We start from the raw sequence: 40,428 nt of genomic DNA, 5'->3' as shown, positions 1-40,428 counted from the left end.
CGCGCAGAACCCGGCGATGCTGATCGGCGCCCGTGTCATCCAGGGCCTCGGCGCCGGCGGTCTGTCCGCCCTCGTCCAGGTCGTGATGGCCGCGATGATCGCCCCGCGCGAGCGCGGCCGGTACTCCGGCTACACCGGTGCCACCTTCGCCGTGGCGACCGTCGGCGGTCCGCTGCTCGGCGGTGTGATCACCGACACCTCGTGGCTCGGCTGGCGCTACTGCCTGTTCGTCGGCATCCCCTTCGCGCTGATCGCGCTCATCGTGCTCCAGAAGACGCTGAACCTCCCGGTCGCCAAGCGGAAGGTCAAGGTCGACTGGACAGGCGCCTTCTTCATCACCGCGGCGGCCTCGCTGCTGCTGGTCTGGGTGACGTTCGCCGACGACAAGTACGACTGGCTGTCGTGGCAGACGTACACGATGGTGGGCGGCACGCTCGTGCTGGCGCTGCTGTTCGTGTTCACCGAGACCCGGGCGAGCGAGCCGATCATCCCGCTGCGCCTGTTCCGCAACCGCACGGTCTCCCTCGCCTCGCTGGCCTCGCTCTTCGTCGGCGTCGGCATGTACTCCGGCACGGTCTTCTTCTCCCAGTACTTCCAGCTCGCCCGCGACAAGTCCCCGACGATGTCCGGCGTCATGACGATCCCGATGATCGGCGGCCTGTTCGTCGCGTCGATGGTCTCCGGCCGCTTCATCACGAAGACCGGCCGCTGGAAGGGCTGGCTGGTCGGCGGCGCCGTCTCCCTCACCGCCGGACTGGGCCTCCTCGGCCTGATGCGCTACGACACCCCGTACTGGGAACTGTCCATCTACATGGCCCTGTTGGGCATCGGCGTCGGCACGATGATGCAGAACCTGGTCCTCTCCACGCAGAACCAGGTCACCCCGAAGGACCTCGGCGCCGCCTCCTCCACGGTGAGCTTCTTCCGCTCGCTCGGCGGCGCGGTCGGCGTCGGTGTGCTCGGCTCGGTCATGTCGGGCCGGATCACGCACTACGCCAAGGACACCGTCACCTCGCTCGACCCGCAGTCGCAGGCCGCCGCCGCGAAGGCCGTCGGCAGCAGCGCGCTCCCCGACATGGACGCCCTCCCGAGCACGGTCCGCACCTGGCTGGAGAGCGCCTACGGCCACGGAATCGCCGACGTCTTCCTCTACGCGGCGCCCTTCGCCCTCATCGCCCTCGTCGTCGTCATGTTCATCAAGGAGGTCCCGCTGCGGACGTCCGGCGGACTGGCCCAGGCGGCCGAGGAGGCCGTGGGCGTGCTGGACGCGGCCGAGGTTCCCGCGCCGGAGCAGGAGATCAACACCCCCAGCTGGGCAGCCGCTTCCGAGCCTCAGACCGGTGCCGTAGCCACGGCGACCAGGGAGGAGACCGCACCCGTGACCACAGCCATGTCAGTCCCCGTGTCCGGTGGAATTCCCGTCCGCGGCTACGTCCGCGGCGCCGAGAGCGCGCCCGTCCCGCAGGCCGCCGTCACCCTGATCTCCCTCGGGGGACGCCAGTTGGGCCGCTCGGTCACGCAGGCGGACGGCTCCTACGCGCTGGACGCGCCGAGTGTCGGCTCGTACGTCCTGATCGCCTCCGCCGACGGCTTCCAGCCGCAGGCCTCCACGGTCGTGGTCAACGGCCCCGACCCGGTGTCGTACGACGTTCTCCTCAGCGGCACCAGCGGCCTCAACGGCCTTGTCCGGGCGGCCGATTCGGGGCAGCCGGTCAAGGACGCGATGGTGATCGTGACGGATGTGCGCGGGGATCTGCTGTCCAGCGGAATCACCGGTGAGCAGGGCGAGTTCGCGTTCGCCGAGCTGGTGCCGGGGGCGGTGACCGTCGCGGTGAACGCCGACGGGTTCCGGCCGCGCGCGCTGCCCGTCGAGGTCGGCGGCACCGGTGTCACCCGGGTCGAGATCGACCTCGACTCCGGCGCCCGGGTTCTCGGCGTGGTCCGCGCCCCGTACGGCCCGCTGGCCGACGCCCGGGTGACCCTCGTGGACGCGGCGGGCAACGTGGTCGGCACCGCCACCACCGGTTCGGACGGGGCGTACGCCTTCACCGACCTGAGCGGCGGCGAGTACACGGTGATCGCGACCGGCTACCCGCCGGTCGCCACCGCCCTCACCCTGAACGGCCGCGGAACCGACGGCCACGACATCGAACTCGCCCACCCCGGCGAATAGTTGATACCCCGGTCCGCGCAACGCGTCCCGAGCGGAGGCGCGTTGCGCGGACCGGTCCCCTTTGCAGGGCCGTACGGCGAGGAGTTGCAGGACACATGGGACTGACCGCGAAGATCCGTACCCGCGACGGATGGGCCGTGTCGCACGCGGTCGTCACGGTGACCGACCCGACCGGGGCGCAGGTGCTGCGGGCCGAGGCGGACGCGGAGGGGGCGGTGCGGGACCCGAACCCGATGGCCCCCGGTCCGTACACGGTGATCGTGACCGCCGTCGGGTACGCGCCCGCCGCCGCCACCGCGATCGTCACCGCGAGCGGCCGGGCCGAGGTCGGCACGGTCACCCTGGCCCGGCAGGGCGGCACCGAACTCCCGCCGCCCGGCCCCTGGACCGTCGACCCCGCGCACTCCACGGTCGGCGCGGTCGCCCAGCACCTGGGGATCTCCAGCGTGCGCGGCCGCTTCACCGACTTCGCGGCGACGGTCGAGATCGCGCCCGACGACATCGCCAAGTCCCGGGTGGAGGCGGTCATCCGGGCCGCGTCCATCGACACGGGCAACGGCATGCGCGACGACCACCTGCGGTCCGCGGACTTCCTGGACGTGGCCCGCCACCCGGAGATCACCTACCGCTCCACGGGCCTGTCCCCGGCGGGCTCCGACCGGTGGACGGTGCACGGCGACCTGACCCTCCACGGTGTCGTACGACCCGTCGACCTCGACCTCGCCTACCTCGGCACCGGCGCCGACCCCTGGGGCGGCACCCGGGCCGCGTTCCGCGCGACCACGGAACTGCGCCGCGAGGACTTCGCGATGAACTACAACCAGGTCGTCCAGGCGGGCATCGCCGCGATCGGCACGACCCTCAAGGTCGAACTGGACATCCAGACGGTGCAGGGGGAGTCGCTGCCTCGGGGGTGAGGACTCTCCGGGCCTGTGCCCGTCAGACGGCGGCGAGGCTGTTGAGCAGCCGGCCGAGCTCTGCCGGTGCCTGAATGTGGGCCAGGTGGCCCTGGCCGGGGAGTTCGTGGACTCCGGCGTGAGCGACGTGCTGCCGCACGTGGTCGAACGACGTTCCGTAGGGGGCCGTTCCGCGGTTGCTCTGCCCGATGACCAGGTCGACTTGATCTGCCTGTCGCGCCATCACCTCCGGAGGCGGCGCCGCGTTGAGCGCGCCGAGTTCGGCGTGGAGCGGACCGCTCAAGCGGCGCAGGATCGCCCAACCGTGCTGATCGGCCCGGAGATCCTCGACATGCGCGGCGGAGAAACCGGAGATCTGCCGATTGACGATCTCGACGCAGCGATCCCAGTCCGCCGTCTCCGCCGCGTGCTTCAGGTCCGGCAGCGCATGGCGTCCGAAGGGCCGCATCACCGGCTCGTAGGCGATGACCTGGGGTATCGGGCGGTCGTTGGCGGCCAGCAAGGTGATCGAGCCGCCGTAGCTCCAGCCGAAGAGCGCCCTCGTGCCGTCGAACTCGTCCAGGACCACGCCGAGGTCCTCGACCTCTGTCCGCAGTGAGTACGAGTTGGTCAACGGCCCCGAAGAGGCACGTCCCCGGCGGTTCACGACCACCACGGAGGGCCAGGCGTCGATGGCGCCCGCGACATGACGCCACGTATGCGCATCGCTCATCACGCCCGGGACGACGACGAGGCCCGGGGCATCCGGCTCCCCGTACACATCGACCGTGACCCAGCTGTCCCCGCCGACCGGCAGCCTTTTCTGTATCGTCCGCTCCATAAATCTATTATGGAGCGAACGATCTACAATGCAAGCGTGACCGAACGCCACCGTGGCCGCCCCCGAGCCTTCGACCGCGACCGTGCGGTCCTCGACGCCGCTCGCCTCTTCTGGCGGCGCGGCTACTCCGGCACCTCGACCCGCACCCTGACCGCGGCCCTCGGGCTCTCCACCTCCAGCCTCTACGCCGCCTTCGGCAGCAAGGCCGGGCTGTTCGAGGAAGCGGTGCGGACCTACGCCGAGCGTTACCGCGAGATCTACCAGCAGGCTGTCGCCGAGAACGACATCCGGACGGTCATCGAACGCATCCTCACCGACTCCGTCCACGAGTTCACCCAGCCGAACGACACGCATCCCGGATGTCTCATCAGCAGCGCCGTGATGACCGACAGCACGAGCACGCTCGACACCAGCACCTACATCGCCGAACTGCACAGTTCGAACGAGCGGGCCCTCCTCGTGCGCATCGAACGAGCGCTCAAGGACGGGGAACTGGCCGCGGGCACCGACGCAGCGGTCCTGACCGGGCTCGTCCAAACCGTCTGGCACGGACTGTCGGTGCGGTCCAACGTCGACACGGCTCGCGAGAACCTGCTCGCGACGGCACAACTCGCTCACCAGCTGATCTGCCGACACCTCACGTCACCGACGTCCTGACCCGCAACAACTAGGCTGCGCTCATGGCACCGAACATCGCGACCAACACCGCCGTCTCCCTGGACGAGTTGCTCGACTTCGTACGACCCCGCCACCGCGCCCTGCTGCTGACCCGGCGGGCCGACGGCAGTCCCCAGGCCTCGCCGCTGACCTGCGGGGTCGACGACTCCGGGCGGATCGTGGTCTCCACCTACCCCGAGCGCGCCAAGACCCGCAACGCCAAGCGGGACCCGCGGGTCACCCTCGTCGTCCTGAGCGACGAGTGGAACGACCCGTGGGTCCAGATCGACGGCACGGCCGAGGTCATCGACCCGCCGGACTCCGTCGAACCGCTCGTCGAGTACTACCGCAACATCGCCGGCGAACACCCGGACTGGGACGAGTACCGGGCCGCCATGCTGAAGCAGGGCAAGTCGATCATCCGGGTGACGCCGGAGCGGTGGGGACCGGTGGCCACGGGTGGCTTCCCGGCACGGCTCGCCGACGACAACTGACGCCCCTGCTCAACCCCGCTTCACCATCGCCTCGATGCCCGCCACCAGCAGGTCCAGGGCGAAGGTGAAGTCCCGTTCCATCATCTCCGCGACCGTGTCGCCGCCCCGGGCCGCCATGAGTTTCTTGGACTCCGCCGCGATCTCGGCGGTCGTCGGGGCCCCGTCGAACGTCGTCATCGCGTGCCGGAAGTAGTCGTCGGGGGTCATGCCGGTGTCGGCGACCCGGGCGAAGAAGTGGCCCTCGATCGTGCCGTAGCCGTAGACGAACTGGAAGACGGCCGAGATGGCGCCCGTCAGGCCGTGGTCCGGCAGTCCCGTGCGCCGGATCACGCGCTGGACGACCCGGGAGAAGGACAGGTTGTTCGGCCCGATGTTGAGATACGTCCCGGCGAGCGGCGACAGCCACGGGTGCCGGACCAGCAGGCCCCGGTACTCCGTTGCCAGCGTGCGGAGTTGGTCCCGCCAGTCCGCGCCGTCGGCCTCCGGATCGGGCAACGGCAGCTCGCCGAAGACGGCGTCCAGGGCGAGTTCGAGAAGGTCGTCCTTGGTGTCGACGTACCAGTAGACGGACATCGCCGTCACGTTCAGCTCGGTGGCCAGCCGCCGCATGGAGAACTTCGCGAGTCCCTCGGCGTCCAGGAGTCGTACGGTGGCGTCGGTGATGCGGGTGCGGTCGAGCCCGGAGGGTTGTCCCCCGCGCGCACTTCGAGGCGCCTTCTGTTCCAGCCAGACACTCGTGCGCGCGGAACGCCCTGACGACGAGCTTGTCTTGGCCATGACGCACCTTCCTCAAGATCCAAATCCTGGATCAGTCAACTTAGGGGCGCAAGGACTGCGCGACCAGCCACAACGCACCCGCAGACACTACTGAGCGACCACCACCCCCGAGTCTGCCCGCTCCGCCCGCCACAACAACGCAGCCGCAAGCAACCCTCCGGCCAAAACAGCAACCGCGCCGACGATTTGACTGGCCTCCAGCGCGGACGAGAAGGAATCGGTCACCCTCCTCCGCTCGGCCGCCGAAGTCGCCGCCGCCAGTCCCTCGGGCAAGGAGCCCGCCGCGAACCGCGAACTCAGCACCGCGCCGAGGACGGCAACCCCCAACCCGTTCCCGAACTCCCCCAGCGTGCCGTTCACGCCCGCACCGACCCCGGCCTTCTCCGGCGGGATCGCACTCATGATCGCGTGAGCCATCGCCGGATTCGCGATCGCCGCCCCCGCCCCGATCAGCAACAGCCCCGCCAGCGTCCCCGCGTACCCACCGGACGCGACCACCGCGATCGACGCCAGCCCCGCCGACATCAGCACCATGCCCAGCCCGATGGCCCGCGGAGCGCCCAGCTTCGCCGTCCACTTCGCCGCCAGCCCCGAGAAGTTGAGCGCGACGATCGCCAGGGCGAGCGGCGCCGTCCGCACTCCGGCCTCCAACGGGCCGTAGCCGAGGACGAATTGGAGGTGCTGGGTGAGGAGGAAGAGGGAGCCGGCCATGCCGAAGGTGATGAGGACGACTCCGGTGACCGCGCCCGTGAAGCGGCGGTCGCGGAAGAAGTCGAGGTCGAGCATGGGGTACGGGACGCGGTTCTCCCAGTACGCGAAGGCCGCAAGGAACAGGACCGCGACCGCCGCGAACAGCAGCACCCGCTCCGACGTCCAGCCGTGCGCGGGGCCGGAGATGATCGCGTAGACCAGCGCGGCCATGCCGACGGTGGAGAGCAGGGCGCCGAGGAGGTCGGGGCGGTCGCCGCGCGGGCTCTTGGACTCGGGGACCAGGGCGATCGCCGCGGCCAACGCCAGTGCGGCTACCGGCAGGTTGATCAGGAAGATCGCGCCCCACCAGAAGTGGTTGAGCATGAAGCCGCCGAGGAGCGGGCCGGTCGCGAAGCCGAGGGCGTTGACGGCGGCCCAGATGCCGATCGCCTTCGGCTGTTCCTCGGGGGTGAAGATCTGCATCACGACGGCGAGAGTGGTGGTGATGAGCAGCGCCCCGCCCACCCCCATCCCGGCCCGCGCGACGATCAACTGCCCGGTGGAGTCGGCCAGTCCGGCGATCAGTGAGCCCGCGCCGAAGAGGACGAGACCCGCGATCAGCATTTTCTTGCGGCCGTAGCGGTCTGCCGCGCTGCCCGCGGTCAGCAACAGCCCCGACTGTACGAGCGAGTACGCGTTGATCATCCACTGGATGTCCGCGGTGCTCGCGTCGAGTTCGCGGGTGAGCGAGGGGATCGCGACGTTCAGGACGGTGTTGTCGAGCAACACCGTCAACTGCGCGAGGCAGATGACTCCGAGGACGATCCAGCGCTGGGAGTGGCCCTGGAGGGCTGGGGAGGTCGACATGCTGTACACCGTAGAACAGTTCCTATACGGCGTACAACGGAGATACGAGCAGAGGCGGTGACCACGGGGTCACCGCCTCTGCTCAGTGGAGAAGGGTCAGCTGCTCGTCTTCTGCGTCAGGTCGTAGAAGGTGGCCGAACCGACCGTCACCTTCTTGTAGTTCTTCTCGACCCACGAGGTGATCTGCGAGGAGCTGCCGGTGCTGCTGCCGCCCATACCGGTGCCGCCCGAGATGAAGTAGTGGATCTTTCCGTCCGCCACGTACTTCTGGAACTGGGCCAGCGTCGGCGACGGGTCGGTGCCGTTGAAGCCGCCGATCGCCATCACCGGGTCGCCGGTGGCGAGTTGGTAGCTCGCTGCGTTCTGGGAGCCGATGGACGCGGCGACCCAGGTGTACTTGCCCGCGTCCGTCTGGAGCAGCTTCTTGGCCGCCGAGGTGACCGTCGCGCCGTTGAGCAGACCGCCGACGCCACCGCCGCCGCCCATGCCACCGCCGTCGCCGCCCATCTGGCCGCCGAAGCCGCCGCCCTGGTTCTGGGTGCCGGTGCCGCCACCAGGTGCGGTGCCCGTACCGCCGCCGGGCATCGTGCCCGTGCCGCCGCCGGGGAAGCCGCCGCCCTGGTTCTGGGTGGTGCCGCCGCCCTGCTGGCCGGGCATCGTGCCGGTGCCGCCGGTGCGGTTGCCGCCGCCGAAGCCGCCTCGGCCGCCGCCGGGACCGCCGCCGCCCATCATGCTCGCGCCGGCCGGACCGGCCGTCGGGATGGAGCCGGTGTGCGCCGAGTTGACCGTCGACATGGTGTACGCCGCCGGACCTGCCAGGCCCGCCACGATGCTCAGGCCGACCGCCGCGAGGGCGAGTTGGCGGCCGATCTTCGCGACGAAGATCAGGCCGAGCGCGCCCGCCAGGGAGCCGAGGAGGACCAGCCACTTCAGCCAGGGCAGGTAGTCGGGGGTGCGGTTGAGGAGGACGTAACCCCACACGCCCGCTGCAACTACCGCCGCCGCGAGGGTGATCGACGCCCAGATCTCGCTCCGCCGCTCCCAGAGGGAACCCGCGCCGATGCCGATCACGGCCGCGATGTAGGGGGCGAGGGCGATCGTGTAGTACTGGTGGAAGATGCCGGCCATGTAGCTGAAGACGACCAGGGTCGTCACCAGCGAGCCGCCCCACACCAGCATCGAACTGCGCCTGACCGACGTGCGGTTGAGCTTGCGCGTGGCCACCAGGCCCGCGACCAGGAGGATCAGCGCGGCGGGCAGCAGCCAGGAGATCTGGCTGCCGATCTCGGAGTTGAACATCCGGTCCCAGCCCGTGGCACCCCACTGGCCGGTACCGCCACCGCCACCGCCGCCTCCGACGCTGCCGGTCTCGTCGCCGCTGAGGCGGCCGAACCCGTTGTAGCCGAAGGTCAGTTCAAGGAAGCTGTTGTTCTGCGAGCCGCCGATGTACGGGCGCGAGGACGCCGGCCACAGCTCGACGATCGCGACCCACCAGCCGGCGGCGGCGACCAACGCGCCCGTCGCCAGGCCCAGTTGGGCGAACCTCTTCTTCACGCTCACCGGCGCGCACACCGCGTAGACGATGGCCAGCGGCGGCAGGATCAGGAAGGCCTGCAGCGTCTTCGACAGGAACGCGAAGCCGATCGCGACTCCGGCCCACACCAGCCACTTCGTACGGCCGTCCTCAAGGGCCCGGACGACGAGGTAGCAGGCCACCGACATCAGCAACGCCAGTGCCGCGTCGGGGTTGTTGAAGCGGAACATCAGCGCGGCGACCGGGGTGAGCGCCAGCACGGCGCCCGCGATCAGACCGGCCTCGGGGCTGTGCCGGCGGCGGACCGCCGCGTAGACGACCGCGACCGTGCCGACGCCCATGAGGACCTCGGGGACCAGGATCGCCCACGAGTTGAGGCCGAAGATGCGGACCGAGATCTCCATCGGCCACAGGAACGCCGAGGGCTTGTCGACGGTGATCGCGTTGCCCGCGTCCAGCGAGCCGAACAGCATCGCCTTCCAGCTCTTGCTGCCGGCCTGGACCGCCGCCGAGTAGAAGGAGTTGGAGTAGCCGGACGCGCTCAGGTTGTAGAGGTAGAGCAGGCCGGTCGCCAGGAGCATGCCCCAGAAGGCGGGGCGCACCCAGCGCGGGTCCTCGGGCCGGCCGCGCCACAGGCGGCGCCCGAGCGGCTGCTTGGGCTCACCGGCCTGGGGGGCCAGGGTGTCCGAGGGTGCCACCGGTTCGTGCACGGCCGTGTCTCTGGCACCGGCGTCACCGGTCGGCGCCCCCCAGGACGAGGGGCCGCCTCCTCCCGGATAGGTCGTCTGATCGGTTTCGGTGGTCATCGGGGGTCCCTCGGGTAGGTGTCGTGGGGACGCACCGGCTGCAACTGCATCGTCGCGTCCCTCCAGGTGCCGTCCGCGGCTTCACCGGCGCGGAACTGGGTGGTGGTGTCGTACGGCGCTCCCTGCTGAGGCTGGGGCTGCCGGTGGGGCAGCGGGCCGTAGGAACCGTGGTGCTGTGCGTGCTGTGCGTGCTGTGCGTGCTGGGGGGCCGCCGCCGTCGAATAGGTGGGCGACGAAGGGGAGTTGAGGGCCGCGAGCGTCGACTCGTCGGTGCTGTCTCCGTGGTCCGGGAAGACCCAGGCGCGGAAGAGCAGGAAGCGCAGGACGGTCGCGGCGAGGTTGGCGGCCACCAGGACCGCGAGTTCGGTGGAGTGCGCCGGGTTGCTGCTGGCCGCGTTCAGCGCCGCGAGGGAACCGCTGGTCAGCGCGAGGCCGATGGCGAAGACGACCAGGCCCTGTGCCTGGTGACGGACGGCTCCGCCCTTGCCGCGGACCCCGAAGGTGAGACGGCGGTTGGCGGCCGTGTTGGCGACCGCCGAGACCAGCAGCGCGAGCGCGTTGGCGATCTGCGAGCCGCAGAACTGCCGGAAGGCGCTGTACAGCACCAGGTAGAAGAGGGTGGAGAGACCGCCGACCACGCAGAACCCGACGAGCTGGCGGGCCAGCCCCTTGGGCACGTCCTTGATGTCACGGTCGCGGGGGTCGTCGCCGAAGGGGCGCGTGACACGGTCGAGCGGCAGCGAACCGGAGGCCAGGGCCTTGCCCACGCGCCACACTCCCTTCAGGTCCTCGGTCGCCGTCTTCACGATGTGGACCGTCGAGTTCGGGTCGTCGACCCAGTCGACCGGCACCTCGTGGATGCGCAGTCCGGCCCGTTCGGCCAGCACCAGCATCTCGGTGTCGAAGAACCAGCCGGTGTCCTCGACGAGCGGCAGCAGCGCCTGGGCCACATCACGCCGGATCGCCTTGAATCCGCACTGGGCGTCCGAGAAACGGGCCTGCAGCGAGCCGCGCAGGATCAGGTTGTAGGTCCGGCTGATGAACTCGCGCTTGGCGCCACGCACGACACGCGACGAGCGGGCCAGCCGGGAACCGATCGCCAGGTCGGAGTGACCCGAGATCAGCGGCGCCACCAGGGGGAGCAGCGCGTTGAGGTCGGTGGAGAGATCGACGTCCATGTAGGCGAGGATCGGGGCGTCCGAGGCGGACCAGACGGTGCGCAGTGCTCGACCGCGCCCCTTCTGCTCCAGCCGGAACGATTTCACCTCGGGGATGTCCGACTCCAGCCGCGCCGCCACCTGAGGAGTGGTGTCGATCGACGCGTTGTCCGCGATGGTGATGCGGAACGCGTACGGGAACGTGCGCTTGAGGTGCTCGTGCAGTCTGAGCACACATGGCTGGAGGTCCTTCTCCTCGTTGTAGACGGGGATCACTACGTCCAGGACAGGCGTACCGGCGTCTCCGGCCGGGAGGTGCTCCCGCGCCGGCAGGGTGCCGGGAGAAGAGTCGGTTCGCATGAACCGACTCTCCTCAAGCGCCCTGTTGCACCCATGTGGTGGCACTGTGCTGTGCCTGTGAGTGCGATTGCCAATTCGTTTCGGGCGCGGGCATGGGCGCGGCCGGTGCAAGCGCGGGCAGATGCACGGTGAACACAGTGCGTCCGGGAACGCTGTCCACGGTGACCGCGCCGCCGTGTGCGGTCGCGACCGCCTGCACGATGGCCAGGCCCAGACCGGTCGACCCGGTGGAGCGGGAACGCGCCGAGTCGCCGCGCGCGAACCGTTCGAAGACGTGCGGCAGCAAATCCGGCGGGATGCCCTGGCCGTTGTCCTCGACGTCCACGCACATCCACGGGCCGCGCCGCTGCACGCGGGCGGTGATCGTCGTACCGGGCGGCGTGTGCTTTCTCGCGTTGCCCAGCAGATTGACCAGCACCTGCTGGATACGGGCCGCGTCCGCCGACACGAGGGCGGGTTCGTCGGGCAGGTCGAGCCGCCAGTTGTGGCCCATGCCGGCCGCGCGCGAGTCGCTGATGGTGTCCACGACGAGCGGGATCAGGTCGGTCTGGTCGAACTGGAGCGGTCTGCCCGCGTCGAGCCTGGCGAGCAGGAGCAGATCCTCGACGAGGAGGGTCATGCGGCCCGCCTCGGACTCGATTCTCCCGAGGGCGTGCTTGGTGTCCGGGCCGGTCTGTTCGCGTCCGCGACGGGTCAGCTCCGCGTAACCCCGGATGGAGGCCAGGGGCGTCCGCAGCTCATGACTGGCGTCCGCGACGAACTGCCGTACCCGCATCTCGCTCTGCTGTCTGGCGTGCAGGGCGCCGTGCACATGGTCGAGCATCCGGTTGAGCGCGGCACCGACCTGGCCGACCTCGGTGTGCGGGTCGGTCTCGGACTCGGGGACGCGTTCGTTCAGGGTCACCTCGCCCGTGTGGAGCGGCAGTTCGGAGACCCGGGTGGCGGTGGCGGCGACGCGGCGGAGGGGGCGGGTGGCGACACCCACGAGGACGTAGCCGGCGATGGCCGCGGCCACGAGGCCCGCGGCGGTGACGCTGACCTCGACGAGGATCAGGGTGTTGATGGTGTTGGTGACCTCGGAGGTCGGCAGGGCGATGTAGAACGAGTCGCTGCCGTCTTCGCTCGTGGCGTACTGGACGCGGTACTCCCCGAGGCCCGGGATGTCCACCGAGTGATTCCTGTGGTCCTTCGCCACGGAGGCGACGGCCGCCTTCTGCGCCGTGGTGAGGGTGCCGGCGGCCATGCTTTCGAAGGCGCCGTTGGCGTCGCGCTTCTGCTCGGCGATGGCGGCGCTGACGATCTTGCCGTTCTGCACGTAAGCGGCGATGGTGTCGGGCTGCGTCGGGGGCTGGTTGGCGAACTTGGCGGCCTTGGCGCTCGCCGGCGTGGTGTCCTTCGGCGGCGCGTTGCCCGTTTTGCCATTCGGGTTCTGGCCCGCCCCGGGGAGCTTGCCGTCCAGGCGGTTGCCGACCGCACGCCTGGCGGCGTCGTCCACCTTGCCGTCCAGCTGCTGGTACAGGTGATCCTGCAGGGCGAGCGTCGTCACCGTACCGATCACCGCACACACCACCGCGATCAGCGTCACGGACGCGACGACGAGCCGGGTCCGCAGGGTGCGCGGCTTACCCGCTCGCTTCTTCTGCGCACGCGGCCGTCGTCGCCCGCTCATGAGGCCGCGGGCTTGATCAGGTAACCGGCACCGCGTCGAGTGTGGATCATCGGCTCACGTCCCGCGTCGATCTTCCGGCGGAGGTACGAGATGTAGAGCTCGACCACATTGGCCTGCCCACCGAAGTCGTACGACCACACACGGTCGAGGATCTGTGCCTTGCTGAGTACACGACGGGGATTACGCATCAGGAAGCGCAACAGCTCAAACTCGGTGGCGGTGAGGTGGATGCCCTCACCGGCCCGCGACACCTCGTGGCTGTCCTCGTCGAGGGTGAGGTCACCCACGACCAGCACGGAGTCCGAACGGCGGTCCGCCGCACCGGAGCGGCGGATCAGCCCGCGCAGCCGGGCCACGACCTCTTCGAGGCTGAAGGGCTTGGTGACGTAGTCGTCGCCGCCGGCGGTGAGACCCGCGATCCGGTCCTCGACCGCGTCCTTCGCGGTGAGGAACAGCACCGGGACGTCCGGCAGCTCACGGCGCAGCCGGCCCAGGACGGTCAGGCCGTCCATGTCGGGCAGCATCATGTCGAGGACGACGGCGTCGGGCCGGAACTCGCGCGCGGTCTGGATCGCGCCGGTTCCGTCACCCGCGCTGCGGATCTGCCAGCCTTCATAGCGAAGGGCCATGGACAGCAGCTCGGTGATCGACAGCTCGTCGTCCACCACAAGCACTCGGACGGGGCTCCCGTCCGGCCTCAGCAGTTCGGTGCGCCCCTGGGGCGAGGTCGTGGTCATGGTGGACACGTTGTCGTGGTCCTCTTAGAGCACGCTTTCTAGAGTCTGTGATTTTCCTGAGAAACACACAGGGGCCTCTCAGGGAACGCCTTGGAATCTCTTGCCCAGGACTTATCCCGTCCCGCACACGGATCCGGCGGACCTGTGCGTTCCGCCCGTGCCGCCTCGGTCTCCCCTGTATCCCCCCAACCTCCTTCTCTCCCTCACAGTCCGGCGCCCAGCCCGAACAGCTCCGCCCCGTTGTCGTGACAGACCGCCCGCAGCCAGTCGTCCCCGAGGCCCAGTCGCTCCAGGGCGTGCAGCTGGTGCAGGTACGGATACGGGATGTTCGGGAAGTCGCTGCCGAGTAGAACGCGGTTTCCCAGGGCGGCCAGCCGGGGAAGGGCGCGGGGCGGGAACGGGGCGAGGCGTTCGCTGAAGTCCGTGAACGCCATCGTCGTGTCCAGCCGCACCTCCCCGTACCGCTCGGCGAGGTCGAGGAAGTCCTCGTACTCGGGCATCCCCATGTGCGCGACGACCAGCCGCAGCCGCGGGTGTCTTGCCAGCACCCGGCCGATCGGCTCGGGCCCGGTGTGCTTGCCGGGGGCGGGTCCCGACCCGCAGTGGATCACGACCGGTGTCCCGGACTCGGCGAGCAACCCCCAGGCGGGGTCGAGGAGTTCGTCGGCCGGGTCGTACGCCCCGACCTGCACATGCGCCTTGAAGACCCGCGCGCCGGACTCCAGCGCTTCGCGTACGTAGTCCTCAACTCCCTCTTCCGGGAAGAGAGTCGAGGTGTGCAGACAGTCGGGGGTGCGGGCGGCGAAGTCGACGGCCCAGCCGTTGAGCCAGCGGGCCATGCCGGGCTTGTGCGGGTAGAGCATGGCGGTGAAAGCGCGTACTCCGAACTCCCTTATCAGCGCGACCCGTTCGTCCTCCTCCTTCCGGTAGGTGATCGGCCACTCCAGCGCTCCGCCGGTGGAGGGCCCAAGCGCGTCGAAGTACCCCCAGACCTTGCGCAGCACCCGCTCGGGCATGAAGTGGGTGTGCACATCGACGAGACCGGGGAGGCCGAGCCGTCGCCAGAACCTCCGCACCGACTCCGCCTCGGTCACACCGACCGTCTCGGCGGCCACTCCGACCGTCTCGGCAGCCGCGTCGGCTTCACCGGCTTCACACCCTTCACTGTCCATTTCCATAGGGGACCCCACTCCTGCCCATCGCTATCGAACCGGCCCCTGCTCGTCCACATGGAAGGCGGGCGTCCCCAGAAACACATCGGCGGTCACCGGCCCGTAGGCGACGTTGAACGTGTCCAGCCAGTACGACCAGTCCCGCACACCGGCCGCGCTGCTGAAACGGTAGTTGAGCTGCCACCGGACCCACTGCCCCGGCACGAGCCGCACCGCGGGAGGCCGACGCGCCCTGGGCGGCAGCCCGTACAGCGGGTCCACGCGCGGGAACACCCGCAACCGCCCCTCGGCCTCCCGGAGTTGGACCGCGACCTGCTTCCGCTCCGCCCGGCCGTCGTGCGGCGTGAAGTCGTCCTTCTCGTGCATCCGTACCGTGTGGATCATGTGAACCGCGTGGGCCGGCGACGCCATCCCGTCCGGCAGCGGGAATCCGACCGGGGCCGCGTTTCTGCGTGCGGCCGCCTCGCCTCCCCGTGACCGCTTCGTCCAGGACGTGCGGACCCACTGAACGGTCACCTCCATGACGACTCCTCCCTGTCCCCTTCCCGTTCCCTTCCCCATCCTCAGAACAGCCCTTCCTGGACCCCCGGCGCTTCCCTCCTGAACTCCCTCACCGGCACGGTGAATTCAGCCGTCTCGCCGCCGGCCGGGATCAGCTCCCACCCCGTCATCAGCCGTGTGTCCAGAACGACCACGCCCCGCCCGGTCGCGAGGTGGAGATCCGGTCCCGCCGCCGCGAGCACCTCCCCGCTCACCACCCCGCCCGCGACCAGCCCGCCCACCTCGCCGACGGCGGACGGGAGGTCCGTGAGGCCGAACGCGTCGACGTGGTCCACGGGTCGGTACGGCTCGCGGTGGAGCGACTCCGGCCATTCGCGCAGCGCGAGGGCCCGGGCGTGCAGCTCGGCGATCTCGGCTGCGCGCTCCGCCGCCGCGCCCGGCAGCACGGAGCGGACGGCGCGCTTCTCGCCGTAGGGAATCCGGTCCGGTACCCGGAGTGCGGCGCGCAGCAACTCCTCCGAGCGCCGTGCCGCCATCAGTGGGCCGAGGCCCAGCCAGCTGAAGCAGACGGCGCCCTGCTCAAGCAGCCGCGCGGAGCCGCGTTCTTCGGCGGTGATGCCGACCTTGAGCAGGCCGGGGCCGAACCAGGCCAGATATACGTGGTACGGCCGCGGGTCGTCCGCGATCGTGTCCGCGGCCACCGAGTGCGCCCGGTCCAGCCGCGCGCACTCCTCGCACCGCGCTCCTGTGCTCCGCTCCGGCACGGCCGCACGCAGCGGGCAGGTATGCCCCCGTGCTCCCACGCATGTCCGCCCGCCCCCTTCCGCGACCTCGAAGGCCACCCGCTTCCCACGGGGCAGCGGGCTCCCGCGCCCGCCGTCCCACTTCAACTCGGGACCGCCCACCGTCCATCGGAGTCCCGAGCACTTCCACGTCCGTGGTGCCCGTGATGTCTGTGCCATCGCTCACGAGATTAGACGGCGCCACTGACAACGGCCTCAGCCTGCGGTTTCTCCGACCGGAACGGGCGGCTGCCGGGTCTCCTCCGTGCTCCCCTCCGCCGGCCGTCCCCGTCCCCGCCCCGCCAGCCGGCACCCGACACACCCGGCGTGCCCGGCCCGCGCCGACGTGTCCCGCACCCGCATCCCCCACTGCGCCCGGTCCCGCCGGCCGGGCGGCTTGCCCCAGCCGTTGAGGTGGAGCGCCCAGGTGACCAGGACGGCGACGACGACGATCCCCAGCCCGCCGCCGATCAGCGCGGCGGAGACCGTACACACCCCCACCCCGGCGACGGTCGTCCCGACGGTCGCGATGCCGCATCCGGTCCACCCGGCGACCGTATGTCCCTCGTCATACTGGTGTGCGCTCATGTGCCAGCCTCCTCAGGCCTCCGAGATCTCTCACGGTCTAAGAAGTTTAGAGTATTAATCTCTCACTAGCTAAGGCAATATCCATGCAAGCCAAGCCCCGCCCCGCCGCCACCCCGGCCCAGGCACTGGACGCGATGGACTCCCTCATCGCCACCGCCCAGCTCGGCCAGCAGGAAATGGCCGAACGGCTGGGCCTGAACGTCACCGACCTCCTCTGCTTCGCCTGCGTCCTGAAAGCGGGCGAGAACCTCCTCACGGCGGGCGACCTGGCAGAGCACGCCCACGTCACGACGGGCGCGGTGACCGGGATCCTCAACCGCTTGGAACGCGCCGGTTTCATCACCCGCGTCCCCGACCCCACCGACCGCCGCCGCGTCCGCGTGGCCTCGGTACCGGCCGCGGTGACCCGGGTCGTCGCGCTCTACGGGCCGTACTACGACCGCCTCAACGCCCAGTTCGCCGACTACTCCCCGGAGGAGATCGCCATACTGGCCGACTGGTTCGCACGGACGTCGACGCTGGCGCAGGACTACATCGAGGAACTCCGCGCGCGGGACAGGGAGAAGGACGGGGAGTAGGGCACGGAGAGCAGGGCACGGGGGGCAAGCCCGACCCCGTTGGTGTAGCAGGCTCCACCAACGGTTCGGGAGAGTGCTTCATCGTGCTCGCAGCCGTACGACGGCATCGTTGATCTCAGCCGGTCAGAAGGACCGGCGCAGGTCGAACGGCCGCCGTACGGAGGGAAATTCCATGACAACCGCTCCCGGCCCGTTCGCTTCCTTCGTCCGGTTCGTGGTGTGCGGCGGCGGGGTCGGGGTCCTGTCCAGCCTGGCGGTGCCGCTGCTCGCCACGCTGATGCCCTGGGTCGCGGCGAACGCGCTGATCACGATCGCGTCGACCATCCTCTGCACCGAACTGCACGCCCTGTTCACCTTCGGCACCGGGCGCCGTCCCGGTCTGCGTGAGCACTGGCAGTCGGCGGGTTCGGCGACGGCGGCCTACGCGGCGACGTCCGCCGCGATCCTCGTCCTCCACACCGTCCAGGCCTCCCCGACCATGCTCACCGAACAGATCGTCTACCTCAGCGCCTCGGCCCTCGCCGGCATCGGCCGCTTCCTGGTCCTGCGCCTGTTCGTCTTCGCCGACCGGGGCACTCCGGCCACCGTCGCGATTCCGGTACGGACGGTGCCGGCGGCGCCCGTGTTCAGCGCGGCGGCGTAAGCGGCCCGCGCCCCAACAGCCTTGCGCACCAACGGAAGTGGCCGTCGCTCCCGTCCGAGGAGAACAGGTCGTAGGTCGCCAGGGCGTAGGCGCGCTGGTAGAGGGCGAGCGTGTGCGGCGAGTGGTGAAGCTCCTCGGCGAAGAGGCGGGTGAGCGTGGTGGTGTGCGGTTCCGCGTACGGCCCGTACATGTCCCACACGGCGGCCGTCACCGCGGCCTCGAAGGCCGGGTCGCCCGCTGTCGTGAAGAACCCGAAGTCGAGTACGGCCGTGGGGGCGCCCGTGTCGTCGACATGGATGTTCGGCGGTACGAGGTCGCCGTGCACGACCGAGACGAACGGGCCGTCCGGCAACGCCACCAGGGACTCGACGGTCCGTCGCACGACGTCCGCGAGGTCGGGGACCCTGGCCGCGAGCAGGTCGCCGTGACGGCGGACGGCACGCCGGACGAGGGCGGCGAGCGCGTCGGGGAAGCGGGCGTGGCCCTCCCAGAGGGGGCGGTCGTCGCCCTGGACGGTGAGGCGGCGCATGGCCTCGGTGCCGGGTACGGCGGCCAGGACGCGCAGAACCGTCAGCAGGGCGTCGGTCTCCCTCGCGGGCAACTCCCGCGGCGGCGCAGCGACCGCCGAGTCGGCCCGCAGCGGTGCCCCTGCCAACTCGCGTTCATAGGTGACGAGGACGCCTTCGTGCTCCTCGACGGCGAGGATCTCCGGCGTGGCGAACGGCAGCGAGGCCGCGTGCTGGGCGATGTCGTCGTAGACCCGCCGTAAGAGGTCCGGAGCGGTCGGCCGGCGCCCGGTCCACACCTTGGCGACCGTCCCGTCGCCGAGGCGGTAGACGGCGCCCTCGACACCGGCGGCGAGCGGTCGGGCGGCTCCGTGACCACGGTCGGCGAAGTGGCGGACCCAGGTGGTGGAGTGCTGTTGACGGTGGGTGGTCATGGCAGAAGTAGAGCCGGGTCGGTCCGGGTGGAGGCGGTCATCCGCTCATCGACTGGCTAGCGTCTGCACCATGCCGAAACCCACGCCCACGCCCACGCCCACGCCCATACCCACGTCCATACCCATGCGCGAACCACCGCTCGACGTCTCGGTCGCGCTGCGTGGCGGAGTGACCGGTCGGGCCCATGCCTGGGGCTTTCTGCGCCGCTTCGCCGACGAGTGGACGGGCCTGCCCCTGCGGCCCGAGGACGGCTGCACCACGGCCGAACTGGACGCGGTCGAGGCCGAGTTGGGCTTTCGGCTGCCCGCCGCGCTACGCGAGGGATACGCGCTGCTGGGCCGTCGCGACGACCTCACGCGACAGCAGGATCCCCTGCTCCCGCCGCCCGCTCTCCAGGTCGTCGACGACTTCGGCGGTGTCCTGGTCTTCCGCCACGAGAACCAGGGCTGCGCGTCGTGGGGCATCCCCCTGGACGAGATCAAGCAGGACGATCCCCCCGTGGTGGTGGAGTCGCACGACGGCTGGGTCCCGTTCCTGGACAGGCTGTCCGTGGCCTGGGTGGAACTCGTGCTGAGCGAGTCGCTGCTCGGCGTCGGCAGCCTGTACGACGCCTGCGAGTTGCCGGACGCGCTCCTGCCGGACCTGCGGGCGCGCTACACGCGAGTGGATCTGCCGGACCACCCGATGTGGGTCGGCGCCGCGTGCTCACCCCTGCGCTGGTACGCGGCCCCGGGTCGGCTGCTGCGCCGGGACGGGGTGTTCGACCACTGCTGGGTCCACGCGCTCGGACGCACGGCCGCCGACCTGGAGACGATCCGCGCGGACCTGCCCGGACCGTGGGTCGTCGGCTGATGCGGAGGCTCATGCGGGATCGGTGGCCGACCTGTACCGCGGCCACGGCGAGGTGGTGCGGCTGCACAGCGCGGACGGGCTGTGCGCACCGGGCGGCCCTACGACAACCACTTCGTCTCCGTGGTCACTGTCAAGAACCGCGAGGTGACGTACTGACGCGACTACATGGGACCCGGCGCCTAGCCCGCCCGGCGGTAGGCCTCGTCCAGTTCCGAGAACGATGCCGGCCCGTCGTCGAGCGGCAGCGTCTCGTCGTCCCCGAAGTCCGGGGCCTGGAAGGGGTTCGTCGCCGGAGGGGGCGATCCCGCGTTGGGATGGCGGGTCGCCCCTTCCGGGGCGGAGAACAGCGAGGTCAGTTCGATGAGAGGTCTCCCGTTCGTTACAGGCCGCCAGGACCTGGTGTGCCGTGACCGGGCACTGCGGTCCTACAGCTTGCTCATCTTGGCGTACGGACTCAGGATGCGCTCCTGAACCGACCCGAAGTCGACGAGCACCGCGATTCCGTCCTCGATGCCGATGACCCGGCCGAGGCCGTACATGTCGTGTGTCACCTGGTCGCCCACGGCGAAATGCTTGGGGGCCGCCGCGGCCGGTGCCTTGAAGGGACTGGTGGGCAGATAGCGCTTCGGTGCAGCTGGCTTTGTCATTGCTTCCAGTATGGGCCTAGACACGCCTCTCGCTGAGGCCGTCCACATCGCTTGTTCATCACAACCTGGTGCACGAGCCCCCCGACGACCTCACCGAATGCCCGAAATCGTGTGAGCAACGTCACTTTGGGTCAGTCTCGGGTGGCTCCGGCGGGCCACAGGACCCGTACGGGTACACCGGTGCGCCGGGCGTACGTCACCACGTCGGCCGTACCGCCGTGGCCGCGCGCGGGCCGCCCGTCCCAGACGGCGAGCAGCTCGTCGACCATCCCGACCAGAACCTCGCTGCCGAACATGTAGGCGTGGGGGTCGGAGTCCGGCAGCCCGGTCTCGTGCACCTCGGACGCCCGGCGCACGAGGTCGTCGTAGACCGCGTGGTGCCAATCCGGCAGCGACGCACGGTAGTTCGCGGCCGGTACGACGATCTCGAGCGAGCCGCCGTGCTCGAGGACCGCCCGGGCGAACCATGTGTCGGGACCGTCAGCGACACAGGAGACGCCGACCAGGCCGGTCGCGGGGCAGGCACTCACGGCCTCCCGGACGGCCGCGGTGACCGATCGCTCCGTGCCGACGGGCAGCCCTCGATGACCGGTGATCCCGATGCGCATGGCTCGTCCTTGTCGTCAGCACAAAAGCCAGGGCCCCGCGGATCTCTCCGCGGGGCCCTGTTCTGCTGTGCACTCGGCAGGATTCGAACCTGCAACCTTCTGATCCGTAGTCAGATGCTCTATCCGTTAAGCTACGAGTGCTTGATTTTCTCTTGTTTTCCTTCGCCGCTCCCGGCCCTTCCGGCCCGCTCGCGGCGACAGGAAGAACATTACATGACTGCCGCCGCCATGTGAAATCCGTTAGCCATACCCCTTGTGAGCTGCGGAAACGGCCCGAAAACGACCTTGCGAACGACCGAAGCCCCGGTCGCTTCGACCGGGGCTTCGGATGGGGTGCGGAGGCGGAGGGATTTGAACCCTCGATGGGATTTGCGTCCCAAACCGCATTAGCAGTGCGGCGCCATAGACCGGACTAGGCGACGCCTCCAGCAACGACCTCCCGCGCGAGCGCGAGTGGTGCGTGCAGATGATGACACAGACGAGCGGGGTGCCACCAATCGCGGTCTACGGTACTAGGCAGGCGGGCCGCAGGGCAAAGCCGTTGATGCCGGCCGCCGTGTCCGCAACGTCCGGGGGCGGTGGGCGTTAGTCAGGTCATGTTGCAGGTCAACCGTCTCCTCGTGATCGCCGCCGCGTCCGCCGCCACCGTCGGCGCACTGGCCGCGACGCCCGCCGGCGCATCCCCCACGACCGCCCGCACCCTCGCCCCACCGCCCGGCACCGACGAGGACCGGTCCGGCGCCGACCACCTCACCGTCACCGTCCGGCACGCGGGCGCCGCCGACGGCACCCACGATCTGTACTGCCACCCCGGCGGCGGCACCCACCCGGACGTGACCGGCGCCTGCGAGGCCGTCGGCCGCAACACCCGGTGGGGCAAGGACCCCTTCGCCCCGGTACCGCCCGACAGCATGTGCACGATGATCTACGGCGGCCCGGCCACCGCCCACGTCACCGGCACGTGGGCCGGACGCCCCGTCGACACGACGTACGACCGGAGCAACGGCTGCGAGATCTCCCGGTGGAACGGGATGGTCCCGCTGCTGCCCGACCTCCGTCAGTAAATGACATCCGTAAGTAGATGGCATCCGTAGTAGATGGCATCCCGTCGATGTCCGTCAGTAGATGCCCATCCGTAGATGTCCATCCGTAGGGGTCCGACGACGGTCGGTCACACGTTCTACGTCACTTCACCGTGCGACCTCCCTCTCATCTCACTCCGCGAGCACAAGGAGTGCCCTTAGACTCCCTCGCGTGACACGTCGCGGACCCGTTGGCAAGATGGCCTCCGCGGTCGGCAAGGTGCGGTAACAGGGAGGAAGCGTCTCGTGAGCAGCAGGCCATCCCGAGGCGCTGCTCGCCTCGCAGCCATACTCGACGCGCTCCCGGACGCGTTGGTGCTGGTCAACGCCAACGGGACGGTCGTCAACGCGAACACCATCGCGCTGGAAGCCTTCGAGGCGCCCGGCACCGCGCTCGTCGGACGCGGACTGCTGGACCTGCTGCCGGAGTTCGACTCCCGGCTCATCCCCGGTTCGATGCGGCGCCCCGACTCGATGGACCCGCGCGGCCGGACCAAGCCGACCCGGATGATCGCCCGCCGGACGGACGGCTCCGAGTTCCCCGTCGAGGTGACCAGCGCCAACCTCGAAGACGGCCAGCAGGCCTACGACGGCTATGGCTACACCGCCGACGAGCTGCTCATGCTCGTCGTCCGCGACCTCTCCGGCACCGTCGACACCGAGGCCGAGCTGGCCCGTTCGCAGCGGCAGACCGAGATGATCCTGCGCGCCGCCGCCGAGGGTGTCGTAGGAACGGACACGGACGGGCGGGTCGTGCTCGTCAATCCGGCCGCCGCGCAGATCCTCGGGTACCGCGCCAGCGATCTCGGCGGCAAGGAGCTGCACACGCTGGTGCTGCACTCGCGGGCGGACGGTTCGCCGTTCCCGTACGCGGAGTCGCCGCTCGCCGACACCCTGCGGTCCGGGCGCAAGCACCGGGTGCGCGGGCAGGTGCTGTTCGCGAAGAACGGGGACCGGGTCTCCGTCGACCTCACCACCGCGCCCGTGCGCGACGGCGATCAACTCGTCGGCGCCGTGATGACCTTCACCGACCGGCGGCCGTACGACTCGCTCGCCGAGGAGAAGGAAGCCGCCGACAAGCTGCACCGGGACGAGCTGGAGCGGATCGACGAGGAGCACGCCTCCGAACTGACCTCCCTGCGCCAGAAGCACATCACCGAGGTCGAGGAGCTCCAGGAGCAGCACGAGGAGGAGCTCGCGGCGAACGAGGAGCGGTACGCCGCCCTCGGGGAGCGGGAGAAGGACCGGTACGAGGAACTCGCCGCGCGGCACGAGCAGTTGCTCACGCTGCTCGGACGTTCGCTGCGCGGCCCCCTCGACGAACTGCGCCGGGAACTGGCCGCGTTGGCCGCCGACGACGCCGGGCAGCTGTGGCCCGAGGCCAACCAGGTGCTCCATCATCTGTCGGCCGGTTACTCGCGCATCACGCAGCTCATCGACAACGTGCTCGGCTATCAGCGGCTGGAGACCGGGGCCGAGGAGATCTCGCGGACGAAGGTCATGCTGGACGCCGTGGTCGCCGCCGGTGTCGACGGGGCCGTAGAACTGATCGGGCCGGGGCGCGTGCAGTTCGCCGTGCACGCGCCGCCCATCGAGGCCGAGGTCGACCCCGCGCTGCTCGCGACCGCGCTCGCCCACCTGGTCGCGGACGTCGCCGGCGTCGACGCGACCGGCAACTCGCCCGCGTCGGCGGGCGGTTACATGGACAACACGGTCGTCGTGGCGGCGGCGCAGCGCGGTGAGGTCGTACGGATCGAGGTGCGCGGGCCGTACGCCGGGGGAGACCCGGTGCATGAGCCGATCGTGCGCGGGATCGTGCGGGCCCACGGCGGTGTGCTGCAGACGCACGACGTGCCGGGGATGAGCGGCAGCGCGTATGTGCTGGAGGTTCCGATCGGCGGCGGGGCGGGGGCCGTCGCGGTTCCGGCCACGACCGGCGGCGCCGAACTCGCCCTGCCCGAGCAGGCCACGGGCGGCAACAGCGGACGGCGACGGGCCCGGCGGTCCTCGGTCGACGCGTTCCTGGAGAGCGAGGTGCCGGGCGACGGGTCCGACGGTTCCAGTGGCTCCGGTGGTGAGGGCGCGGTGCCGACCGGGCGGCGCAGGAGGCGTGCGGGCGAGGAGTCTGCGGCGGCCGTGGAAGCGGGCGGCGACGGCGCTTCCAGCGGTACGGGGCGACGGCGCGGGCGGGCGGCCGAGGTCGGCGCCGGTGACGGTGACGGTGACGGTTCTGAAGGTGGCGCGGACGGTGTGTCCGAGGGTGCCGTGATGACGGCGGCGGAGCACGCGGCCGGAACGGCGGCCTCCGGTACGGGGCTGGGCGCGGTGCCGCCGGGAGGCGTGCCCGTGCCCGCACCTGGCGGCGGTGGCGAGCGGCAGGCGTTGCCGCCCGCGTTGCCCGCGGGGGGTCCTGCGGGGGGTGCGTCCAACGGCGCCGACGGCTCCGGTGACTCCGGTGGCGAGGACGGGCAGCCGACCGGGCGTCGTAGGCGCGCGCTCGCCGCAGCGGCCGAGCGGGCCGCCGCGCAGGAGGCGGGCGCCCGTACGGTGTTCGCGCTGCCGCCGGCCGAGGCGGACCGTACGCCGGACGCGGGCGCGCAGGTTCCGGGGGTGCCGGTCGCCCCGGGGATTCCGGTCGCTCCCGGGCAGGTTGCCGGGGACGAAGGGCGGCACGACGCCGTAGCGCACGACCAGTCCGACGACCACACTCCGCCGCAGCCGCACCCCACGAGCGCGCCCACCGGGCGCCGTCGCCGGGCCGTGGCCCAGCCGCAGCAGCCCGCGGAGGGCGTGCCGGCGCAGGCGGCGGGCGCGGTGGTCCCGGCACAGGGGACGGCGGGTCAGGGGCAGCAGGTCGCCGCGCCTGGGCAACAGTCGGTCCAGCAGGGGCCCGGTGTCGCCGTGGGCGTACCGGCGCAGGTCGGGGTCGCTCCCGTGCTGCCCGGGCAGAACTCCGGTCAGCTCGCGGCGGCGGGCGACGCGGCCGTGGGACAAGGACTCGTGGGACAAGGACTTCCCGGGCAGGCGCAGGGCGCAGGACAGGTGCCGGGTGTGGTGCAGCCGGTGGGCGGGCCGCCCGTCGCCGGTCAGCCGGTGCCCGGTCAGCCCGGTCAGCCCGGTCAGCCGGGCAGTGCCATGCAACTCGCCCCCGCGCAGAGCCTCCCCGCCCCCGGACAGAACACCGCGGCCCAGCAGCCGCTGCCGCTCCCGGCGGAGGCGGTCCCCGGTCAGGGCATCCCGGCCCAGGCGGCACTGCCGCAGGGCGGCCCCGGCCAGCCGGTTTCCCCTCAAGGGGTCCCGGGCCAGGGGATTCCAGGTCAAGGACTCGCGGGGCAGCCGATTCCGCCGCAGGGCATCCCCGGGCAGCCCGCGCCCGCCCAGGGTCTTGTCCCTCAGGGCGGTCAGGGTCAGCCGGTCTCTCCGCACGGCATTCCCGGCCAGGTCGGCCCGGCTCAGGCCCAACCCGGTGCGGCTGTACCGGCGCAGGCGCTCCCCGCCGCTCAGCCGGTCCCGGGCACCCCCGTACCGGCGAACGGCGCCGGCCCCGCCGTAGCCCCGAACCCGAACCCGAACGCGGACCTTCAGCCGAACGCGCAGCCGAACGCCCCTGCACCGGCCGCTCCCGCTTCTGCTCCCGCCGCTGCCGCTCCCGTCGCGGCGCAGGCGCGGGTCGCGCAGCCGTTGCCCGCGGAGGCTGTCGTGCCGGCGCCGACCGGGGCTTCGGTCGGGGGCGTTGATCCCAACTCCACTCAGGGGCGGGCGATCAGTGTGCGGACGTTGGGGCAGGGGGTGCCGTTCACGCGGCAGGCGGCTCAGGTGCAGCAGCCGACCGCGACGCCTCCGCCGCATACCCCGGGCGGCGGCGGGCGGCGACGGAAGTTGGGGACGCGGCCCGATGCCGGGACCGCCGGGTCGGCGCGTCCGCATCCCCAGGGTGAGCAGGCGCAGCCCTCCATGGCCGGGCAGTCGCGGCTCTCGCCGATCACCGAGGGCGCCGGACGGTCGTACGCCATAGGAGCACCGGACGAGAACGCGGCCGAGGGACCCGAGCCGTTGGACGGTCCCGGTGGGGCCGTCGAGATCGCGGACACGCCGAGGCCGCAGCCGCTCGACGACGAACTGCCTCCCGAGCCGCTCGACAATCCGCGCCGGCTGCTGGTGTGGCCCGCGCCGGACGTGACGACCACACAGGCGCTGAGCGACCGCGGGTACCGGCCCGTCATCGTGCACTCGCGCGAGGAGGTCGACGCGCAGATCGCCGCGTTCCCGGCGGCGCTGTTCGTGGACCCGTTGACCGGGCCGATCACGCGGACGGCGCTCCAGTCGCTGCGGCAGGCGGCGGTGGCGGCCGAGGTGCCCGTCCTCGTGACCGCCGGGCTCGGGCAGGCGACGCGCGAGGCGGCCTACGGCGCCGATCCCGCCGTCCTGCTGAAGGCGCTCGCGCCCCGGGACAGTGAGCAGCATCCGCCGCGGGTGCTGTTGATCGAGGAGCACGCGGAGATCGCGCTGGCGCTGACGGCGACGCTGGAGCGGCGCGGGATGCAGGTGGCGCGGGCCGCGAGCGACGCGGACGCGGTGACGCTGGCGGGGCAGTTGCGGCCCAACCTCGTGGTGATGGATCTGCTGCAGGTGCACAAGCGGCGGGCCGGTATCGTCGACTGGCTGCGCGCGAACGGGCAGCTCAACCGCACCCCGCTGGTCGTCTACACCGCCGCCGTCGACGAGGCCGATCTGCCCCGGCTGGCTTCCGGGGAGACCGTCCTCTTCCTCGCCGAACGATCGACGAGCACGGAGGTCCAGTCGAGGATCGTGGACCTGTTGGCGCGGATCGGCACGAATTGACCAACTGGTAGTCCGTGAGCCGATCGATCCAGCCCTCGGTGTCGTCGAGGTCGACGGGGAGGGCTACGGCCTGGTCGAGCATGGACGCGTCGAGGATCTGTGTGTACAGCTCCGCCGTGTTGCCGAAGCAGACGTAGATCAGCTGCTTGTTGGCCTCGGTGGTGATGCGGTCGATGCGTGCGCCCGCGATGCCGTGCTGGGCGAACTCGGCGACCGATTCGGCGCGGAGAAGGTCGTACTGTTCGCTCGCGTACGCGCTCGCCGCGGTGTCCGTGCCGCTGTTCTGCCTCGGCGGACAGGTCCTATGGGCGCTGTTCGTGGCCGCGATCGCCGTCCACGCGGCCCTGGTCGCCTTCTACGTCGACAACCAGGCCCTCGCCCTCACCACCACGCCGACCCCGGCAACCACGAACACCGCCTACGTGGTGGCCGACTTGACCGAAGGCGCCCTGGCCTCGGCCCTCGCGGTCCCGGCGTTCAGTCACTGGGGCTGCTGGAGGGCGGCAGTGACGAGGCCCCGAGGCGCTCGCCCCCTGCTCATTTAATTCATTCATTTACATCGTCGTCTCAGCGAGGCAAATGAATGTTGTTGCTGCATCACCCAGGTGATGCAGCATTTTTCTCTGGTGCGCTCTTGCTCGTGATGCCTGCAACTTGCAACCCCCCTACAACGCGAAGGTCTCTTCGCAATATTGCGAAGAGACCTTCGCGGGTTGTGTTACGGTACAACCACTGAGGCTGGAGTTCTCCAGGTTCGGGTGCGGTGCCGAGGGGGGCGTTGAGCGTCGCCTCCGTGGGTTGCCGACGCTGCAAGACAAATCGCCGCACCGCCCGACCCGGGGCTCAATCCAAGACGGGCGGCGCGGCCCGACCGCCCCTGACGGGGCTTACGGGAGGATTCTCGTGAGAATCATCAACCACCATCATGCCTGGCCTTGGCCCAAGCGGGCCAGGAAGACCTGGGTCACGCTGGTGGTGATCGTCGCCATCGTGGTCCTCGCCGCCCTCACCGGGCACGGGACGGCGGCGGTGGTCACGGTCATGCTGGCCGTGCTCACCGTGGCGGCGGAGGAGTTGTTCCGTGCGGCTCTGAGGTATTGGCTGCGCGCCGTCTGACGAAGCCGACGAGAAAGGACGGGCCGTACTGTGCGAGGAGGTCATACATCCATGGCTCAAGATCGGCCCTGGCGTGCCTCCGGGACCACCTGGCTCCCGCTGGGGGACTGCTGCCAGGTCACGGCCGGCCCGTCCGGCTCACTGCTCGACAATCTCGACGACGGGCCCAGCGGTGTTCCGGTGATCGCACCCCCCGATCTCACCGAGCAGCTCACCGTGGACACCCGGCGGGTGCGCCGAATCCCCGACTCCCAGGCCCGGCGGCTCTCCCGCTTCGCCCTGCGGGCCGGGGACATCCTTGTCGTACGGCAGGGCACGCTCGGTCGGCTGGCCCTCATCGATGCCGAACACACCGGCTGGTTCTACAGTTCGTCATGTCTGCGCATCCGCCCCGACCGGACACTCGTCCTCCCCGCGTTCCTCGCCTCGTATCTGAGCCACCCTCCGGTACAGCGCGAGCTGGTCGCCCAGGCCCAGTCGGGCACGGTCCCCTCCCTCAACTCCGCCATGCTCAGCGACTTCCGCGTCGAGGTGCCGTCGCTGGGCCGCCAGCAGAACGTCGTCGAGGCGCTCGCCGACATCGACGAGCAGATCGAGGTCCAGAGAATGATGCTGAACCGTCTGGTGGCCCTACGTCCGTCGGTCTTCGACCAGCTCACCAGAGGAGAGTGACCAAGTTGCCGGGCCAGGGCCAAGAGCCACCGCTCACTGTCGACCGTCTTGAGGACTTCCTCTGGCAAGCCGCGGAGCGTGTGCGCGGGGAGGTAAGCATCCCGGAGTTCCCCCGGATCATCGGTCCCCTGTTGCTGCTCAAACGCGCCTCCGACCAGCCCGACTTCCTCAGTCTCCCCGAGGACGCCCGCTGGGGCGTCGTGATGGACCACCGTTGGGGTCACCTCGGGGACTTCGAAGAAGGCGTCAACCGGACACTGGTCGCCTTTGAGCGGCACAACCCCGGGCTGCGTGATCTTTTCCGCGAGGTCGACTTCAACGGCGTAACGCAGAACCGCCGACATGCGCTCCGCCAACTCATCGACATGGTCGGCGAGTTGTCCTTGAGCGACGACGACCTGGAGTTCGACGACGTGGTGGGCCGGGCGTTCGACCGTCTCCTCATCCGCACCGCGTCCGCGCAAGGTGCCAAGGGATCGGAGTCCTTCACGCCCCGTGCCGTGTGCCGACTGATGGCCGAGCTGGTCGATCCTCAACCGGGGCAGTGGATCGCCGACCCACACGCCGGCTCGGGCGGCATGCTCCTGAGCGCCGCCCGGTACGTTTCCGAGCACGGCGACAACCAGGCGAACTTGGCCCTCGTCGGGCAGGAGAAGAACAGTACGGCGTGGCTGACCGGAAGGCTCAACCTTCTGTTGCACGGCTTCACGGACGCGGCCGTGTCCCACTCCGATGCGCTGACCGACCCGCTCGAAGCCGCGTTCTCCGAACTGTCGCGATTCGACCGGGTGCTCACCTCCCCACCGTTCTCGATGAACTACGACCGGCACGCCATAAGACACCCGGAACGCATGAAGTACGGCTGGGTCCCCGAGGGTGGCAAAAAGGCCGACCTCATGTTCGTCCAGCACGTGCTGTCCATCCTGCGCCCCGACGGGACCGGAGCCGTGGTCGTCCCGCAGGGCGTGCTGTTCCGCGGCGGCGCCGAGCGTGACATCCGCCGGGGTCTGATCGAGGACAACCGTCTTGAAGCCGTGATCGGCATCGGGGCGAACGTCTTCTACAACACGGGCATCCCTGCGTGCATCCTCGTCCTGAAGGGCCCGCATGATCTGCCCCGGGAGAGGCACGGCACCGTGCTCTTCATCAACGCGGAGCGCGAGGTGACTGTCGGTCGGTCAAGGAACAGGCTCGACGCGGAGCACATCGCCAAAATCGTGGATGCCTTCCTCGGCCGCCACGACGTCCCCGATTTCGCGCGCGTCGTCTCCTTGGCGGAACTCACGGAGAACGACTTCAATCTGAACATCCGCCGCTATGTCGACGCCGCTCCCCCTGCCGAACCGCTGCTGGACATCGGCGCAGCCCTCACCGGTGGTGTTCCCCTGCGGGAGATCGAAAGCCAGGCGGATCTGTTCCACGCCTTCGGCGTCAGCCTGGACGACCTGTTCCTACCCGATCGGCCCGGCTACCGTCGGTTCCCCTCCAGCGGGTACATGGCGACAGCCACTCGCATTCCCGAACTGGCCATGGCCCAGGAGCAGTACTTTCTCGACGGAGTCCGAGCTTGGTGGACCGGTCAACGCGAACTCGTCAGCGACCTGGCGCATGTGGGCCTGGCTCCGGCGGACGTACGCTCGCAACTCGAGGCGTCACTCTGCCTGGAGCAACTTCGCTCAGGAATCCTGGACAGGTACCAACTACTAGGTGCCGTGGCCTCTTGGTGGTCGGACCACGAGGACGATCTCGACGCACTAGCCCGGTACGGCTTTCCAGGCGTGCTCCGCCGTTGGCGCTCCCTTCCACGGGATCGGGCAGGCACACCAAGGCCGCCGAAACACCTTCTCCCCGCCGAAGAGGCACATTTTGTGCTGGACGTTCTGGGCGACGGCCTCCGCCTGCGCGTCGCACACCTCGTCACAGACGAACGGCAGAAGCTGGTGGACACGTATCTGCGATGGGGGGAGCGGTATGGAACCTCGATGGAGGATCTGGAGGACCGATACCGAAGAGCCGCGAACCGTCTGCGGGAACGCATGGCCGCCCTTGGCCACTCCTGACCGAAGCGGCAGGCCGGTCCGTACAGACGCCCGGATTCGTACGACGGTTTCGGGCCGCCCTTTTGATGGATGCCGCCCCGCCGGGCGCAGGAGTTCGGTGTTCCTGACACCCGGCGTTCAGAATGTGCCGGCCGGTCAGAGCTTGGTGACGTCCAGGTCGCCTTCGGCGTAGCGCCTGCGCAGGACCTTCTTGTCGAACTTGCCGACGCTCGTCTTCGGGACCGACTCGACGATCGTCCAGCGTTCGGGGAGCTGCCACTTGGCGATCTTCCCCGCGTCGGCGAGGAACGCGCGCAGCGACTCGAAGTCGGCGGTGGAGCCCTCCCGCAGGACGACGGTCGCCAGCGGACGCTCGCCCCACTTCTCGTCCGGTACGGCGACCACGGCGGCCTCGGTGACGTCCGGGTGGGACATCAGGGCGTTCTCCAGGTCGACGGAGGAGATCCACTCGCCGCCGGACTTGATGACGTCCTTGGCGCGGTCTGTGAGGGTGAGGAAACCGTCGGGGGAGATGGTGCCGACGTCGCCGGTCTTGAGCCAGCCGTCCTCGCTGAACTTGTCGGCGGGGCGCAGGGGTTCGGCGTCGGGGCCGTTGTAGTAGGCGCCGGCGACCCAGGGGCCGCGCACCTCCAGTTCGCCGGCGGACTCGCCGTCGAAGGGCAGCCGTTCGCCGCCGGGGCCGGTGAGGCGGGCCTCGACGCTCGCCGGGAAACGGCCCTGGGTCAGCCGGTACTCGAACTCGCGGTCCGTGCCGACCGCTTCGGCCGGCGGGCGGGAGACCGTGCCCAGCGGGGAGGTCTCCGTCATGCCCCAGGCGTGGCAGACCCGCATGCCGAGCTTGTCGAAGGCGGCCATGAGGGCGGGCGGGCAGGCCGAGCCGCCGATCGTGACCTGGGTGAGCGAGGAGACGTCACGGGGCTTGGCGGTCAGTTCGGCGAGGAGGCCCTGCCAGATGGTGGGCACGGCCGCCGCGTGCGTGGGGCGCTGGCTCTCGATCATCTCGGCGAGCGGCGCAGGCTGGAGGAAGCGGTCCGGCATCAGCATGTTGACGCCGGTCATGAAGGTGGCGTGCGGCAAACCCCAGGCGTTGACGTGGAATTGGGGCACGACGACCAGTGACGTGTCCTGGTCCGTAAGCCCCATCGACTGGGTCATGTTGACCTGCATGGAGTGCAGGTAGATCGAACGGTGGCTGAACACCACGCCCTTGGGGTCGCCCGTGGTCCCGGAGGTGTAGCACATCGCGGCGGCCTGGCGTTCGTCCAGCTCGGGCCAGTCGTAGGTGGTCGGCTTGCCGGCGATCAGGTCCTCGTACTCGTGCACGCTCACGTGGGTGCCGTCGAGGGGGCTGCGGTCGCCCGGTCCGGACACGACGATGTGCTCGACCGTCGGCAGCTTGGCCAGCAGGGGTGCGAGCAGCGGGATCAGCGAACCGTTGACGATCACCACCCGGTCGGCCGCGTGGTTGACGATCCACGCCAACTGGTCGGCCGGAAGACGGAGGTTGAGGGTGTGCAGCACCGCACCCATGGCGGGAATCGCGAAGTATGCCTCGACATGGACCGAGTTGTTCCACATGAAGGTCGCCGTGCGTTCGCCGTCCACCACGCCCAGATCCTCGCGCAGCGCGTGCGCGAGCTGGGCCGCACGGGCACCGATCTCCGCGAAGGAACGGCGTTCCGGCTCTCCCTCACCGGTCCAGCTGATCACCTGCGATGTTCCGTGGACCGTGGACCCGTGGGTCAGGATCCTGGAGATCAACAGCGGTACGTCCTGCATGGTGCTCAGCACGGCGTCCTCCCGGGGCGACATTGCCTACGCGGTAGTAAGGGGTCGCGCTGATTCTGCTCACATACCAGGTGGTATGTCACTAGGACCGGGTGATCGATCACCCGACCTGCCATGGTCCTACCGTACGAGGACCAGCTCCGGGTCTTCCCGCAGCTTGCCCAGCGCCCGCGACACCGCCGACTTCACCGTGCCCACGGACACCCCGAGCACCTCGGCCGTCTGCACCTCGCTGAGATCCTCGTAATACCTGAGGACCACCATCGCCCGCTGCCGGTCCGGCAGCTTCGCGATCGCCCGCCACATCGCGTCGTGCAACGCCTGCTGCTCGGCCGGGTCCTCCGCGCCGCCGCCCGTCTCCGGCTCGGGCAGCTCCTCGCACGCGAACTCGTCGACCTTGCGCTTGCGCCACTGCGAGGTCCGCGTGTTCAGCAGCGCCCGGCGCACATAGCCGTCCAGCGCCCGGTGGTCCTCGATCCGCTCCCAGGCGACATACGTCTTGGTCAGCGCGGTCTGCAGCAGATCCTCGGCGTCGGACGCGTTCGCGGTGAGCGACCGCGCGGTCCGCAGCAGCACCGGCTGCCTGGCCCTCATGTACGACGAGAAGGAGGGGTACGTGAGGGTGGTTGCCGCGGCAGCGGTGGCGGTGACGGTCGGCTGGGTCTGCGCAGCCCGTGCGGTGGGCCGGGTGGCGGGACGGGCGGCCGGGCGTACGGCCGCGGGGCGTACGGCGGGGCGGATGCCCGGCCGCGTCGTGGTCCGAGCGTCGGCCCGCTCGGCGGCCCGTGCGACGGCGTTCGAAGCGCTGGTGCAGACGGCTGTGGTCATGGCTCCACGCTATGAGCGATCCCCACTTCGGCGGATCGGCCGCAGGTCCCGAAGGGGACTCCCCCTCAGGTTGTAGTGGTGGGGCTGACTCCACCTCCTGAAGGTGGACGAGCGGGCGAGACGTACTGCGGGTTTACCCCTGGGGGTGAGGCTGGGGAGGGTCGGGCACTGGGGGTTCCCGGTTCCCTCTGGAGGCTGAGGCTTACGGGGTCGGCGACTGCGGGATCCTCCCGGAGGCAGAGGCTTACGGGAGCAGCCACTGCGGCTTGCCTGGGGGCTCGGTTGTCCGGAGTCGGCCGCTGCCGGTTCACCCGTGCGGATTGCCGACCGGAGTGGGCCACTGCGGGTTCAACCGTGGGAGTTGCCGTCCGGGTCGGCCGCAGCTCAGTCGCCCGGGGGCGACCCAGACACAATCGTCCGGGGGCATCCGGGCTCGGCCGTGCAGGGGCAGCCGGGGGCGGACGTCCGGCCGACCGGCCGTCCGGAGTCGGCCGTCCGGAGTCGGCCGTCCGGAGTCGGCCGCTTCCGGTTCAACCCTGTGGATTGGCGTCCGGATCGACCGCCGCGGGTTCACCCCTGGAGGTTACCGTCCGGAGGTCCGCCAGGCTCGGTCGTCTTCCGTGGGACAGGGCTCAGGCGTCGGTGGTGAGGATCAGTCCGGAGGTCGGTACCCCGGTCCCCGCTGTCACCAGTACTCGGCCGGCGCCCGGTATTCGGTTCACCGCGGTGCCGCGCACCTGTCTGACGCCTTCCGCTATTCCGTTCATGCCGTGCAGATACGCCTCCCCGAGCTGTCCCCCGTGTGTGTTGATCGGCACCCGCTCCTCCGCCACGAAGTCCGCCGACTCCCCCTTTCCGCAGAAGCCGAACTCCTCCAACTGCATCAGCACGAACGGCGTGAAGTGGTCGTAGAGGATCGCCACGTCCATGTCGTCCGGTCCGAGCCCCGCCGTCCGCCACAGTTGCCGGGCGACCACGCCCATCTCCGGGAGGCCGGTCAGGTCGTCGCGGTAGAAGCTGGTCATCTGTTCCTGTGCCCGCCCGGCGCCCTGGGCCGCCGCCGCGACGACCGCCGGCGGACGCGGCAGGTCGCGGGCCCGCTCCACCGACGTGACGACGATCGCCTGGGCGCCGTCCGTCTCCTGGCAGCAGTCCAGCAGCCGCAGCGGCTCCACTATCCAACGCGAGGCCGCGTGCTCGGCGAGGGTGATCGGTCTGCCGTGGAAGTACGCCGCCGGGTTCGTCGCCGCGTACTTGCGGTCCACGACCGCCACCTGCCCGAACACCTCCGGTGTGAGGCCGTACGTGTGCAGATACCGCTGCGCCGCCATCGCCACCCAAGACGCCGGTGTCAGCAGCCCGAACGGCAGCGCCCAACCGAGCGCCGCGCCCTCCGCCGAGGGTTCGCGGTGCGTGACGCCCGAGCCGAATCTGCGTCCCGACCGCTCGTTGAAGGCGCGGTAGCAGACCACCACCTCGGCGACCCCCGCCGCCACGGCCAGCGCCGCCTGCTGCACGGTCGCGCAGGCCGCGCCGCCGCCGTAGTGGACCCGGGAGAAGAAGGACAGCTCACCGATCCCGCAGGCCTGGGCGACGGTGATCTCCGGGTTGGTGTCCATCGTGAACGTCACCATCCCGTCCACGTCCGCCGGTGTCAGCCCCGCGTCGTCCAGCGCTGCCCGCACCGCCTCCACGGCCAGCCGCAGCTCACTGCGCCCCGAGTCCTTGGAGAACTCCGTCGCCCCGATACCGACGATCGCGGCCCGTCCGCCGAGCCTGTCGCGGGTGCGGACGCTCATCCTCCGGCCTCCGTCGTTGTCGGTACGGCGACCATGACCACGACCGTGCCGGTGACGTGCCGGCCGATGCCGTTCGTCCCGAGCACGCGCACCGTCGTGGTGTCGCCGTCCGTCTCCTCGATCGTCCCGGTCAACACCATGGTGTCGCCGGGGTAGTTGGGGGCGCCGAGCCGTATGGCGACCTTGCGGAGGACGGTTCGCGGGCCGAAGTGGTCCGTGATGTAGCGGCCGACCAGGCCGTTCGTCGTCAGGATGTTCATGAAGATGTCGGGGGAGCCCTTCAGCCGTGCCAACTCCGCGTCGTGGTGCACGTCCTGGTAGTCGCGGGAGGCGATGGCCCCGGCGACGATCAGTGTGCGGGTGATCTCGATTTCGAGCGGGGGCAACTCCTCACCCACCCTCATGGCCACGCCTCCTGCCCTCATGGCTGCGCCTCCTCACTGACGATCAACTCCCCCAGTTCCTGCAGTACTTCGGCCCCGCATCCGAGGTACCCGTCCAACTGCCGCCCCCACAGGAAGTGCCGGTGGACCGGATGCTCCACGTCGGCTCCCGCACCGCCGTGCAGATGCTGCCCCGTGTCGACGACCCGCCGCCCCGCCTCGGCCGCCCACCAGGCCGCGGTCAGCGCGTGCGTGGCGTACGGCAGCCCCGCGTCGCGCCGCCAGGCCGCCTCGTACGCCGTCACGCGTATCGCCTCGATGTCCATGTACGCGTCGGCGGCCCGGAGTTGGACCGCCTGCCGGGTGGCCAGCGGACGCCCGAACTGCTCCCGGGTGTTGGTGTGCGCCACCGCCCGCGCGAGCGACCCCGCACAGACCCCGGCCTGAAGACCGGCGAAGGCGGTACGGGCGGTGGCGAGGATGTCGGCGTAGGCCGTCACGCGGACATCGGCGTGCGCGGGGGTCGGGCCGTCGGCGTGGGCCTCCGTGGCACCGAGCCGTTCCGCCGCCGCGCCGTCGAGTGTCAGCCGCCCGGCCGACCAGGGTGCGGTGAGCTCGACCGGTTCGACGTGCGTGGCGTCCGTGATCGGCGTCAGCCACAACTCCCCGTGTTCGTCGGCGACAAGGACATGCGTGGCGTCTCGCAGCCAGGGGACGACAGGGACCGTACCTGTCAACTCGCCCTGCGCAGAGGCCCGTACGGCCCGCACGACCCGTACACCCCCCTGCGCCGGAAACGCCCCGCACACCACCACCGACCCGTCCCCGATCCCCGGCAACAGCCGCTCCCGCTGCTCTGCGGAACCGTGTGCCGTCACCGCCAACAGCCCGTACACGCACGTCGAGGCGAAGGGCACCTGGGCCGTCGTCCGCCCCTGTTCCTCCAGGAGGAGGACGAGACCGAGCAGCCCCAACTCCTCTACGGCGCCCACCAGTCCGGCGGCACACAGCGCCTTCCACAACTCGGGGTCGCTGCCCGTCTCGGCCGCGGCGAGCCGCTCCGGTGTCGCGAGGTCGCCGAAGATCCGGGCGGCCAGGTCACGGGCAGCCGCCTGCTCCTCCGTGGGGGTGAAGTCCATGTCAGCCCACCCCGCCCTCTCGGCCGTCCAGGACCCTGAAGACAGGGAGCACGAGCGGGCCGCCCCCGCCCTTGTCATCGCCCTTGTCCTCGTCGTCGTAGCGCCGGAATTCGAGCCGTACCGGCAGCCCGACGCGCACCTTGTCGTACGGCACCCCCACCACGTTGCTCACGATCCGCACGCCCTCGGCGAGTTCGATCAGCCCGACGGCGTAAGGGGGGTCGAAGGCGGGGAAGGGCGGGTGGTGCATCACCACGTACGAGTAGACGGTCCCGTCGCCGCTCGCCTCGACGGTGTCCCAGTCCGGGCCGCCGCAGGTGTTGCAGCCCGGCAGCCAGGGGTGGCGCAGCGTGCCGCAGCTCGTGCAGCGCTGGATGAGGAGTTGATGCCGCTCCACGCCCTCCCAGAAGCCGGCGTTGTCCCGGTTGACGACGGGGCGGGGGCGGCGGGCGCGCGCTCCTTTCTCTCCCCCTTTTCCCTTCTGCCTCTGCCGCGCGGGGGCGTACTTGAGGATGCGGAAGCGGTGGGTGCCGACGAGGTCCTGGCCCACCCGCACGTCCATGCGCGTCGTGACGAAGTACCCCGTGCCCAGCTTCGTCGTCTTGCGGTCCGAGACCGACTCGATCACCGCGTCGAAGGTGACCTCGTCCCCCGGCCGCAAGGGCCGTAGGTACTCCTGCTCGCAGTCGGTGGCGACCACCGAGGTGCAGCCCGCCTCGTCGAGCAGGTCGAACAACTCGTCGTAGGCCCCCGTGCGTCCCGAGTGCCCGGAGAGGCCGCCCATGGTCCAGGCCTGGAGCATGGTGGGCGGAGCGACGGCGTCCGGGCCCGAGTACGCCGGATTCGTGTCGCCCATCGCCTCGCACCAGTGCCGGATCATCGGCTCGTTGACGGGGTCCTTGCCGGTGCCCGCGACGGCGGCCGGACGCCCCTCGTACGCCTTGAGCCTCGCCCCCAACTCGTCGATCACCGTGCTCACCGCCTCCCCCTCGTCATCCCGAGTCGCATCGTCGCGACGATCTCCCGCTGCACCTCGCTCACCCCGCCCCCGAACGTGTTGATCTGCGCCGCCCTGTTCAACCGCTCCAGCTCGCCGTCCCCGAAGACACCCGGCGAACCCGAACGCACCAGCCCCGTCAGTCCCGTAGCCGCGCCTGTTCCTGCCGTCCCGTCCGCTCCGGCGATGTGCTGACATATCTGGTACACCGCAACCGTCGATTCGGTTCCCATGACTTTCACGCCGCTCGCGTCGCCGGGCGCCAGCCGGCCCGCTCCCACGTCGCCCACCAGGCGCCAGTTGAGCAGCCGGGTGGCCGCCAGCCGGGCGTGCGCCTCGGCCAACTGCGCGCGTATCCACGGCTCGTCGGCCCGGCGTCTGCCCGTCACCGGATCGGGTGTGCGGGCGGCGGTCAGCGCGGCCGTGTAGAAGTCCTCGGCCTGCATGCCGGTCGCGGCGAGGGCGACCCGCTCGTGGTTGAGCTGGTTGGTGATGAGCGACCAGCCCTCGTTCTCCGCGCCGACGAGGTTGCCCGCCGGGACGCGGACGCCGTCGTAGTACGTGGCCGTCGTCCGCTGTCCGCCCACCGTGTCGATCGGGGTCCACGAGAAGCCGGGCGCGTCGGTCGGGACGAGGACGATCGAGATACCGCGGTGCTTGGGGGCTTCGGGGTCGGTGCGGCAGGCGAGCCAGATCCAGTCGGCGTTGTGGGCGTTGGAGGTGAAGATCTTCTGCCCGTCGATCAGCCAGCCCCGGGCGTCCTCGCGTACCGCCCGGGTCCGCAGCGAGGCGAGGTCCGTGCCGGCCGACGGTTCGCTGTAGCCGATCGCGAAGACGAGTTCGCCGCGCAGGATGCCCGGCAGGAGGGTGGCCTTCTGTTCCTCGCTGCCGTACTTCATGAGGGTCGGTCCGACGGTGTTCAGGGTGACCATCGACACGGGTGCGTTCGCCCGGTAGGCCTCGTCGAAGAACACGAACTGCTCGTCGGCGCCGCGCCCTTGGCCGCCGTACTCGACCGGCCAGCCGAGCCCGAGCCACCCGTCGCCGCCGATCCGGCGCAGCAACGCCCGCTGCCCCTGGGGGTCGTCCGCGCGGGGTGGTCCGTCCGGCATCAACGCGGCGAAGTACGACCGGAGTTCGGCACGCAGGCGCTGCTGGCGAGGGGTGGGGGCGAGGTGCACGACGGCGGCCTCCGTGTCGTCGTAGTCCTACGGACGATGGTTTCTGACTGTCCGTCAGATGCCGTGGACTGTCAAGGTCGTTCCCGCACGGTCCCGCTGCCGACCGGGCACGCGCGCGTGGCGCACGAGAACGTCCGCGCGGGACGCCTGCCCGCATACGGAAAAACGCCTGCGCGGTGGCACCGAAGCACCACCGCGCAGACGCGTAACGACCCCAAAGAGCACACCTCACACACCCTCAGACGCCCCCACGCATCCCCGCGCGGGAGTCGCCGGGCGCGGCTACCAGAAGTTGGCGAAGTTGACGGCGACGTTCGAGTTTCCCTGGTTGATGGCGGTGAACGCGGATCCGTTGACCTGGGCGGTGTTGCTCTGGTTCGAGGCTCCGGAGCCGACCGCCTGCTGCTGTGTGGTGGACGAGTTGCCCTTGTTGTCGTGCCCGACCCCACTGCCGCTGACGGTCGCCACACCCGCGTTCGATCCGTTGCCCGCGATGGCGCCGTTGTCCGCCGCCGCGACGCCGGTGAAGAGGGCGGCTGCCAGCGGGAGGGCGGAGACGGCGGCGATGAGGCGGGCGGTACGGATGCTTGCCATGTTGTTCCTCCAGAACAGAGTGCGGAGCGGCTTCCGAGCCGAACGCACATGAACTACGGCTTCAAGTACGGCTTCTACCAGGGCAGTTGGCCGACCGCCCCGGTGTGGTGCACGACGTCGCAGGACCAGAGTTGCCCACCGAATCCCCGGCGAACCAGGCCGGAAGCGTTTATTCCCCCTGAAGCGTGATGAAAAGTCGATAAACCCCTTTGACTGCTCTGAAGCCGCAGTTGCGGGTGGTTCGGACATCTCACCCCGGGGCGGCGCACGAGGCGAAGCGTTCCGCCACATTCCCCGCCGATCACCGCACCCCGGGCGCGTCGATGCCACCCCCTCTTCCCTTTTTCGAACACTCGTACGAACATGGAGTCATGGCCACCATCGACCGGCAGGCCACCACGCTGGCCCTCGCACACGCCCTGTCAGCCGCCGAACGCGGACTGGCCGTGATCCCCCTGTCCCGAACAAAACTCCCGGCCCTGCGCTCACCGCACCGCGACGACACCGACCTGGTGGGCGCGGCAGGCACCGTAGGACCGCCCTGCCACGGCGAGTGCGGACTCCTCGGGCACGGTGTCCACGACGCCTCCACCGACCCGGCACGCATCCGCGAACTGTTCGCCGCCGCCCCCTGGGCCACCGGCTACGGCATCGCGTGCGGACTGCCGCCGCACCACCTGATCGGCATCGACCTCGACACCAAATCCGGTACGGACTCGTCCTCCGCCCTGCGCGAACTGGCCCTCCGGCACCTGTTCACGATCCCGGAGACCGTGGTCGTCCTGACCCCCAGCGGCGGCCGGCACCTCTGGCTCACCGGCCCGCCCGACGTCGTCGTCCCCAACTCCGCGAGCCGCCTCGCCCCCGGCATCGACATCCGCGGCGCCGGCGGCTACCTCGTCGGCCCCGGCTCCCGCACCGAACACGGCTTCTACGGCGCCGCACCCGCCACCGCCCACCTGGCCCCGGCCCCCTGC

Annotated in this window: 35 protein-coding genes, 2 tRNA genes and 2 pseudogenes; 14 read left to right on the top strand and 25 right to left on the bottom strand. The window is 70.3% G+C overall.

Annotated elements, in window-relative coordinates; genetic code table 11:
• On the top strand, window positions 1–2,173 hold a 2,173-nt coding region (locus JHN45_RS23160), incomplete at its 5' end, for an MFS transporter (RefSeq protein ID WP_201050461.1).
• A gap of 95 nt (window positions 2,174–2,268) precedes the next feature.
• Window positions 2,269–3,090 carry a YceI family protein gene (locus tag JHN45_RS23155; protein ID WP_200714759.1) on the top strand — a complete coding sequence of 274 codons (822 nt, stop codon included), beginning with the start codon at window positions 2,269–2,271 and terminating at the stop codon, window positions 3,088–3,090.
• Window positions 3,091–3,112: 22 nt separating this feature from the next.
• Here JHN45_RS23155 and JHN45_RS23150 read toward each other — a convergent pair whose 3' ends face one another.
• Entirely contained in the window at window positions 3,113–3,910 is a 798-nt protein-coding gene (locus tag JHN45_RS23150) for an alpha/beta fold hydrolase (RefSeq protein WP_200714758.1), read from the bottom strand.
• 36 nt (window positions 3,911–3,946) lie between these two features.
• On the opposite strand from JHN45_RS23150, the gene JHN45_RS23145 reads away from it, so the two are divergent.
• Together JHN45_RS23145 and JHN45_RS23140 are read left to right on the top strand one after the other, a co-directional pair.
• Window positions 3,947–4,567 (top strand): TetR/AcrR family transcriptional regulator, encoded by a 621-nt coding sequence (locus JHN45_RS23145; protein ID WP_201050460.1) that lies wholly within the window; start codon window positions 3,947–3,949, stop codon window positions 4,565–4,567.
• Window positions 4,568–4,590: 23 nt separating this feature from the next.
• Window positions 4,591–5,061 carry a PPOX class F420-dependent oxidoreductase gene (locus JHN45_RS23140; RefSeq protein ID WP_200714756.1) on the top strand — a complete coding sequence of 157 codons (471 nt, stop codon included), beginning with the start codon at window positions 4,591–4,593 and terminating at the stop codon, window positions 5,059–5,061.
• A 9-nt stretch (window positions 5,062–5,070) separates the two neighbouring features.
• Here the strand turns inward: JHN45_RS23140 and JHN45_RS23135 are convergent, their stop codons facing one another.
• The 10 genes from JHN45_RS23135 to JHN45_RS23090 form a co-directional block, all read right to left on the bottom strand.
• Window positions 5,071–5,838, bottom strand: coding sequence for a TetR/AcrR family transcriptional regulator (locus tag JHN45_RS23135; RefSeq protein WP_201050459.1), 768 nt, complete (start codon window positions 5,836–5,838; stop codon window positions 5,071–5,073).
• An 87-nt stretch (window positions 5,839–5,925) separates the two neighbouring features.
• A complete protein-coding gene (locus JHN45_RS23130) occupies window positions 5,926–7,395 on the bottom strand; it encodes an MFS transporter (protein WP_201050458.1) in 1,470 nt (489 codons plus the stop codon).
• Between the two features lie 96 nt (window positions 7,396–7,491).
• Entirely contained in the window at window positions 7,492–9,735 is a 2,244-nt protein-coding gene (locus JHN45_RS23125; protein WP_201050457.1) for a glycosyltransferase family 39 protein, read from the bottom strand.
• Entirely contained in the window at window positions 9,732–11,252 is a 1,521-nt protein-coding gene (locus JHN45_RS23120; protein WP_201050456.1) for a bifunctional glycosyltransferase family 2/GtrA family protein, read from the bottom strand. Before JHN45_RS23120 ends, JHN45_RS23125 begins: the two co-directional genes overlap by 4 nt.
• Window positions 11,253–11,265: 13 nt before the next feature.
• Window positions 11,266–12,921 carry a HAMP domain-containing sensor histidine kinase gene (locus tag JHN45_RS23115; protein ID WP_200714751.1) on the bottom strand — a complete coding sequence of 552 codons (1,656 nt, stop codon included), beginning with the start codon at window positions 12,919–12,921 and terminating at the stop codon, window positions 11,266–11,268.
• Window positions 12,918–13,658 (bottom strand): response regulator transcription factor, encoded by a 741-nt coding sequence (locus JHN45_RS23110; protein WP_026179246.1) that lies wholly within the window; start codon window positions 13,656–13,658, stop codon window positions 12,918–12,920. The genes JHN45_RS23115 and JHN45_RS23110 overlap by 4 nt, the downstream gene beginning before the upstream one ends.
• A gap of 203 nt (window positions 13,659–13,861) precedes the next feature.
• Entirely contained in the window at window positions 13,862–14,830 is a 969-nt protein-coding gene (locus JHN45_RS23105; RefSeq protein WP_236583978.1) for an amidohydrolase family protein, read from the bottom strand.
• 30 nt (window positions 14,831–14,860) lie between these two features.
• Window positions 14,861–15,352, bottom strand: a complete 492-nt coding sequence (locus tag JHN45_RS23100; protein WP_200714750.1) for a hypothetical protein — start codon at window positions 15,350–15,352, stop codon at window positions 14,861–14,863.
• 41 nt (window positions 15,353–15,393) lie between these two features.
• On the bottom strand, window positions 15,394–16,293 hold the full coding sequence (locus tag JHN45_RS23095) for a DUF2797 domain-containing protein (protein ID WP_201050455.1): 900 nt from the start codon (window positions 16,291–16,293) through the stop codon (window positions 15,394–15,396).
• Between the two features lie 36 nt (window positions 16,294–16,329).
• Complete coding sequence (locus JHN45_RS23090) at window positions 16,330–16,701, bottom strand: HGxxPAAW family protein (protein WP_201050454.1); 372 nt, start codon at window positions 16,699–16,701, stop codon at window positions 16,330–16,332.
• An 83-nt stretch (window positions 16,702–16,784) separates the two neighbouring features.
• Between JHN45_RS23090 and JHN45_RS23085 the strand changes: the two genes are divergently transcribed.
• Complete coding sequence (locus JHN45_RS23085) at window positions 16,785–17,279, top strand: MarR family winged helix-turn-helix transcriptional regulator (protein ID WP_201050453.1); 495 nt, start codon at window positions 16,785–16,787, stop codon at window positions 17,277–17,279.
• A gap of 172 nt (window positions 17,280–17,451) precedes the next feature.
• A complete protein-coding gene (locus tag JHN45_RS23080) occupies window positions 17,452–17,922 on the top strand; it encodes a hypothetical protein (RefSeq protein ID WP_201050452.1) in 471 nt (156 codons plus the stop codon).
• Here JHN45_RS23080 and JHN45_RS23075 read toward each other — a convergent pair.
• Window positions 17,906–18,862: a phosphotransferase family protein gene (locus JHN45_RS23075; RefSeq protein ID WP_201050451.1), complete on the bottom strand. Its 957-nt coding sequence runs from the start codon at window positions 18,860–18,862 to the stop codon at window positions 17,906–17,908. The two genes, JHN45_RS23080 and JHN45_RS23075, sit on opposite strands and share 17 nt — an antisense overlap.
• Before the next feature lie 70 nt (window positions 18,863–18,932).
• Between JHN45_RS23075 and JHN45_RS23070 the strand changes: the two genes are divergently transcribed.
• Complete coding sequence (locus JHN45_RS23070; RefSeq protein WP_236583977.1) at window positions 18,933–19,715, top strand: SMI1/KNR4 family protein; 783 nt, start codon at window positions 18,933–18,935, stop codon at window positions 19,713–19,715.
• 425 nt (window positions 19,716–20,140) lie between these two features.
• Here JHN45_RS23070 and JHN45_RS23065 read toward each other — a convergent pair whose 3' ends face one another.
• The 4 genes from JHN45_RS23065 to JHN45_RS23050 all read right to left on the bottom strand — a co-directional run bounded on the left by JHN45_RS23065 (window position 20,141) and on the right by JHN45_RS23050 (window position 21,397).
• A complete protein-coding gene (locus JHN45_RS23065; protein ID WP_019073270.1) occupies window positions 20,141–20,362 on the bottom strand; it encodes a hypothetical protein in 222 nt (73 codons plus the stop codon).
• Between the two features lie 131 nt (window positions 20,363–20,493).
• Complete coding sequence (locus tag JHN45_RS23060; RefSeq protein WP_201050450.1) at window positions 20,494–20,970, bottom strand: hypothetical protein; 477 nt, start codon at window positions 20,968–20,970, stop codon at window positions 20,494–20,496.
• A gap of 68 nt (window positions 20,971–21,038) precedes the next feature.
• Window positions 21,039–21,111, bottom strand: a tRNA-Arg gene (locus tag JHN45_RS23055).
• A gap of 195 nt (window positions 21,112–21,306) precedes the next feature.
• Window positions 21,307–21,397, bottom strand: a tRNA-Ser gene (locus JHN45_RS23050).
• Window positions 21,398–21,566: 169 nt separating this feature from the next.
• Here JHN45_RS23050 and JHN45_RS23045 point away from each other — a divergent pair.
• Complete coding sequence (locus tag JHN45_RS23045) at window positions 21,567–22,034, top strand: SSI family serine proteinase inhibitor (RefSeq protein ID WP_200716159.1); 468 nt, start codon at window positions 21,567–21,569, stop codon at window positions 22,032–22,034.
• Between the two features lie 264 nt (window positions 22,035–22,298).
• Window positions 22,299–26,894, top strand: a complete 4,596-nt coding sequence (locus JHN45_RS23040; protein WP_201050449.1) for a PAS domain-containing protein — start codon at window positions 22,299–22,301, stop codon at window positions 26,892–26,894.
• Between the two features lie 7 nt (window positions 26,895–26,901).
• Here the strand turns inward: JHN45_RS23040 and JHN45_RS53125 are convergent.
• Window positions 26,902–27,111 (bottom strand): annotated as a pseudogene (locus JHN45_RS53125) (TetR/AcrR family transcriptional regulator); the annotation flags it as partial.
• On the opposite strand from JHN45_RS53125, the pseudogene JHN45_RS23035 reads away from it, so the two are divergent.
• The 4 genes and pseudogenes from JHN45_RS23035 to JHN45_RS23020 all read left to right on the top strand — a co-directional run.
• Window positions 27,040–27,439: pseudogene (locus JHN45_RS23035) on the top strand (hypothetical protein); the annotation flags it as partial. The pseudogenes JHN45_RS53125 and JHN45_RS23035 overlap by 72 nt on opposite strands.
• Before the next feature lie 358 nt (window positions 27,440–27,797).
• Window positions 27,798–28,010: a hypothetical protein gene (locus tag JHN45_RS23030; RefSeq protein ID WP_201050448.1), complete on the top strand. Its 213-nt coding sequence runs from the start codon at window positions 27,798–27,800 to the stop codon at window positions 28,008–28,010.
• A gap of 51 nt (window positions 28,011–28,061) precedes the next feature.
• A complete protein-coding gene (locus JHN45_RS23025; RefSeq protein ID WP_201050447.1) occupies window positions 28,062–28,682 on the top strand; it encodes a restriction endonuclease subunit S in 621 nt (206 codons plus the stop codon).
• Window positions 28,679–30,742 carry a class I SAM-dependent DNA methyltransferase gene (locus JHN45_RS23020; protein ID WP_201050446.1) on the top strand — a complete coding sequence of 688 codons (2,064 nt, stop codon included), beginning with the start codon at window positions 28,679–28,681 and terminating at the stop codon, window positions 30,740–30,742. Before JHN45_RS23025 ends, JHN45_RS23020 begins: the two co-directional genes overlap by 4 nt.
• 135 nt (window positions 30,743–30,877) lie before the next feature.
• Here JHN45_RS23020 and JHN45_RS23015 read toward each other — a convergent pair whose 3' ends face one another.
• The 8 genes from JHN45_RS23015 to JHN45_RS22980 form a co-directional block, all read right to left on the bottom strand.
• On the bottom strand, window positions 30,878–32,554 hold the full coding sequence (locus tag JHN45_RS23015; protein WP_201050445.1) for a long-chain fatty acid--CoA ligase: 1,677 nt from the start codon (window positions 32,552–32,554) through the stop codon (window positions 30,878–30,880).
• A 96-nt stretch (window positions 32,555–32,650) separates the two neighbouring features.
• The gene (locus JHN45_RS23010; protein ID WP_374195636.1) at window positions 32,651–33,271 is read right to left on the bottom strand and encodes a SigE family RNA polymerase sigma factor; all 621 of its coding nucleotides are present in this window, start codon (window positions 33,269–33,271) and stop codon (window positions 32,651–32,653) included.
• 719 nt (window positions 33,272–33,990) lie between these two features.
• Window positions 33,991–35,157: a lipid-transfer protein gene (locus tag JHN45_RS23005; protein ID WP_201050443.1), complete on the bottom strand. Its 1,167-nt coding sequence runs from the start codon at window positions 35,155–35,157 to the stop codon at window positions 33,991–33,993.
• Window positions 35,154–35,561 (bottom strand): MaoC family dehydratase, encoded by a 408-nt coding sequence (locus JHN45_RS23000; RefSeq protein WP_201050442.1) that lies wholly within the window; start codon window positions 35,559–35,561, stop codon window positions 35,154–35,156. Before JHN45_RS23000 ends, JHN45_RS23005 begins: the two co-directional genes overlap by 4 nt.
• Before the next feature lie 17 nt (window positions 35,562–35,578).
• A complete protein-coding gene (locus tag JHN45_RS22995; protein WP_201050441.1) occupies window positions 35,579–36,679 on the bottom strand; it encodes an acyl-CoA dehydrogenase family protein in 1,101 nt (366 codons plus the stop codon).
• A gap of 1 nt (window position 36,680) precedes the next feature.
• On the bottom strand, window positions 36,681–37,658 hold the full coding sequence (locus JHN45_RS22990; protein WP_307783168.1) for a bifunctional MaoC family dehydratase N-terminal/OB-fold nucleic acid binding domain-containing protein: 978 nt from the start codon (window positions 37,656–37,658) through the stop codon (window positions 36,681–36,683).
• Window positions 37,655–38,857: an acyl-CoA dehydrogenase family protein gene (locus tag JHN45_RS22985; protein WP_201050440.1), complete on the bottom strand. Its 1,203-nt coding sequence runs from the start codon at window positions 38,855–38,857 to the stop codon at window positions 37,655–37,657. The genes JHN45_RS22990 and JHN45_RS22985 overlap by 4 nt, the downstream gene beginning before the upstream one ends.
• A 282-nt stretch (window positions 38,858–39,139) precedes the next feature.
• The gene (locus JHN45_RS22980) at window positions 39,140–39,451 is read right to left on the bottom strand and encodes a hypothetical protein (RefSeq protein WP_019073223.1); all 312 of its coding nucleotides are present in this window, start codon (window positions 39,449–39,451) and stop codon (window positions 39,140–39,142) included.
• Window positions 39,452–39,822: 371 nt separating this feature from the next.
• On the opposite strand from JHN45_RS22980, the gene JHN45_RS22975 reads away from it, so the two are divergent.
• On the top strand, window positions 39,823–40,428 hold a 606-nt coding region (locus JHN45_RS22975; protein ID WP_201050439.1), incomplete at its 3' end, for a bifunctional DNA primase/polymerase.

The sequence above is a fragment of the Streptomyces sp. MBT53 genome (genome assembly GCF_016654115.1).
Classification (GTDB): domain Bacteria; phylum Actinomycetota; class Actinomycetes; order Streptomycetales; family Streptomycetaceae; genus Streptomyces.
This window is presented reverse-complemented; position numbering and strand designations above follow the sequence as displayed.

Bases quoted from the DNA above. Each gene is read 5' to 3' on its own strand.
- JHN45_RS23080 (WP_201050452.1), top strand. From the start codon at position 17,452: ATGACAACCGCTCCCGGCCCGTTCGCTTCCTTCGTCCGGTTCGTGGTG.
- JHN45_RS23155 (WP_200714759.1), top strand. From the start codon at position 2,269: ATGGGACTGACCGCGAAGATCCGTACCCGCGACGGATGGGCCGTGTCG.
- JHN45_RS23135 (WP_201050459.1), bottom strand. From the start codon at position 5,838: ATGGCCAAGACAAGCTCGTCGTCAGGGCGTTCCGCGCGCACGAGTGTC.
- JHN45_RS23140 (WP_200714756.1), top strand. From the start codon at position 4,591: ATGGCACCGAACATCGCGACCAACACCGCCGTCTCCCTGGACGAGTTG.
- JHN45_RS23015 (WP_201050445.1), bottom strand. From the start codon at position 32,554: ATGTCGCCCCGGGAGGACGCCGTGCTGAGCACCATGCAGGACGTACCG.
- JHN45_RS23110 (WP_026179246.1), bottom strand. From the start codon at position 13,658: ATGACCACGACCTCGCCCCAGGGGCGCACCGAACTGCTGAGGCCGGAC.
- JHN45_RS23000 (WP_201050442.1), bottom strand. From the start codon at position 35,561: ATGAGGGTGGGTGAGGAGTTGCCCCCGCTCGAAATCGAGATCACCCGC.
- JHN45_RS23045 (WP_200716159.1), top strand. From the start codon at position 21,567: ATGTTGCAGGTCAACCGTCTCCTCGTGATCGCCGCCGCGTCCGCCGCC.
- JHN45_RS23085 (WP_201050453.1), top strand. From the start codon at position 16,785: ATGCAAGCCAAGCCCCGCCCCGCCGCCACCCCGGCCCAGGCACTGGAC.
- JHN45_RS22995 (WP_201050441.1), bottom strand. From the start codon at position 36,679: ATGGACTTCACCCCCACGGAGGAGCAGGCGGCTGCCCGTGACCTGGCC.
- JHN45_RS23005 (WP_201050443.1), bottom strand. From the start codon at position 35,157: ATGAGCGTCCGCACCCGCGACAGGCTCGGCGGACGGGCCGCGATCGTC.
- JHN45_RS23025 (WP_201050447.1), top strand. From the start codon at position 28,062: ATGGCTCAAGATCGGCCCTGGCGTGCCTCCGGGACCACCTGGCTCCCG.
- JHN45_RS23115 (WP_200714751.1), bottom strand. From the start codon at position 12,921: ATGAGCGGGCGACGACGGCCGCGTGCGCAGAAGAAGCGAGCGGGTAAG.
- JHN45_RS23150 (WP_200714758.1), bottom strand. From the start codon at position 3,910: ATGGAGCGGACGATACAGAAAAGGCTGCCGGTCGGCGGGGACAGCTGG.
- JHN45_RS22980 (WP_019073223.1), bottom strand. From the start codon at position 39,451: ATGGCAAGCATCCGTACCGCCCGCCTCATCGCCGCCGTCTCCGCCCTC.
- JHN45_RS23095 (WP_201050455.1), bottom strand. From the start codon at position 16,293: ATGGCACAGACATCACGGGCACCACGGACGTGGAAGTGCTCGGGACTC.
- JHN45_RS23065 (WP_019073270.1), bottom strand. From the start codon at position 20,362: ATGACAAAGCCAGCTGCACCGAAGCGCTATCTGCCCACCAGTCCCTTC.
- JHN45_RS23125 (WP_201050457.1), bottom strand. From the start codon at position 9,735: ATGACCACCGAAACCGATCAGACGACCTATCCGGGAGGAGGCGGCCCC.
- JHN45_RS23070 (WP_236583977.1), top strand. From the start codon at position 18,933: ATGCCGAAACCCACGCCCACGCCCACGCCCACGCCCATACCCACGTCC.
- JHN45_RS23130 (WP_201050458.1), bottom strand. From the start codon at position 7,395: ATGTCGACCTCCCCAGCCCTCCAGGGCCACTCCCAGCGCTGGATCGTC.
- JHN45_RS23075 (WP_201050451.1), bottom strand. From the start codon at position 18,862: ATGACCACCCACCGTCAACAGCACTCCACCACCTGGGTCCGCCACTTC.
- JHN45_RS23120 (WP_201050456.1), bottom strand. From the start codon at position 11,252: ATGCGAACCGACTCTTCTCCCGGCACCCTGCCGGCGCGGGAGCACCTC.
- JHN45_RS23090 (WP_201050454.1), bottom strand. From the start codon at position 16,701: ATGAGCGCACACCAGTATGACGAGGGACATACGGTCGCCGGGTGGACC.
- JHN45_RS23100 (WP_200714750.1), bottom strand. From the start codon at position 15,352: ATGGAGGTGACCGTTCAGTGGGTCCGCACGTCCTGGACGAAGCGGTCA.
- JHN45_RS23105 (WP_236583978.1), bottom strand. From the start codon at position 14,830: ATGGACAGTGAAGGGTGTGAAGCCGGTGAAGCCGACGCGGCTGCCGAG.
- JHN45_RS23060 (WP_201050450.1), bottom strand. From the start codon at position 20,970: ATGCGCATCGGGATCACCGGTCATCGAGGGCTGCCCGTCGGCACGGAG.